At 71.5% G+C, this 47,115-nt stretch carries 48 protein-coding genes; 28 read left to right on the plus strand and 20 right to left on the minus strand.

The features are described 5' to 3' along the window. Nucleotides 1-13: 13 nt before the first annotated feature. The 4 genes from AC6H2I_RS13630 (at nucleotide 14) to AC6H2I_RS13645 (ending at nucleotide 2,980) form a co-directional block, all read left to right on the plus strand. Nucleotides 14-826 (plus strand): transporter substrate-binding domain-containing protein, encoded by an 813-nt coding sequence (locus AC6H2I_RS13630; RefSeq protein ID WP_497501194.1) that lies wholly within the window; start codon nucleotides 14-16, stop codon nucleotides 824-826. Between the two features lie 75 nt (nucleotides 827-901). Then, nucleotides 902-1,576, plus strand: coding sequence for an amino acid ABC transporter permease (locus AC6H2I_RS13635; RefSeq protein WP_497501195.1), 675 nt, complete (start codon nucleotides 902-904; stop codon nucleotides 1,574-1,576). Further along, a complete protein-coding gene (locus AC6H2I_RS13640) occupies nucleotides 1,576-2,265 on the plus strand; it encodes an amino acid ABC transporter permease (RefSeq protein WP_497501196.1) in 690 nt (229 codons plus the stop codon). Before AC6H2I_RS13635 ends, AC6H2I_RS13640 begins: the two co-directional genes overlap by 1 nt. Beyond that, nucleotides 2,243-2,980: an amino acid ABC transporter ATP-binding protein gene (locus tag AC6H2I_RS13645; protein WP_497501197.1), complete on the plus strand. Its 738-nt coding sequence runs from the start codon at nucleotides 2,243-2,245 to the stop codon at nucleotides 2,978-2,980. The genes AC6H2I_RS13640 and AC6H2I_RS13645 overlap by 23 nt, the downstream gene beginning before the upstream one ends. Before the next feature lie 50 nt (nucleotides 2,981-3,030). On the opposite strand, the gene AC6H2I_RS13650 is transcribed toward AC6H2I_RS13645, so the two are convergent. The 4 genes from AC6H2I_RS13650 to fdxA form a co-directional block, all read right to left on the minus strand. After that, nucleotides 3,031-5,694 carry an ATP-dependent Clp protease ATP-binding subunit gene (locus AC6H2I_RS13650; protein ID WP_497501198.1) on the minus strand — a complete coding sequence of 888 codons (2,664 nt, stop codon included), beginning with the start codon at nucleotides 5,692-5,694 and terminating at the stop codon, nucleotides 3,031-3,033. Nucleotides 5,695-5,846: 152 nt separating this feature from the next. Continuing rightward, nucleotides 5,847-6,890 (minus strand): YeiH family protein, encoded by a 1,044-nt coding sequence (locus tag AC6H2I_RS13655; RefSeq protein WP_497501199.1) that lies wholly within the window; start codon nucleotides 6,888-6,890, stop codon nucleotides 5,847-5,849. Then, on the minus strand, nucleotides 6,887-7,708 hold the full coding sequence (locus AC6H2I_RS13660) for a ferredoxin--NADP reductase (protein WP_497501200.1): 822 nt from the start codon (nucleotides 7,706-7,708) through the stop codon (nucleotides 6,887-6,889). Before AC6H2I_RS13660 ends, AC6H2I_RS13655 begins: the two co-directional genes overlap by 4 nt. A 47-nt stretch (nucleotides 7,709-7,755) precedes the next feature. Next, a complete protein-coding gene (gene fdxA / locus AC6H2I_RS13665) occupies nucleotides 7,756-8,091 on the minus strand; it encodes a ferredoxin FdxA (RefSeq protein WP_497501201.1) in 336 nt (111 codons plus the stop codon). Nucleotides 8,092-8,236: 145 nt separating this feature from the next. Between fdxA and AC6H2I_RS13670 the strand changes: the two genes are divergently transcribed. The 5 genes from AC6H2I_RS13670 to AC6H2I_RS13690 all read left to right on the plus strand — a co-directional run bounded on the left by AC6H2I_RS13670 (nucleotide 8,237) and on the right by AC6H2I_RS13690 (nucleotide 12,517). Continuing rightward, the gene (locus tag AC6H2I_RS13670; RefSeq protein ID WP_497501202.1) at nucleotides 8,237-8,536 is read left to right on the plus strand and encodes a DUF971 domain-containing protein; all 300 of its coding nucleotides are present in this window, start codon (nucleotides 8,237-8,239) and stop codon (nucleotides 8,534-8,536) included. 99 nt (nucleotides 8,537-8,635) lie between these two features. After that, complete coding sequence (locus tag AC6H2I_RS13675) at nucleotides 8,636-10,372, plus strand: fumarate reductase/succinate dehydrogenase flavoprotein subunit (RefSeq protein WP_497501203.1); 1,737 nt, start codon at nucleotides 8,636-8,638, stop codon at nucleotides 10,370-10,372. A 50-nt stretch (nucleotides 10,373-10,422) separates the two neighbouring features. Then, on the plus strand, nucleotides 10,423-10,656 hold the full coding sequence (locus AC6H2I_RS13680; RefSeq protein ID WP_497501204.1) for a 4Fe-4S dicluster domain-containing protein: 234 nt from the start codon (nucleotides 10,423-10,425) through the stop codon (nucleotides 10,654-10,656). Nucleotides 10,657-10,669: 13 nt separating this feature from the next. Continuing rightward, complete coding sequence (locus AC6H2I_RS13685) at nucleotides 10,670-11,635, plus strand: HEAT repeat domain-containing protein (protein WP_497501205.1); 966 nt, start codon at nucleotides 10,670-10,672, stop codon at nucleotides 11,633-11,635. Between the two features lie 90 nt (nucleotides 11,636-11,725). Continuing rightward, nucleotides 11,726-12,517, plus strand: a complete 792-nt coding sequence (locus AC6H2I_RS13690; RefSeq protein ID WP_497501206.1) for a GntR family transcriptional regulator — start codon at nucleotides 11,726-11,728, stop codon at nucleotides 12,515-12,517. Nucleotides 12,518-12,625: 108 nt separating this feature from the next. Here AC6H2I_RS13690 and AC6H2I_RS13695 read toward each other — a convergent pair whose 3' ends face one another. Next, nucleotides 12,626-15,178: a P-loop NTPase gene (locus tag AC6H2I_RS13695; RefSeq protein ID WP_497501207.1), complete on the minus strand. Its 2,553-nt coding sequence runs from the start codon at nucleotides 15,176-15,178 to the stop codon at nucleotides 12,626-12,628. 20 nt (nucleotides 15,179-15,198) lie between these two features. Next, the gene (locus AC6H2I_RS13700; RefSeq protein ID WP_497501208.1) at nucleotides 15,199-15,546 is read right to left on the minus strand and encodes a hypothetical protein; all 348 of its coding nucleotides are present in this window, start codon (nucleotides 15,544-15,546) and stop codon (nucleotides 15,199-15,201) included. Between the two features lie 283 nt (nucleotides 15,547-15,829). Here AC6H2I_RS13700 and AC6H2I_RS13705 point away from each other — a divergent pair, with 283 nt between their 5' ends. After that, nucleotides 15,830-16,084 carry a FitA-like ribbon-helix-helix domain-containing protein gene (locus AC6H2I_RS13705; protein ID WP_497501209.1) on the plus strand — a complete coding sequence of 85 codons (255 nt, stop codon included), beginning with the start codon at nucleotides 15,830-15,832 and terminating at the stop codon, nucleotides 16,082-16,084. A 128-nt stretch (nucleotides 16,085-16,212) separates the two neighbouring features. On the opposite strand, the gene AC6H2I_RS13710 is transcribed toward AC6H2I_RS13705, so the two are convergent. From AC6H2I_RS13710 to AC6H2I_RS13725, 4 genes are all read right to left on the minus strand, one after another. Continuing rightward, a complete protein-coding gene (locus tag AC6H2I_RS13710; protein ID WP_497501210.1) occupies nucleotides 16,213-16,809 on the minus strand; it encodes an RES family NAD+ phosphorylase in 597 nt (198 codons plus the stop codon). After that, complete coding sequence (locus AC6H2I_RS13715) at nucleotides 16,806-17,426, minus strand: antitoxin Xre/MbcA/ParS-like domain-containing protein (protein ID WP_497501211.1); 621 nt, start codon at nucleotides 17,424-17,426, stop codon at nucleotides 16,806-16,808. The genes AC6H2I_RS13710 and AC6H2I_RS13715 overlap by 4 nt, the downstream gene beginning before the upstream one ends. Before the next feature lie 105 nt (nucleotides 17,427-17,531). Beyond that, nucleotides 17,532-17,924: a helix-turn-helix domain-containing protein gene (locus AC6H2I_RS13720; RefSeq protein WP_497501212.1), complete on the minus strand. Its 393-nt coding sequence runs from the start codon at nucleotides 17,922-17,924 to the stop codon at nucleotides 17,532-17,534. Nucleotides 17,925-18,006: 82 nt separating this feature from the next. Next, nucleotides 18,007-18,459, minus strand: a complete 453-nt coding sequence (locus AC6H2I_RS13725; protein ID WP_497501213.1) for a DUF2214 family protein — start codon at nucleotides 18,457-18,459, stop codon at nucleotides 18,007-18,009. 58 nt (nucleotides 18,460-18,517) lie between these two features. Between AC6H2I_RS13725 and AC6H2I_RS13730 the strand changes: the two genes are divergently transcribed. The 5 genes from AC6H2I_RS13730 (at nucleotide 18,518) to AC6H2I_RS13750 (ending at nucleotide 23,332) form a co-directional block, all read left to right on the plus strand. Continuing rightward, on the plus strand, nucleotides 18,518-19,093 hold the full coding sequence (locus tag AC6H2I_RS13730; protein WP_497501214.1) for a TetR/AcrR family transcriptional regulator: 576 nt from the start codon (nucleotides 18,518-18,520) through the stop codon (nucleotides 19,091-19,093). A 217-nt stretch (nucleotides 19,094-19,310) separates the two neighbouring features. Continuing rightward, a complete protein-coding gene (locus AC6H2I_RS13735; RefSeq protein ID WP_497501215.1) occupies nucleotides 19,311-20,663 on the plus strand; it encodes an ABC transporter substrate-binding protein in 1,353 nt (450 codons plus the stop codon). An 84-nt stretch (nucleotides 20,664-20,747) separates the two neighbouring features. Then, nucleotides 20,748-21,665, plus strand: coding sequence for an ABC transporter permease (locus tag AC6H2I_RS13740; protein ID WP_497501216.1), 918 nt, complete (start codon nucleotides 20,748-20,750; stop codon nucleotides 21,663-21,665). 45 nt (nucleotides 21,666-21,710) lie between these two features. Next, complete coding sequence (locus AC6H2I_RS13745; protein ID WP_497501217.1) at nucleotides 21,711-22,568, plus strand: ABC transporter ATP-binding protein; 858 nt, start codon at nucleotides 21,711-21,713, stop codon at nucleotides 22,566-22,568. After that, on the plus strand, nucleotides 22,568-23,332 hold the full coding sequence (locus tag AC6H2I_RS13750; protein ID WP_497501218.1) for a Crp/Fnr family transcriptional regulator: 765 nt from the start codon (nucleotides 22,568-22,570) through the stop codon (nucleotides 23,330-23,332). The genes AC6H2I_RS13745 and AC6H2I_RS13750 overlap by 1 nt, the downstream gene beginning before the upstream one ends. Before the next feature lie 54 nt (nucleotides 23,333-23,386). Here AC6H2I_RS13750 and AC6H2I_RS13755 read toward each other — a convergent pair whose 3' ends face one another. Next, complete coding sequence (locus AC6H2I_RS13755) at nucleotides 23,387-25,039, minus strand: hypothetical protein (protein WP_497501219.1); 1,653 nt, start codon at nucleotides 25,037-25,039, stop codon at nucleotides 23,387-23,389. A gap of 314 nt (nucleotides 25,040-25,353) precedes the next feature. Continuing rightward, nucleotides 25,354-27,912 carry a TonB-dependent siderophore receptor gene (locus tag AC6H2I_RS13760; protein ID WP_497501220.1) on the minus strand — a complete coding sequence of 853 codons (2,559 nt, stop codon included), beginning with the start codon at nucleotides 27,910-27,912 and terminating at the stop codon, nucleotides 25,354-25,356. 226 nt (nucleotides 27,913-28,138) lie between these two features. Between AC6H2I_RS13760 and AC6H2I_RS13765 the strand changes: the two genes are divergently transcribed. Then, nucleotides 28,139-28,399 carry a type II toxin-antitoxin system prevent-host-death family antitoxin gene (locus tag AC6H2I_RS13765; protein WP_497501221.1) on the plus strand — a complete coding sequence of 87 codons (261 nt, stop codon included), beginning with the start codon at nucleotides 28,139-28,141 and terminating at the stop codon, nucleotides 28,397-28,399. Further along, on the plus strand, nucleotides 28,399-28,815 hold the full coding sequence (locus tag AC6H2I_RS13770; RefSeq protein WP_497501222.1) for a type II toxin-antitoxin system VapC family toxin: 417 nt from the start codon (nucleotides 28,399-28,401) through the stop codon (nucleotides 28,813-28,815). The genes AC6H2I_RS13765 and AC6H2I_RS13770 overlap by 1 nt, the downstream gene beginning before the upstream one ends. Before the next feature lie 57 nt (nucleotides 28,816-28,872). Here AC6H2I_RS13770 and AC6H2I_RS13775 read toward each other — a convergent pair whose 3' ends face one another. Further along, complete coding sequence (locus AC6H2I_RS13775; protein ID WP_497501223.1) at nucleotides 28,873-29,865, minus strand: FecR domain-containing protein; 993 nt, start codon at nucleotides 29,863-29,865, stop codon at nucleotides 28,873-28,875. Beyond that, nucleotides 29,862-30,404 carry a sigma-70 family RNA polymerase sigma factor gene (locus tag AC6H2I_RS13780; protein WP_497501224.1) on the minus strand — a complete coding sequence of 181 codons (543 nt, stop codon included), beginning with the start codon at nucleotides 30,402-30,404 and terminating at the stop codon, nucleotides 29,862-29,864. The genes AC6H2I_RS13775 and AC6H2I_RS13780 overlap by 4 nt, the downstream gene beginning before the upstream one ends. A gap of 325 nt (nucleotides 30,405-30,729) precedes the next feature. Between AC6H2I_RS13780 and AC6H2I_RS13785 the strand changes: the two genes are divergently transcribed. The 10 genes from AC6H2I_RS13785 (at nucleotide 30,730) to AC6H2I_RS13830 (ending at nucleotide 40,824) form a co-directional block, all read left to right on the plus strand. Beyond that, nucleotides 30,730-31,275, plus strand: a complete 546-nt coding sequence (locus AC6H2I_RS13785) for an OsmC family protein (RefSeq protein WP_497501225.1) — start codon at nucleotides 30,730-30,732, stop codon at nucleotides 31,273-31,275. Between the two features lie 39 nt (nucleotides 31,276-31,314). Next, the gene (locus tag AC6H2I_RS13790; protein WP_497501226.1) at nucleotides 31,315-32,454 is read left to right on the plus strand and encodes an acyl-CoA dehydrogenase family protein; all 1,140 of its coding nucleotides are present in this window, start codon (nucleotides 31,315-31,317) and stop codon (nucleotides 32,452-32,454) included. Continuing rightward, entirely contained in the window at nucleotides 32,451-33,791 is a 1,341-nt protein-coding gene (locus AC6H2I_RS13795; protein ID WP_497501227.1) for an FAD-dependent oxidoreductase, read from the plus strand. Before AC6H2I_RS13790 ends, AC6H2I_RS13795 begins: the two co-directional genes overlap by 4 nt. A gap of 38 nt (nucleotides 33,792-33,829) precedes the next feature. Beyond that, a complete protein-coding gene (locus tag AC6H2I_RS13800; RefSeq protein WP_497501228.1) occupies nucleotides 33,830-34,774 on the plus strand; it encodes an MBL fold metallo-hydrolase in 945 nt (314 codons plus the stop codon). Between the two features lie 66 nt (nucleotides 34,775-34,840). Further along, complete coding sequence (locus tag AC6H2I_RS13805; RefSeq protein ID WP_497501229.1) at nucleotides 34,841-35,620, plus strand: sulfite exporter TauE/SafE family protein; 780 nt, start codon at nucleotides 34,841-34,843, stop codon at nucleotides 35,618-35,620. Nucleotides 35,621-35,665: 45 nt separating this feature from the next. Continuing rightward, nucleotides 35,666-36,112 carry a cyanase gene (cynS, locus tag AC6H2I_RS13810; RefSeq protein WP_497501230.1) on the plus strand — a complete coding sequence of 149 codons (447 nt, stop codon included), beginning with the start codon at nucleotides 35,666-35,668 and terminating at the stop codon, nucleotides 36,110-36,112. Between the two features lie 73 nt (nucleotides 36,113-36,185). Then, nucleotides 36,186-36,977, plus strand: a complete 792-nt coding sequence (locus AC6H2I_RS13815; protein WP_497501231.1) for an ABC transporter ATP-binding protein — start codon at nucleotides 36,186-36,188, stop codon at nucleotides 36,975-36,977. A 46-nt stretch (nucleotides 36,978-37,023) separates the two neighbouring features. Next, nucleotides 37,024-38,271: an ABC transporter substrate-binding protein gene (locus tag AC6H2I_RS13820; protein ID WP_497501241.1), complete on the plus strand. Its 1,248-nt coding sequence runs from the start codon at nucleotides 37,024-37,026 to the stop codon at nucleotides 38,269-38,271. Continuing rightward, nucleotides 38,268-39,107 (plus strand): ABC transporter permease, encoded by an 840-nt coding sequence (locus tag AC6H2I_RS13825; protein WP_497501232.1) that lies wholly within the window; start codon nucleotides 38,268-38,270, stop codon nucleotides 39,105-39,107. Before AC6H2I_RS13820 ends, AC6H2I_RS13825 begins: the two co-directional genes overlap by 4 nt. Before the next feature lie 109 nt (nucleotides 39,108-39,216). Continuing rightward, on the plus strand, nucleotides 39,217-40,824 hold the full coding sequence (locus AC6H2I_RS13830) for a sigma-54-dependent Fis family transcriptional regulator (RefSeq protein ID WP_497501233.1): 1,608 nt from the start codon (nucleotides 39,217-39,219) through the stop codon (nucleotides 40,822-40,824). 102 nt (nucleotides 40,825-40,926) lie between these two features. Here the strand turns inward: AC6H2I_RS13830 and AC6H2I_RS13835 are convergent, their stop codons facing one another. The 5 genes from AC6H2I_RS13835 to AC6H2I_RS13855 form a co-directional block, all read right to left on the minus strand. Further along, complete coding sequence (locus AC6H2I_RS13835) at nucleotides 40,927-41,340, minus strand: (R)-mandelonitrile lyase (protein ID WP_497501234.1); 414 nt, start codon at nucleotides 41,338-41,340, stop codon at nucleotides 40,927-40,929. 224 nt (nucleotides 41,341-41,564) lie between these two features. Then, complete coding sequence (gph, locus tag AC6H2I_RS13840) at nucleotides 41,565-42,260, minus strand: phosphoglycolate phosphatase (RefSeq protein ID WP_497501235.1); 696 nt, start codon at nucleotides 42,258-42,260, stop codon at nucleotides 41,565-41,567. After that, nucleotides 42,257-43,216, minus strand: a complete 960-nt coding sequence (cbbX, locus tag AC6H2I_RS13845) for a CbbX protein (protein ID WP_497501236.1) — start codon at nucleotides 43,214-43,216, stop codon at nucleotides 42,257-42,259. Before cbbX ends, gph begins: the two co-directional genes overlap by 4 nt. A gap of 3 nt (nucleotides 43,217-43,219) precedes the next feature. Beyond that, a complete protein-coding gene (locus AC6H2I_RS13850; RefSeq protein WP_497501237.1) occupies nucleotides 43,220-43,645 on the minus strand; it encodes a ribulose bisphosphate carboxylase small subunit in 426 nt (141 codons plus the stop codon). Between the two features lie 92 nt (nucleotides 43,646-43,737). Continuing rightward, nucleotides 43,738-45,195, minus strand: coding sequence for a form I ribulose bisphosphate carboxylase large subunit (locus AC6H2I_RS13855; RefSeq protein ID WP_497501238.1), 1,458 nt, complete (start codon nucleotides 45,193-45,195; stop codon nucleotides 43,738-43,740). A gap of 114 nt (nucleotides 45,196-45,309) precedes the next feature. On the opposite strand from AC6H2I_RS13855, the gene AC6H2I_RS13860 reads away from it, so the two are divergent. Further along, on the plus strand, nucleotides 45,310-46,203 hold the full coding sequence (locus AC6H2I_RS13860; protein WP_497501239.1) for a LysR substrate-binding domain-containing protein: 894 nt from the start codon (nucleotides 45,310-45,312) through the stop codon (nucleotides 46,201-46,203). Between the two features lie 18 nt (nucleotides 46,204-46,221). On the opposite strand, the gene AC6H2I_RS13865 is transcribed toward AC6H2I_RS13860, so the two are convergent. Beyond that, a partial coding sequence (locus tag AC6H2I_RS13865) for an anthranilate synthase component I family protein (RefSeq protein ID WP_497501240.1) occupies nucleotides 46,222-47,115 on the minus strand: 894 nt, incomplete at its 5' end.

A 47,115-nucleotide genomic window follows, 5' to 3' on the forward strand; every position in this document is an offset into this window, starting at 1 on the left:
GCGGAGGTGCAACGTGCTGAAACCCAGTCTTCGCCGCGTCCTGGCCGCGGTGGCCGTCGCCGTGGCCAGCCTCGCCGGCGCCCACGCCGACGCGCGCACGCTCGACGAGATCATCGCGTCGAAGAAACTGATCGTCGGCGTCAACCCGACCCTGCCGCCGCTCGGCATCTACAACGACAAGAACGAGATCGACGGCTTCGACGTGGACGTCGCCAAGCGCCTGGCGGCGATGCTGGGGGTGGAGGCGGAGATCGTCCAGGTCGGCTCGCCCGACCGCATTCCCTTCGTGCAGAGCGGCAAGATCGACATGGTGCTGGGCGCCATGACCCGGAACCCGGAGCGCGCCAAGGTCATCGACTTCACGGTGCCGGTCCACACCGAGGTGTTCGGCGTGCTGACCACCAAGGCCAAGCCCTACACCGACTGGAAGGAGCTGAACGTCGAGGGCGTCAAGCTGGTGCAGGTGCGCGGCAGCACGCCGCTGAAGTTCATTGGCGAGAACCTGCCCAAGGCCGAGGTGCTGCAGCTCGACAACTACCCCGACGCGGTGCGCGCGCTGGCCCAGGGACGGGCCGACGCGATGGTCGACGTGATCGACTTCATGGGCGAGCACATGAACACGCACCAGGTCGACTGGAAGGTCGTCGAGACCCCGGTCGACGTCTACTACTGCGCGATCGGCGTCTCCAAGGGCAACGACTCCCTGCGCAACTGGCTGAACGTGGCGCTGTTCGACCTGCACCGGCGCGGCTTCATCGGCGAGACCTGGAAGAAGTGGTTCGGCATCGACATGATCTTCGACGTCAAGGCCACGCCCTACTTCTGATCCCCCGACCCCGGCGCCGCCCGGCCCCCGGGGCCGCGGCGCCGGCCCTGTTCCCTGCCCCCGTCAGGACCGGCGATGGACATCACGCTGCAATTCGGCCAGGTCACCCCGCACCTGCCCTTCCTCCTGGGCGGGGCGTGGATCAGCCTGCAGATCGCCGTCCTGGCGTTCTGCGGCGGCATGGTGATCGGCCTTCTCGGGGCGACGGCCCTGACCTTCGGCCCGACCTGGCTGCGGCGCCTGGTCGGCGCCTATGTCGGCTTCTTCATGAACACGCCGCAGCTCGTCCAGATCTACTTCATCTTCTTCGCCCTGCCCGACGCCGGGCTGCTGCTGGAGCCCTACGAGGCGGTGCTGCTGGGCATGACCATCAACGCCGGCGCCTACCTCGCCCAGATCCAGCGGGCCGGCTTCGCCTCGATCCACCGCACCGAGCTGGAGGCGGCGGAGACGCTGGGCTTCTCGCTGATGCAATCGGTCCGCTACGTGATCCTGCCGCACATCATGAAGGTGCTGTTCCCGCCGCTGTCCAATCAGTACATCCTGATGACGCTGGGCACCTCCATGGCGGCCATCTTCGGCGTCGAGGAGCTGACGGGCCGCGCCCTCAACCTCAACGCCGAGACCTTCCGGTCGATCGAGGTCTTCTCCATCACCGCCGGCCTCTACGTCGCGATCACCTTCGTCGCCACCCTCCTGCTGGCGCTGGTGGGGCGCACCCTGTTCCGCGCCAAGATGAGGATCCTGTGATGCTGGAGCGCATCATCGAGGAGGCGCCGCGGTTCTTCGGCTACTACAACCTGCTGTTCCTGGCGCAAGCGCTGGGAGCGACGGTCCTGCTGTCGGCGGTGGGGTGCGCCGTCGGCATCGCCGGTGGCTTCGTGCTGGCGGTGGTGCGGCGCACCGGCGGGCGCGGCCTGGCGCCGCTGCGATGGCTGGCCGTCGGCTATGTGGAGATCTTCCGGCGCGTGCCGTTCCTGGTGACGCTGCTCCTGATCTTCTTCCTGTTCGAGGCGCTGCGGCTCGGCCTCAGCACCTTCCAGGTGGCCCTGGTCAGCGTCTGCCTGATCGCCACCGCCTACATCGCCGAGATCGTCCGCGGTGGCCTGGACGCCGTCCACCGCACCCAGTGGGACGCCGCCGCGGTGCTCAACTTCAGCTATGGCCAGACCCTGCGCTGGGTGGTCGTGCCCCAGGCCTGGCGGATCATCCTGCCGCCCGCCTTCAGCTACTTCGTCCTGTTCATCAAGGACACGGCGCTGGCCTCCCAGGTCGGCGTGCTGGAGCTGACCTACGCCGGCAAGGTGCTGAACAACAAGGGGTTCTCGGCCGCGCTGGTGTTCGGGTCGATCCTCGTCCTGTATTTCCTGGTGTCCTGGCCGCTGGCGCGCGCCGGGGTGTGGATGGAGAAGAAGCTTGCGCCATCTCGAAATCGCTGACCTGCGCGCCGACTACGGCAGCCACACCGTCTTGGAGCGCATCAACCTCGACGTCGACAAGGGGGAGATCGTCAGCCTGATCGGCCCCTCGGGGTCGGGCAAGAGCACGCTGCTGCGCGTCATCCTCGGCCTCTTGCCGCCGATCGCCGGCCAGGTGCGGGTCGACGGGCGGGTGGTCGACTACACCAACCGCCGCGACGTGCGCGAGGTGCGCTCGCGCCTCGCGGTCGTCTTCCAGCAGTACAACCTGTTCCAGAACATGGACGTGCTGCGCAACGTCACCATCGCCCCGGTCAAGGTGAAGGGCCGCCCCCGCGCCGAGGTCGAGGAGGAGGCGACATGGCTCCTCCACAAGGTCGGGCTGGGCGACAAGCTCGCCGCCTATCCCGACCAGCTCTCCGGCGGCCAGCAGCAGCGCGTCGCCATCGCCCGCGCCCTGGCGCTGAAGCCGGAGATCCTGCTGCTGGACGAGGTGACCTCGGCCCTCGATCCCGAGCTGGTGAACGAGGTGCTGGACACCATCCGCCTGCTGGCCAGCGACGGCATGACCATGCTGATCGTGTCGCACGAGATGGCCTTCGTGCGCGAGGTCTCGTCCAAGGTGGTGTTCATGGCCGAGGGCCACGTGGTGGAAAGCGGCCCGCCGCAGCGGATCTTCGATCGGCCGGAGATGCCCCGCACCAAGGACTTCGTGGGCAAGATCCTGCGCCATTGACGGGCCGGCCCCGCCCCCTTGCGGAGGGCGGGGCCGGGCACGCCGGTGCCTCAGTGCACGGCGGCCGAGGAGCGGGCCGGCAGGGCGAAGCCGATGGGCGGACGCTCCGGCGCCTTGAAGCCGGTGGCGTTGTCCTCCTCCACCGGCACGCCGTCCAGCGCCAGGCGGCCGTCGACCACCGACAGCTCCAGCACCACCCGGGCGGCGACCGCGCCGTCCAGCAGGCGCTCGGCCAGCGGGTCCTCCACCAGGTGCTGCACCGCCCGCTTCAGCGGCCGCGCCCCGAAGGCGGGGTCCCAGCCCAGCTCGGCCAGGCGGGCGCGGGCGGCGGGGTCGGCGACCAGGGCCAGGCCGTGCTCGGCCAGGCGCTCGTTGACCCGGGCCAGCTGGATGTCGACGATGCGCGCCATCTGGTCGCGGCCCAGGCGGCGGAAGATCAGCACGTCGTCCAGCCGGTTCAGGAACTCCGGCCGGAAGGCGCGGCGCACCGCGTCCATCACCTCGACCCGCGCGCCCTCCATCCCCTCGTCGTCGCGCAGCGCCGACAGGGCCTCGGCCCCGAGGTTGGAGGTCATGATCAGGATGGCGTGGCGGAAGTCCGCGGTGCGCCCCTGGCCATCGGTCAGCCGGCCGTCGTCGAGCGCCTGGAGGAGCACGTTCAGCACGTCGGGGTGGGCCTTCTCCACCTCGTCCAGCAGGACCACCTGGTAGGGCCGGCGCCGGATCTTCTCGGCCAGGGAGCCGCCGTCGTCGTAGCCGACATAGCCCGGCGGCGAGCCGATCATGCGGCTGACCGCGTGCTTCTCCATGTACTCCGACATGTCCAGCCGGGTGACCGCGGTCTCGTCGTCGAACAGGAAGGCGGCCAGGGTCTTGGCCAGCTCGGTCTTGCCGACGCCGGTCGGGCCGAGGAACAGGAACGACCCGGTCGGCCGCCCCGGGTCCTTCAGCCCGGCCCGCGCGCGGCGCACCGCCTTGGCCACGGCGCGCACCGCCTCGGTCTGGCCGACCACGCGCTCGCCCAGCTTGTCCTCCATGCCCTTCAGGCGCTCGCGTTCACCCTCCAGCATGCGGTCGACGGGGATGCCGGTCCAGCGGGTGACCACCGCGGCGATGTCCTTGGCGGTCACCTCCTCGCGTTCGGTGCTGGCCCGCTCCTCGGCCGCCGCCAGGCGCGTCTCCAGGTCGGGGACGACGCCGTAGGCGAGCTCGCCGGCCCGCGCCCAGTCGCCGCCGCGCTGGGCCCGCTCCAGCGCGGTGCGCGCCTGGTCCAGCTCCTCCTTGAGGCGCCGGCCCTCAGTGCGCCGCGACTGGCAGGCCCGCCACTCCTCCTCCATGCCGGCCAGCTTGTCCTCGGCCTCCTCCAGCTCGCCGGCCAGCTTGTCCAGCCGCTCCCGGGACGCCGCGTCGGATTCCGCCTTCAGCGCCTCGCGCTCGATCTTGAGCTGGGCGACCCGGCGGCCCACGGCGTCCAGCGCCTCGGGCTTGCTGTCGATGGCCAGGCGCAGGCGCGACGCCGCCTCGTCGACCAGGTCGATGGCCTTGTCGGGCAGCCGGCGGTCGGCGATGTAGCGCGCCGACAGGTTGACCGCGGCGACCACCGCGGCGTCGGCGATGCGCACACCGTGGTGCACCTCGTACTTGCCCTTGATGCCGCGCAGGATCGACACCGCGTCCTCGGCGTTGGGCTCGTCCACGCCGACCGGCTGGAAGCGCCGCGCCAGGGCGGCGTCCTTCTCGATGTAGCGGCGGTACTCGTCGGGCGTGGTGGCGCCGACGCAGCGCAGCTCGCCGCGGGCCAGCGCCGGCTTCAGCATGTTGGCGGCGTCCATGGCGCCGTCGGTGCGCCCGGCGCCGATCAACTGGTGCAGCTCGTCGATGAAGAGGACGATGCGCCCCTCCGCCGCCTGGACCTCGCCCAGCACCGCCTTCAGCCGCTCCTCGAACTCGCCGCGGAACTTGGCCCCGGCCACCAGGGCGGTGAGGTCGAGCGCCAGCACCCGGCGGTCCTTCAGCCCCTCCGGTACGTCGCCGGCGGCGAGGCGCTGGGCCAGCCCCTCGACCACCGCGGTCTTGCCGACACCGGGCTCGCCGATCAGCACCGGGTTGTTCTTGGTGCGCCGGGCCAGCACCTGGATGGTGCGGCGGATCTCGTCGTCGCGCCCGATCACCGGGTCCAGCTTGCCTTCCCGCGCCATCGCCGTGAGGTCGCGGGCGTATTTGGCCAGCGCCTCGCCGCCGGCGGCGGCGTCGCCCGCGGTGTCCGCGCCGCGGCCCTGGCCCAAGTCCCGCGCCCCTTCGGCCAGCACCGCGGGGTCGACGCCGGCACGGTGGAACAGGCCGCGCACGCCCTGGTCGTGGCCGGCCAGGGATTCCAGCAGGCGTTCGGCGGTGACGGCGCGCTCGCCGGCGCCGCGCGCCGTCTCGATGGCGCCCTGCAGCACGCCGGCCAGGGCCGGCGACATGTAGATGGGGTGCGGCCCCTCGCCGGTGGCGGTGGGGACCTGGGCCAGCGCGTCCTCGGTGGCGCGCTTCAGCAGCTCGGGGTCGCCGCCGGCGTCGCGCACCAGGCGCGCGGTGACGCCCTGGGCGTCGTCGATCAGCGCCTTCAGCAGGTGTTCGGGGTTGAGGTTCTGGTGGCGTCCGGCCAGGGCGGCCAGCTGCGCGGCCTGGATCACGCCGCGCGCGCGTTCGGTAAACAAACCGAAGTCCATCGGCAGGCACTCCGTATGCGTCGGTCCCGCCCTCCAGGAGGCGCGGGGAGGCGGCGTCGGCGGCCCGCCCATGCGCGGCCGCCCGTGTCGCCTCGTGCTGAGACATGGGAACGGCCGGCCGCCGGCACAAGGTTGGCGCCCGGCCCGGCGCCTCAGGCCACGCCCAGCACGGCGATGGCGGCGAACCCCAGCACGACGAGGGCGGCCAGCGAGGCGGTCACCGCCAGCGTCAGCCGGCCCGACAGCCCCCACAGGTGGCGCACGTCGACGCACAGGCCGAGCCCGGCCATGGCGACCACGCTGAGGATGCGGGTCACCGCCAGGCTGTCGGCGGCCACCGCGTCGGGGACGAGGCCGGCGCTGCGCGCCGCCGCCAGGGCCAGGAAGGCAGGGACGAACCAGGGCACCGCCTGGCGCAGCAGGGTGCCGCGCGGCGCCGCCGGCCCGCCGGCCCGGCGCATCAGCAGCGACATCGCCAGCACCACCGGGCCCAGGGTCAGCACGCGGACCAGCTTGACCACGGTGCCGACCTGGGCGCTCAGCATGCCGACCGGGGCGGTCGCCGCCAGCACCTGGGGCACGGCGTAGATGGTCAGCCCGGCCAGCACCCCGTACTGGGTCTCGCTCAGCCCGGTCAGGGCCATCAGCACCGGCAGCAGCAGGACCACCACCACCCCCATCACCGCGCTGAAGGTGATGGCCGAGGCGACGTCCTCGGGTGCGGCGCGGATCGCCGGCGCCACCGCGGCGATGGCGGAGTTGCCGCACACCGCGTTGCCGCAGGCGATCAGCACGGCCATGCGCCGCTCCAGCCCGCACAGCCGGCACAGGGCGTAGCCGGTGGCGATGGCCAGCGCCACCACCGCCAGGATGGCCAGCAGCAGGGCCGGCCCGGCGGCGGCGATCTGGGTGAAGGTGACGGACACGCCGAGCAGCGCCACCGTCAGCTCCAGCAGCGGCTTGGCGCAGAACGCGATGCCCGGCCGGGTGGCCGGGCCGGGCGGGCGCAGGGCGGCCACCGCCATGCCCAGCAGGATGGCCAGCACCATGGGGTCGAGGTGGGGCGTGCCGAACAGGCGGCGCTCCACCGCCTGGACCGCCACCGCCGCGCCCGACAGGGCGACGCACAGCGCCAGTCCCGGGGCCAATCCCGGGGCGAGTCCCCGCCCCAGCGTGCCGAGCCACCGGGCGGTCATTCGGCGAAGGCGCGTTCGATGACGAACTCGCCCGGCGCGTTGTTGGCGCCCTCGCGCAGCCCGGCCGCCAGCAGCAGCGCCTTGGTGTCGGCCAGCATGGCGATGGAGCCGCAGATCATCGCCCGGTCCACCGCCGGGTCGAGCGGCGGCACGCCCAGCTCGGCGAACAGGCGGCCGCCGGCGATCAGGGTGGTGACCCGCTCGCCGCAGGGGTGGGGCTCGCGCGTGGCGCTGGTGACGTGGCGCAGCCGGCCGCGGGCCAGCTCGCCGACCAGCTCGTCCTCCAGGGTCGCGGCCACCAGCTCCACGCCGTATTGCAGCTCCGCCACCGCGCGGCAGCCGTGGACCAGCACCACCTCCGCGAACTTCTCGTAGGTCTCGGGGTCGCGGATCACGCTGGCGAAGGGGGCGAGGCCGGTGCCGGTGGACAGCAGGTAGAGGCGCCGGCCCGGCAGCAGGGCGTCGCACACCAGGGTGCCGGTCGGCTTCTTGCGCACGAACAGCGGGTCGCCCGGCCGGATCGCCTGGAGGCGCGAGGTCAGCGGCCCGTCCGGCACCTTGATCGAGAAGAACTCCAGCTCCTCCGCCCAGGACGGGCTGGCGATGGAATAGGCGCGGAACACCGGGGCGTCGCCGGCCATCAGCCCGATCATCACGAACTCGCCGGAGCGGAAGCGGAAGCTGGCGGGGCGCGTGGTGCGGAAGGCGAAGAGGCGGTCGGTGTAGTGGCGCACATGGGTCACCGTCTCGACGAACACGCCGTTGGGGACGGCGCCAGAGGCGGCGGCGGCGGGGGCGGGCTTGGTGATCGCGTTCATGGGCTCGGGCTCGTCCTTGGTGTGGTGTCGGCGCGGGATCGGCGCGCTCAGGCCGCCTCGGCGGCGCGCTCGTCCAGGTGGGCCAGCTTGCCGGGCTGGCCGTTCCACGCCTCGGCGTCGGGCAGCGGGTCCAGCTTGCTGGCGATGTTGGGCCACAGGGCGGCGTATTTGCGGTTCAGCGCCACCCAGGCATCCGCCCCGGCGGCGGTGTCGGCGACGATGGCGTCGGCCGGGCATTCCGGCTCGCAGACGCCGCAGTCGATGCACTCCTCGGGGTTGATGACGAGCATGTTGGCGCCCTCGTAGAAGCAGTCGACGGGGCACACCTCGACGCAGTCGGTGTACTTGCAGCGGATGCACTGGTCGGTGACGGCGAAGGCCATGGCCGGTCTCCCCTCTTCTGGGTCTCAGCGGTGGCCGGAGTGTGCGCGGCCCGGCCCGGGCGGTCCGTCAACTAGTTGCTATCGCCGCACCCGCCGGCCGTGGCCCCCTGGACCTCTCGAACCGCCAGGAGGGAGGACCCCCGCCATGGACACCCCGCTGGAGATCGCGCTCAGCCCCGGCCGCGAGGCCCTGCTGATCGCCTGGGCCGACGGCGGCCGCAGCCGCCTCGACGCCGCCACCCTGCGCGCCCACTGCCCGTCGGCCGGGGCGACGCGGGCGCGGCTGGCCGGGGGCGCGCCGCCGCCGCCGGCCGGGCTGACCATCGCCACGGTGGCGCCGGTCGGCCACTACGCGCTGACCGTCGCCTTCTCCGACGGGCACCGCCGCGGCATCTACCCCTGGGCCTTCCTGCGCCGGCTGGCCGCAACCGCCGTGGCGGCGTGACCGCGCCGGCCGGCGCGGCGGGAAGGCAATTCCTTGACCGACCGGCGGCGGCCGCGGCCCTAGCCTGACACCAACACTCGGATATTTCGGAGAGGGACCATGGACGAGATCCGTTCCGGCCAGTCGCAGGTGGACTGCGACATCCTGGTCATCGGCGGCGGCACCGCGGGGCCCATGGCCGCGTACCGGGCCAAGGTGAAGAACCCCAACGCCCGTGTCGTCCTGCTGGAAAAGGCCAACGTCAAGCGCTCCGGCGCCATCTCCATGGGCATGGACGGCCTCAACAACGCGGTGATCCCCGGCCACTCCACGCCGGAGCAGTACACCAAGGAGATCACCATCGCCAACGACGGCATCGTCGACCAGGACGCCGTCTACAAGTACGCCCAGAACTGCTACTCGATCATCCAGGAGCTGGACCAGTTCGGCATCCGCTTCCAGAAGGACGAGAACGGCGAGTACGACGTCAAGAAGGTGCACCACATCGGCACCTACGTGCTGCCCATGCCCAACGGCGACACGGTGAAGAAGGCGCTGTACCGCCAGCTGCGGCGCGTGCGCATCCTCATCTCCAACCGCTACATGGCGACCCGCCTGCTGGTCGGCCCGTCGGGCCGGGTGGCCGGCACCATGGCCGTCAACACCCGCACGGGTGAGCTGATGGTGGTGCGCGCCAAGGCGGTGATCATGTGCATGGGCGCGGCCGGCCGGCTCGGCCTGCCGACCTCGGGCTACCTGTTCGGGACCTACGAGAACCCCGCCAACTCCGGCGAGGGCTACGCCATGGCCTACCACGCCGGGGCCAAGCTGGCGAACCTCGAGTGTTTCCAGATCAACCCGCTGATCAAGGACTACAACGGCCCCGCCTGCGCCTACGTGGCCGGCCCGTTCGGCGGCTACACCGCCAACAACAAGAGCGAGCGCTTCATCGAGTGCGACTACTGGTCGGGCCAGATGATGCAGGAGTTCTACAACGAGCTGCAGTCGGGCAATGGCCCGGTGTTCCTCAAGCTGAACCACCTGCACGAGGACACCGCCACCCACATCGAGCACATCCTGCACACGGTGGAGCGGCCGAGCCGCGGCCGCTTCCACGAGGGGCGCGGCACCAAGTACGCCCAGTCGATGATCGAGATGCACATCTCCGAGATCGGCTTCTGCTCCGGCCACTCCGCGTCGGGCGTCTACGTGGACGACTGCGCGCGCACCACGGTGCCCGGCCTCTACGCCGCCGGCGACATGGCCAGCGTGCCGCACAACTACATGCTCGGCGCCTTCACCAACGGCGCCATCGCCGGCGAGGACGCCATCGACTTCGCCGCGGAGGTCGACTTCGAGGGCTTCGACGCCGCCGACGTGGCGGCCGAGCGCGAGCGCATCCTGGCGCCGACCCGGCGCCAGGACGGCATCCCGCCCAACCAGCTGGAGTACAAGATCCGCCGCCTGGTCAACGACTACCTCCAGCCGCCCAAGATCACCATGAAGTACAAGATCGCCCAGGCCCGCCTGGCCGAGGTGCGCGACGACATGGAGCGCGGCATGATGGTGCGCGACGCCCACGAGCTGATGCGCGCGGCGGAGGTGGCGAGCATCCTCGACTGCGCGGACATGGCGGCCTGCGCCTCGCTCTACCGCACCGAAAGCCGCTGGGGCCTCTACCACTGGCGGGTCGACCACCCCGAGAAGAACGACCGCGACTGGAAGTGCCACGTCCTGCTGTCCAAGAAGGACGGCGCCATGACCTGCGAGAAGCAGGCGGTGAAGCCCTACATCGTCCCCATCGAGGAGGACGAGAAGGACGCCTACGCCCGCCAGCGCGTCAAGGTCTCGGCCTGAGCCGCCCCCCCGGTCCCACCGCCCTCCGCTTTTCACGGGAGTACACCCCGATGCCCCTCGCCAACACGCCGACGACCGTGCCCGTCGTGGTCGACAACGACCTGTGCATCGCCGACAAGGGCTGCACCGTGTGCGTCGACGTCTGCCCGCTCGACGTGCTGCGCATCAGCGAGCTCACCGGCAAGGCGTACATGAAGTACGACGAGTGCTGGTACTGCATGCCCTGCGAGGCCGACTGCCCGACCGGCGCGGTCAAGGTCAACATCCCCTTCCTCTTGAAGTGACGGAGGCGACGCCATGAGCGTGCACCCCTTCGAGCCGTTCGAGGACGACGGCGACCTCGACGCCCTGGCGGCCCAGCTCGGCGACGCCGATCCGGGCGTGCGCCGGGTCGCGGTGATGGCGCTGGCCGACACCGCCGACCCCGGCGCGGTCGCCGCCATCGGCGGCGCGCTCTGCGACGCCAGCGCCGAGGTGCGCCTGCAGGCGGCCATCGCCCTGGCCGAGTTCGACGGGCCGGCGGCCGCCGCGGCGCTGGCCGGCGGCCTGCAGGACGCCGACCCCCGGGTGGTCCAGGCCGCCGCCGACAGCCTGGCCGAGCTGAAGGACCCGGCGGCCGGCACCCCGCTGCTGCCGCTGGTCGGCCACGCCAGCGCGGCGGTGCGCATCGGCGCCCTGCGCGGCCTGCGCGAGCTGCGCCGGCCCGACGCCCTGGGGCCGGGCATCCGCGCCCTGGCCGACGCCGACCCGGCGGTGCGCGTCCAGGCGGTCGGCGTGGTCGGCTGGCTGAAGCTGGAGGAATCCCTGCCGGCGCTGATCGCCGCCTGCCGCGACGCCGACGCCGAGGTGCGGCGCACCGCGGTGGGGGCGCTGGCCTTTTCCGCCTCGCCCCACGCCGCCGACGCGTTGCTGGCGGCGCTGGGCGACGCCGACTGGTCGGTGCGCGAGGTGGCGGCCGAGGTGATCGGCAAGTCGGGGTTCCGGCAGGGCATCGCCGGGCTGACCGGGCTGCTGGGCGACCCGTCCTGGCAGGTCCGGGTCAAGGCGGTGCGCAGCCTGGGCAAGCTGAAGGCGGCCGAGGCGGTGCACGCCATCGCCGCCGCCCTCGACCACGACGTCAGCAACCTGCGCAAGGAGGCGGCCGCGGCGCTGGGCGAGATCGCCGACGCCGCGGCGCGGCCCTATCTGGTGGGGCTGGTCGACGACCCCGACCCCGACGTGCGCAAGAACGTGCGCTGGGCGCTGGGGCGCATCGGCGTGTAAGCTGGCGCCGGCCACCCAGGACCGACCCGGACCCTGACGACCCGCCGGGGGGCGACCCGGACCGGAGACCGCCATCGAGGGAGATCCGCCATGAGGGTGTCGCTGTCCGCCGCCGTCTCCGCCCCCCGCAAGTCCCGCGCCCGGGCGGCGGGGGGCGACGCCGATCCCGCCCGCACGCCCAAGTACGAGCAGATCAAGGCGGCCCTGATGGCCGACATCTGCGCCGGCCGGTTCCCGCCGGGCAGCTGCCTGCCCTCGGAGAACGAGCTGGCCGCCAGCTTCCAGGCCAGCCGGGTCACCGTGCGCATGGCCCTGGACCGCCTGCGCGAGGCGGAGCTGGTGGAGCCGCGCCGCGGCAAGGGGTATTTCGTGCGCAGCCTGAAGGCGGTGCAGGACCTGGGCCGGCTCCAGGGCTTCGGCGAGATCATGGCGCCGCTGGGGGTGGCGGCGCGCTCGGAGGTGCTGTCGGCCGGGGTGGTGGCGGCCCCGCCCGACGCCGCCGCGGCGCTGGCCCTGGAGCGCGGCGCCCCGGTGGTGAAGATCGAGCGCCTGCGCATCGCCGCCGACGTCGCCATGTCCATGGACGTCAGCTATTTCCCGACCGACATCGGCGAGGCGCTGCTGGGCCTCGACCTGGCCAACGTCGACATCTTCACCCTGATCGAGACCCGCCTGGCCATCGAGATCGGCTTCGCCGACATCACCATGGACGTGGTGGCCCCCGACGAGGCGGTGCGCGCCCGCCTGGGCGTGCCGCCCGGCGAGCGGCTGATCCGCATCGAACGCCTGACCCACGAGGTCCGCGGCCGCCCCATCGACTTCGAATACCTCTACGCCCGCCCGGAAACCCAGCGCTTCAAGCTGCGGGCGGCAAGGTGGTAGGGGGGGGGAGCGGCTTCGGTCGATTGTTGCCTGCCGAAACGTTGTCGGTGAAAAACAGCACAGGCCCGTTTCCAATAACCAAGATTTGACGCGTAAGAGTTATCAAGCCTAGTCGAGATAGCCCTGTCCATATGACTCATTCCAAATGCCGGTAGTTGCGAAGGTCACTACGGCGTTCACGGCATCTTTAAGACGGGCACTAGTAGGATTTTTTTTGTGGGCTACGAGAAGCTGATTGGCGTATTGTTGCGCGAGCGTTTTGGCGCCTTCCACACCGAAGAACCTCAACATGACGGATATATGTCCCTCGGCAAGCGTCACGATGGGATATGTGTCTGTTGCGTCCGCGGCACGGCTCAACTCGTGTAGGGCATCTATCGCTTCCTTGAGCAGCGGCTCTGCACCGTCCCAATTCGACGACATAGAGGCTATGATCATCAGTTGCTGAGCATAAGCATGTTCGATTTGGGGCGAGGCGTACGCCTCGCGAGCCGTCTTTAGCTTCTCCAGCGCCTCCGCTTGTTTGTTGAAGTCGCGCAGTGCGAGGCCGTATTGGAGCCAGTACAGGCCGTCGACATGAAATTTAGTCTCAAACGCACTGTAAACTGACCGAACTTTTTCTTCATCATTGCGCATCATTTCCTTAACGAAGCGATGGTTTATGATAGACTTAAATACGACCCCATCCGCTTTTCCGACATTCTTGATCACCGGAGTTTCATAATCGGAGAAAGCTTCTAAAACGGCTATGAGGCAGTCTCTGAACATCGCTGTAGGAACAATCTTCTCGAAGAGTTCACGGACGTAGACTGGATGTCGCGCCGAATATTTATTGGCGCTCGTCACGACGATGCCTTCAGTCTCGCGCGACATCACGTTGACGTCTTCCGCAATGCCAAGGTTGAAAAGGGCAGAACCCACGATGTGGGAACTCAGTGTCGACCTGTGAATGCTCGCGAGGCCGACGATAACAAGAAATTTCTTGTGCCTGTCATCACCTACGCTCTTGAAGTCGTTGTCGATGATACGCGTAAAGCCGAGGCCGGCCGCGGTTTCCATTAATCCTATAAGCAACTGTCGGTCGGCTTTGTTGTAGATTTCTGCGACGCGTTGCTCCGGCGTCATCGGCTGCAGGCGTGTCCATGGCCCAAACTTCTGTAGTTTATTTAGTATTCGACCAGCATCATCTTTTCGTATTTTTTCAACGGTAAACGTCTTTGAGATAAACGGCTCAACAGTTGCTCTCACTCGTCTGTTCCATATATTGAGCCTCTCGGAGGCCACAATGCAAATGTTATTTGTTTGTGGGCCTGAAAGTAGTTCTGCGACCTCGTTGTGCATCGCTTCCATTTTATCGATAAACAAATAGAATCTCGACGTGTTGATTTGCTCGAGAGCAACAACGACCTCTTTCAGGTCGCTAACTGCCTCTCTCAGCAAATAGACAGGTGCATTCGAGGCTTTGCTGACGTGAAGCGCGGCCACCATTAAAGCCGTGCTTTTGCCGGAACCCGCTGGACCAACCAACGCTATGCACCTTCTGCGTTCGTGCCCTTCCTCAACGAGCTTGGAGAAATCCTTGCCAAAAGTGAGTTCTGCGGGAACACCGTCAAGTATATCCGCCCAACTTGGTTTGTATCCCTTGTAGAAATCACGAATTGCGCCAAGACTGTTGTCTGTATCGGAACGCGGTAGGGTGTCGGCGCTTACGAGCGTAACGCTGTTTAATGCGCGCTTCTGCACATCAGTGAGTGCTTTATGGATGTTCCGCAACTCTGGACGCCGTGCGGTAGCAAGGTCCCATCCGGTTGGACGTTGTGGCATTTCGCGACTGAACCATGCCGCCAAATCTTTGAGCGTACCAGGTACGTGAACGAGGTTGAGGCTGCTGAGATGATGTTTGTCGATCTCGCTTGCGGAGGGGGTTATCACGTATCCTCGAAGCGGTGCTCTCCTCACGATCGAACGCATCTCTGCCAGGGCATGTTGAAACAGTGGTTCGTTTAGCTTGCTGCCTATGAAGGCGAAAACGTAGTTGCTGTGGTTCTGGCCCAACTCGCGATACCAAATGGGAAGACGGTTTGATCCTTCGCCGTATTCCTGGGGCGAAAATATGAAGCCGTCCTCCGGCCGATCGGCTGATCCATTCAGCTTTATGAGTTGAACAGATTTGAATATCGGATCGATTTCTTCGAGCGGCGAATTTCTTGCAAATATCTGAACATTCTGTGTTCCCGCTCGCCGTAGCGCTGTTTCGGTGCAGTCATCGATGTTTAACGTAAAAATACGTGACCAGGGGAAGGACGCAATTGTTTTAAGAGCCGACGAAGGCTTCGTATTGGTTAGTCGCGTTCTTAGGAACGCCTGGAGTCGCGCGGAGTCGATCGCGTTGGCCGCCGAGTAGATGGTACTTAGGGCCTCGCCATTATAGGACCAACCCATTAGCGCAGCGAGTTCCTTGGCAAGATCTTCGCCCATAGGCATTTCTAGATTGTCGGAACTGCTCGATTCTGCGGAAGCGCCAGCGCCAAGCAGAAGCATAAGCCGACCATTCTGATAAGCAGCTTTTATATCAGGTAGCATAGGATGCACCGTGGTTTCGCGCTGAAATGCCGAATATGGAATATACCTGTTCCTCGTCGTGTTTTCAAAGCTCAGCATATCAGTCGTGGCGTGCTGCCTCAACGCGCCGACCCAGGCTGTCCCGGGAGTTCGCCTACCAAACCCAGGCCAGCAGCATCAAGCACGTTCAGTCGCGCGCGCACATACTCAGCAATGAAGGTTTCCTGAGGGGGCTGCACATCCGCGTCAACGCTGACCATCGGCGCCAAGCCAAAGGCCTGATCCCGCGTGGCCGCCAACACCGTGCAGAGGCGCAGGAAGCGGTCGGGGTGCAGGTTCTGTTTGGCCGTGCCGGAGATGTAGCGGCTGAACGTCTTGTTGGGAAACCCGAAGCGGGCCGCGGTCTCGTCCCCACCGAGGCCAAGAAAGTACATCCGGCGGCGAAGCCGGCTCGTTGGCGCGCTCATGGACTTACCATGGCCGCGCCGCACCCTCCGTCGTTATAGGATAAGGGAATCGAAGTCCGAAAAAACGGGCATTCAAACAGTCCGCGGCGAGAAGAGAGGCGCCGGCCCCCCCATGCGCCGGCCAAAGGAGCCGGATTCCGGCGGAACGCCCGCGTGACGATCACCCGGTCACGAGGTTTGGACGCAACGAGCGTCACGCGGAGTCTTCGGTCGACCGTTGTCGTTTGATATCAACATCACTATTCTGATGGCATCGCTCCCGGACGACTGGAGAGGCTGTCGGATGCCCGCCGTCACCATTCGCAACCTGCCCGATGAGGTGCACCGTGCCCTCAAGGCACGGGCGGCCCGCCACGGCCGCAGCGCCGAGGCGGAGATGCGCGCCATTCTCGAGTCGGCGGTTCTCCCCGCCAACCGTTTGCGGATCGGCTCCGCCCTGTCGGTGTTGGTCCGCGACGCCGGATTGACCAACGCCGATGTCGAGGCGCTGGACAGTGGCCGCGAGCGGGAGCCCGCCACGCCCATCGATGTTGAATGATCGTCCTGGACACCCCCGCTCGGAACCCCAGCGCTTCAAACTGCGCGCGGCACAGTGGCGGGGGGGGGCGAGACGATGCCTGTCCGCGAGGCCATCGCTGGCCTCGCGAGGGCGATGAGACCGCCCGATCACGGCGCATAGCCCCGTTGGCGGCGCACCGTGATCCCCAGTCTGGTGATCTCGGCCGGCAGCAGTGCGGCCTGCAGCAGGCCGATCGGGACGGTTCCTGACAACGCGGAGAAGGCGCGATCATAGACGGCGACGCAGGCGCCGGTGGTCAGGCGGGAGTCGAACAGGATGGCGTCGACCTCCGCCATCTGATCGTGGACCGCCTGGGAGAAGGTCTGGCCGACGGTGTGGTCGCGAGCCCGGCTTGCGTCGGTGTCGATGCCCAGTTCATAGGCCGCCGCTCCCCGCAGATCGAGCAGCGTGAGGTCACGGCTGGAACGGATGGCGGTGACGCACAGCTGTTCCAGGTGGGGCCGGTAGAGATAGCGCCGTGACTTGCCTTCGAAGCGGTCCCTTACGACGGCCTCGGCAAAGGCCGTGGAGAAGGCGTCCGCCGCGTAAAGCACACGGAAGGACCCGGTGGGACTGGAGTAACGGCTCGAGCCGAACCCGGCGCCGGTTGGCGCCCCCCGGTGCCGTGTGGGCAGGATACGCGGCCAATTGGAAAGGCGTGCGGTGATCACCCGTTCACGAAGCTTGGACGCAACGAGCTTCACGAGTAATCAAAGGCGCCCGCCGCCGCGTTCACGACGCCACGAACGTCACCGGCGTGCAGGGCATCGATCGGGGCCTTGCCGTCCGTCATCCGGTTGGGTGCGACCAACCACTCCCATGTCTCTTCAGCCGAGGCGAAGTGCTCCGCCACCGCGTCGAGTCCGTCCACAGGCCGGTGCCGATCAAACTGCCGAAGGGGGTATACGAAGTTCCGCAACCCCTTTCGCAGGGCGATGATCTTTCCGGCCTTGCGCCAGTTGTCGAGGGTGCCCCGCGCGATGCTGAGCCGCCGGACCAAATCCCCGGCCCCGACGAGTTCGCTCTCGGCCCAGTCGGCCGCGTCCTCGTCGACGGTGATCGCGTCCAGACGCCTGTGGCCTTCCGCCGCCGAGACGACCGGGCCGACACCGCCACCCTGCAGCACGCGGCCCGCGGAGGGGGCCGGTGGAATCAGGGATTTCCGCTCTCGCCGGCGGCTTGCCCCAGCGACGGCCGGCACAGCCACGTTCAGCGCCGAGGCCAGCGCGACAAGCTCGTCCAAGGGCATGCGCTCGACCTTGCGTTCGATCGCCTTGGCCAGGGCGGCCCGCGTAGGATGTGACGGCCTGGATGCGCTCATGGTTCGTCCTCCCGGGGCAGTATAGGCAAAATAGGCAGAATGGGCAACTCCTGCGCGGCGACTTGGTTCCACTCGAGGCGGACGACTGGCGGGGCGAACGGCGGTTCAATGCCGTGGTTGCTGGCGCACCAGCAGATCCAGCGGCACCCTCAGCGCCGCGGCGACGCGCGCCATGGCGTCGAGGCTGCCCGGCGTCTTGGCGCTCTCGATGTCGGACAGGTGGGACGGCGTGATTCCGGAGGCCTCCGCGAGGCCCTGCGCCGTCAGGCCGCGGTGCTCCCGGAACACGGCGACCGGGTGATCACCGTCGAGAATCCGTTCCGCCAGCTCGAAGGGAAACACCTCCGTCTCGCCGGCCGTCAGGCGGGCCGTCACGGTGTCGGCGTCGGCCAGGTTCTGCGCGTCGGCCACCAGCTCGACCAGGGCCTCGAAGTCCTCCCGGCGCAGCGTGACGCTGTCCGGCGTCTCGGCGATCGGGATGATCGGCAGGACGGTCATCGGTGGATCTCCTTGCGAGTTCCAAGCTTCGGCAGCGTAACCACCGGCGCACTCAAACTCCACGCCCCCTCACCACACCCCCTCACCACCCCCACCACCCCCGGGCCATCGCCGCGGCGGCGACGGGGATGGCCAGCAGGCCCAGGCCCTCTGCCGCCACGAAGCCCCGCACCCGGCGCACCGCGCCCTCCGGCGGGGCGAAGGCGGCGTCGGCGCGGGCGGCGCGGCGCCAGCCGAGGATGGCCCGCGTCGGGGCCACCGACAGCAGGCCGACCAGGGCGAACAGCGCCATCTTCACCCAGAAGGCCGGGTTGTCCCAATAGGCCTCCGGCCCCTTGGGGCCCAGGAACAGCCGGGCGATCCCCACCGCCACCAGCAGCCCCGCCGCCGCGCCATAGGCGGCGTCGAGCCGGCCCAGCCGGCGCAATCCATCGGCACCCAGCGGTGCGGCCAGCAGGGCCAGCTCCGCCGCCAGCGCCATGGCCAGGGCGAAGGCCAGCGCGTGGTGGAGCGCGGCGAGCAGCAGATCCGTCATGGCGGCACCATCCCCGGCGTGGCATGTTGACACCGTCAACATAGCGGGGATGTGAACGGTGTCAACATCGACGCGCGGCGCCTACCACCACGGCGACCTCGCGGCCGCCCTGCGGCGGGCGGCGGAGGACCTGCTCGACGAGGGGGGCAGCGGGGCGGTCAGCCTGCGCGCGGCGGCGCGCCGCGCCGGGGTCTCGGCCTCGGCCTGCTACCGCCACTACCCGGCCAAGGAGGACCTGATGGCGGCGGTGGCCGAGCAGGGCTTCGCCGAGCTGGGCGAAGCCCTGGCCGGGGTCGCCCAGGGCGACGGGGAGATGGCGGACATGGCCGTGGCCTATGTGGGCTTCGCGGTGGCCCGGCCCGGGCGCTTCCGCCTGATGTTCGGGGCGGCACCCTGGCCGCGCGGCCGCCACCCCGGCCTGGACGCCGCGGCGGCCGCCAGCTATGGGGCGCTGGAGGCGGCGGTGGCGCGGACCGGGCGGGGCGGCGACGGGGTGCGGGCCGCGACCACCGGCGCCTGGGCGCTGGTCCACGGCCTCGCCACCCTCATCCTCGACGGCCGGGTGCCGGGCGACGACGTGCCAGGCCTGGTGCGCGCCGTGCTGGGCGCCCGGGGACCCGGCCACTTGTATTAGATCGCCGGGGGCGGGCCGGGCCACGGCCATGGCATGTGCACCGCGCGCAGGCAGACGGCCCGCCCCGGATCCGCCCGCGCTGCCACACAACACGCCAGCCCGGCACCCCCCGACCGCCCGGAACCCGCGGCTTTCCGTCCCATGCGGCGAAGTGGCACGCCGCTTGCTTCTCCCTTTCCATTCCTCGGACATGCGGCGAACACGGGAGGGTACAAGCATGAAGCACTGTACGATCCTTCTCGCTCTCGGGCTGGCGCTGGCGCCGGCCGGTGCGGCGTTGGCGGAGACCATCGAGATCGGCATCGGCCACCAGAGCACGGTGACCAACACGGTTCCCGGCGGCATCATCCTGGAGAAGCTGAAGCTTCTCGAAAAGCACCTGCCCACCGACGGCAAATACGCCGGCGTCACCTACGACGTGGTCTACCAGGACTACACGTCGGGCCCGCCGATCACCAACCAGATGCTGGCGGGCAAGCTGGCCTTCGGGGTGATGGGCGACTACCCGCTGATCGTCAACGGCGCCAAGTTCCAGGCCTCGGGCAGCGGCGAGACGCGGCTGATCGCCGTCACCGGCTACAACCTCAAGGGCACCGGCAACGGCATCGTCGTGCCGGTGGCCTCCGACGTCTATTCCCTGGACCAGCTCGCCGGCAAGTCGATCTCCACCCCCGTCGGCAGTGCGGCCTGGGGCATGACCCTGAAGGCGCTGCGCGACGCCGGGCTGATCGACACGGTGAAGATCCAGAACCAGGCGCCGCCGGTCGGCGTCGTCAACATCGCCCAGGGCAAGATCGACGCCCATTCCGACTTCTGCCCGTGGTCGGAGGTGATGGAGTTCCGCGGCACCGGCCGCAAGATCTTCGACGGCAGCGAGGCGAACATCCCGACCTTCCACGGCACCGTGGTGACCAAGGCCTTCGCCGACGAGCACCCGGCCATCGTCCAGGCCTACATGGACGCCACCATGGAGGCCCAGGACTGGATCGTCGAGGACCCCGTGCGCGCCGCCACCAAGGTGTCGGAGTGGACGGGCGTGGAGAAGGAGGTGCTCTACCTCTACTTCTCCAAGGGCGGCATCTCGACCTTCGAGCCGTCGCTGAAGCCGCAGTGGATCGCCGCGCTGAAGTACGACCACGACCTGCTGGCCAAGGAGACCGGCCTGACGGCGCTGGACTTCGACCGCTGGGTCGAGCCCAGCTTCGTCACCGCCGCCTTCGCCGCCCGCGGCCAGGACTACGCCGCCGCCGTGGGCTCGGTGGTCGCCTCCGCCCCCGGCGCGCCCGGCCTGGCCCCGGCGGAGATGTGGGTCGACGGCGAGGGCGTCACCACCTACGACAGCCCCGCCGCCATGACCGCCGCCTACCAGGGCGCGCAGAAGGCGGGCAAGCCGGTGCTGGCCACCTACGTCTACGACAAGGCGACCGGCCTGAAGCTGTTCGGCACGGTCGCCTTCTTCGTCAAGACCCCCGACGGCGCCCTCACCCCCTTCATGAAGAAGGGCGACGCCGAGGCCTACGCCGCCGCCCACCAGGGCGCGCTGGCGGGGTGGAGCGACCTGGTGTCGTGACGCCGCCGGCCGGCGGGGGCGTGCGCGTCCCCGCCGGCCGGCCCGTCCGGCACAGTCAGCGGTTTGCCAGGAGTCCCCCTTTCCATGAGCACCTCCTCCATGATGCATCGCGACGGCGATCCCGGCCCGGCCGCCGCGGCGGCTCCCGCGGCGGCGGCCCCCAAGGCGGCGGCCGTTCCATCGGCGGCCGTTCCATCGGCGGCTGGCCCGGCGGCCGGCGCCGCCTGGGCCGCCACCCACCTGCGCCCCACCCTCGTCAGCCTGGCCTCCGTCCTGCTGGGCATCGTGGTCTGGCACCTCGCCACCCTCTACCGGGTGGAGGTGTTCGTCAGCTTCCGCAACGTGCCGACCCCGGCGGCGGTGGCAACGGCGCTCGCCGGGCACCTCGCCGGGTCGGAGTTCTACGTGCATATCCTGGTGTCGCTGCAGCGCACCTTCAGCGCCTTCCTGGCGGCGGCGCTGCTGGGCGTGGCGCTGGGCACCCTGATGGGCCGCTCGCGCCTGGTGCGCGCCATGGTCGTCCCCTACATCGAGATCCTGCGGCCGATCCCGGCGGTGGCGTGGATCCCGCTGGCCATCCTGATGTGGCCGACCGAGGAGGCCTCGATCATCTTCATCACCTTCCTCGGCGCCCTCTTCCCCATCGTGCTGAACACCCTGCACGGGGTCGAGCAGACGCCGGAGATCCTGGTGCGCGCCGCCAAGTCGCTGGGCGCCTCGCGCCTGCAGATCTTCTGGAACGTGATCCTGCCGGCCGCCCTGCCCTCGATCGCCGCCGGCCTGTCGATCGGCATGGGGGTGAGCTGGTTCTCGCTGCTGGCCGGCGAGATCATCTCGGGCCAGTACGGCATCGGCTACTTCACCTGGAACGCCTACTCACTCATCAACTATCCCGACATCGTCGTCGGCATGCTGGTGATCGGCGCGCTGGGCACCCTGTCGACCTACGCGGTGGGGCTGGCGACCCGGCCGTTCCTGGCGTGGCAGCGCCGCACCCGCTGACGCCGCCCGCCCCACCGCTGCGTCCCTCGAACCGGAGGCCGATCCATGAACCTGAACGTCGTCGCCCTGCGTGACCGCCCGCGTCCGGCCGCGGCCCTGCGCGCCAAGGGCCGGGACCGCGGCCACATCGCCATCGACCGCGTCGCCATCGCCTTCGGCAAGGGGGCGGCGGCCCGCACCGCGGTGACCGAGACCACCCTGGACATCCGGCCGGGCGAGTTCGTCTGCATCCTCGGGCCGTCGGGCTGCGGCAAGTCGACCCTGCTCAACTCCATCGCCGGCTACGTCACGCCGTCCGGCGGCGCGGTGCGGGTGGACGGCGAGCCGGTGACCGGCCCCGGCCCCGACCGCGGCATGGTGTTCCAGCAATACTCGCTGTTCCCCTGGAAGACGATCCGCCAGAACATCGCCTTCGGCCCCAAGGTCGCTGGCCTCGGCCAGGCGGAGTGCGAATCCACCGCCAACACCTTCCTGGAGATGGTCGGCCTGACCAAGTTCGCCAACAGCTACCCGGCGGAGCTGTCGGGCGGCATGCAGCAGCGCGTCGGCATCGCCCGGGCGCTGGCCAACTATCCCAGCGTGCTGCTGATGGACGAGCCGTTCGGGGCGCTGGACGCCCAGACCCGGCTGATGATGCAGGAGAGCCTGCTGAAGATCTGGAGCGAGTTCGGCACCACCGTGGTGTTCGTCACCCACGACGTCGACGAGGCGATCTTCCTGGCCGACCGGGTGCTGGTCATGAGCGCCAGCCCCGGCGCCATCATCGACGACCTGGCGGTCGACCTGCCCCGTCCCCGCCAGCCCGAGATGGCCACCACCGACGCCTTCGTGCGCCTGAAGAAGCGCTGCCTGGAGCGCATCCGCGCCGAGAGCCTGAAGGCCTTCGAGACGGGCGGGCGCTGATGGCGGTTCCGGTCCGCTCCCCCCGCCCCGCCCCGCCGTCGCGCGTCTCGGCGGTCTTCCTCAGCGAGGCGCCGGGGCACCTGGACGAGGGCGCCGGCTTCCTCGGCCGGCTCGAGGCCGCCGACCTGGCGCGGGTGCGCGCCGCCGGCACCACCCGGGTGCTGCGGCGCGGCGAGGGCGTGTTCTTCCAGGGCGACGCCCACCACGGCATCTGGCTGATCGAGAGCGGCGGGGTGCGCACCTTCTACGTCGGCCCGTCGGGGCGCGAGATCACGCTGGCGCTGTGGACGTCCGGCCATTTCGTCGGCGGGCCGGAGATCTTCGGCGGTGGCACCCACATGTGGTCGGCCGACGTCCAGGAGGACGCCATGCTGCTGTACCTCGACGGCGGCACCATCCGCCGCCTGATCGAGACCATGCCGCGCTTCGCCATCTGCCTGATCGACGGCCTGGTGGCCAAGGGCAAGTGCTACTCCGCCCTGGTGCAGATGCTGGGCACCCGCTCGGTCACCGAACGCCTGGCCCAGCTCCTGCTGATCTTCGCCGACACCTACGGCCGGCCCGAGGGCAACCGGCTGGTGATCGAGCGCCGGGTGACCCACGACCAGCTCGCCGCCATCGTCGGCGCCACCCGCCAATGGGTCACCATGACCCTGGACAAGTTCCAGAAGCGCGGCCTGATCGCGGTGGGCCGCCAGAGCATCGTGGTGGAGCAGTACGACCAGCTCAAGGCGCTGGCCGAGGATCCCGAAGGGCGGGGCTGACCGCCCGGCGGCGCCGGTGGCCGCCGCGCCCGGGCTCGGTCAGGCCGGGCTCGGTCAGGCCGGGCCGGGCGCCCCGGCGCCGGCCGGCCGCATGCGGTTGAGCACCCGGCGGGCGAAGCTGGCGCCCAGGCCCGGCCGCACCGCGTCGGTGACCCGGATCAGCGCGTTCATGGTGGCGGCGGCGGCGTCGTCGCCCGGCAGCAGCTCGGGCAGCCGCTTCTCGAAGACGCGGTTCAGCGCCGCCTCGACCTCGCCCAGGACCTGGGTCGTCTGGCTGTGGCAGCGCAGGCCGTCGGGCCCGTCCAGGGTCCGGTGCAGCAGGCTCGCCGCCCGCTCCGCCGCGGCGAACCGCTCCTCCGGCCCGGCGCCGGCCAGGGCAATGGACACCCGCCGCTCGGTGAAGGGGGCGAGCACCAGCAGGCGCAGGGTCGGCAGCAGGCGGTTGGCGGTCAGCGGCATCAGCGTGGCGCGCACGCTCAGCACCCGCTTGTGGCGCGCCGCGCCGGCCTCCAGCACCCCCGCGCCCAGCAGGCCGTGCAGCCAGTTCCCCGCCGCCATGGTGCGGGCGTGCGCGTCGAACACGTCGGCCGGGGGGGCCTCGGCCGGCTCGAACTGCAGGGCGTCGACCGCGGCGGTGCCGAGCCGCTCGGCCTCGCCCACCAGATGCTCCATCAGCGCCAGCACCGCCGGCGGCGCCGCGGCGTCGTCGATCTGGCCGGTGCCGCCCGGGCGCTGCTGGGTGGAGAGGCGCAGCGCCGCCACCAGCGGCCACGGCGCCTCGACGCTGCGGGCCACCATGACCAGGAAGGCGGCGGCCCGTTCCGGTCCGGCGGGGCCGGCCGCGGCGAAGCCCTGGAGGGTGCGCTCCACGTCCTTGTGCAGGTCGTAGAGGAACTCCCGGTCGTCGCGCCAGCCGGGGCTGGCCAGCCGGCCGTCGATCCCCATGACCAGGCTGAGGAACGGGTCGCGCAGCTCCACCGACACCGCCATCAGGGCGGCCAGCCGCCCGGCGGCGTCGGCGATCCGCTCGGGATCCCACAGGTCGGGGGGCAGGTCGCCGGTGCGCGCCAGACGGTCGGCGAAGCGCCGGGCCTCGCCGGAGTCGCTGGCCAGCGCGTTGAGGCAGCGCAGCGCCTCGCCCTGGGCGTCGAGGGTGATGTTGGCGACGGATTCGGAGCGCAACGCGGTGTCGACGTCGCCCGGCGTGCGCGGGTCGACGGTGGCCATGATGGCCTCCAGCCGGCTCGCCAGGGCGCCCAGCCGGCGGCCGTTGCGCTCCACCATGAACCGCCACAGCGGCCCCAGCCAGGCCCGCGACAGCACCCAGGGCCGCGCCGCGGCGTCGCCGACCCGGTCGAGGCCGTCGACCAGCAGAGGCTGGAGCGGCGCCCACACCAGACGCGACAGGGTGGGCAGGCGCGGCAGGTCGAGACCGCGCAGCATCGGCCGGATTTCCGCCAGCACCGCGTCGATGGTCCGGCTGCCGGCGGCGAATCGCAGCCGGCGCAGCTCCAGGGTGTGGATGACCGCGGCCAGCGTGCGCCGCGACACCCCGGACAGCAGGTCGTGCACCGTCTCGCGCGGCCGGGCGAACGACGCGCCCTGCGCCGCCGACGGCGCTCCGGGGTCCCCCGGCACGGTGTCGTAGAGAAGCCGGTTGAACAGCCCGGACACCGGGCCACGACGACGCGGCGCCGGCGCCGTCATCACAGCCACCGCGCTCGTGTCGACGATGACATCGTGCTCGCCCGCATCCCGCCCCGCTTTGCCCCGCTCGCCCCACCCCGACGGGCAACCATCGGGCGGGGCTCGCAAACCACCGCCGCCGACGCGGGGCGCGTCCCGCGGGCGGCGGCCGTGGCGTGTGTCGACCCCGTAACAGGATCGCATAGCGTCGCACACGAAGCGAACAGTCTTTCGCAGTGCGGGATCGAATCTGGCGCGCTGTGGCGCCGCTGCACCCCTGGGGCCGCGGCGCCGCGGCGCCCCGCGATCACCAGCGGGCGATCACCAGCGGGCGATCACCAGCGGTAGGTCAGCGTGGCGTAGACCGTGCGCCCGGTGCCGTAGTAGCAGCCGGTGGTGCTGAGGCAGGTCGCGACGTACTCCGTGTCGAACAGGTTCTGGGCGTTCACCGCGATGCCCAGCCCCTCGAGCCGGGGCGCCGCGGCGCCGAGGTCGTAGCGGATGGCGGCGTCGACCAGGGCGTAGCCGTCGATGGCGTAGGTGTTGGCGTTGTCGCCGTAGGTCTGGCCCATCCAGCGCACGCCGGCGCCGACGCCGAGGCCGGCCAGCGCGCCCTCGCGCACCGTGTAGTCGGCCCAGGCCGAGGCCTGGTGGCGCGGCACGAAGGCGTAGCGGTTGCCCTCCAGGCTGACCCCGGCGGCGTTGGCGTTGGCCTCGGTGATCTCGCTGTCGGTGTAGGCGTAGGACGCCACCAGCGACAGGGACGGCGTCAGCTGCGCCTTGCCCTCCAGCTCCACGCCCTGCATCCGCACCTCGCCGGTCTGTTCGTTGAAGCGGGTGTCCACGGGGTCGGGGGTGAGGACGTTGCGCTGGACCAGCCGGTAGGCGGCCAGCGTCACCATGCTCTGGGAGCCCGGCGGCTGGTATTTGACGCCCAGCTCGAGCTGCTCGCCCTCGGTCGGCTCGAACGGCGTGCCGGAGCGGTCGGAGCCGCCGGCCGGCTGGAACGAGGTGGCCCAGCTGGCGTAAGGGGCGATGCCGTTGGCGAAGGCGTAGACCAGCCCGGCCCGGCCGGTGAAGGCGCGGTCCTCCTGCTCGACCCGGGTGGTGGTCCCGCTGGCCGCCAGGGTCGTGTCGGTGTCGGTGTCGGCCCAGTCGTGGCGGGCGCCCAGGGTCAGGGTGAAGCCGGCGACCTCGATCTGGTCCTGGATGTAGGCGCCGAGCTGGGAGCGGTCCTGTTCGATGGTCATCGCCGCCGCCGGGCGGGTCGGCGTGGCCACCCCGTAGGCCGGGGTGTAGGCGTTGAAGGGGGTGGTCAGCACCTGCAGCGCGGATTCCTCGAAGCGGCTGGTCTCGTAGGAATAGTCGACGCCGACCAGGGCGGTGTGGGCGACCGCCCCGGTGGCGAAGCGGGCCACCGCCTGGGTGTCGACGGTGGTGAGGCGCGCCGTCTCCGGGAAGGCCCAGGCGTAGCGCAACAGGGCGGCGGGGTCGCAGGCGGCGGCGCTGAGGCAGAAGGCCTGGACGCGCTGGGTGTCGACGTCCACCGCGCCGTGGCGCAGGGTCTGGCGCAGGCTCCAGGTGTCGTCGATGTCGTGGCTCGCCTCGTAGCCGACGAACCACTGTTCGTTGGTGAATCGGTCGAAGCCCGGTTCGCCCACGAAGGTGTCGCGCGGCAGGGCGGCGTAGGCGTCGGTGAACAGGGTGCCGTTGGCCGGCAGGGCGGGGGCGCCGCCGCCGCCGTCGGACTCGATGCGCTGGTACTCGCCCAGCAGCGTCACCTCGGTGGCGTCGCCGGGCCGCCAGGTCAGCGACGGGGCGACGTAGATCTTCTCCTCCTCGACGTGGTCGAAGTGGGTGTCGCCGACGCGGCCCAGCCCGACGATGCGGCCGAGCAGCCGGCCCTCGCCGTCGATCCGCCCGCCCAGGTCGACCGCCCCCTGCCAGCGCTCCGGCGTGCCGGTCTGCACCGCCACCTCGCGCACCGCCGCGTCGGTCGGGCGCTTGCGCACCATGTTGACGGTGCCGCCCGGCGTGCCCTGGCCGTAGAGGATGGACGACGGCCCCTTCAGCACCTCGACCCGCTCCAGCCCGTAGGTCTCGACCCGGGGCTGGGCGTAGCCGCGCGCCCCGAAGGGCAGGCGCAGCCCGTCGAGGTAGCGGCCGGGGGTGAAGCCGCGCACGGTCAGCCAGTCGTGGCGCACGTCGTTGTCGCCGTACTGGGCCACCACGCCCGGGGTGTAGCGCAGGCTCTCGGTGACGCTCTGGACGCCCTGGTCGTCCATCTGGTCGCGGGTCACCACGTTGATGGCCTGGGGCGTCTCCAGCAGCGGCGTGTCGGTCTTGGTGCCGGTGGCGCTGCGCCGCGCCACGTAGCCGTCGACCGGCCCGCGCGCCGTCTCGGCGCCGGCGGCCCCCTCCACGGTCAGGGTGCCCAGCGTCAGGGCGCCGCCCGCCGGCGGCCCGTCCAGGCGCACGGTGCCGGGGGCGACGAAGCGCCAGGTCAGCCCGCTGCCGTCCAGCAGCCGGGCGAAGCCCTCGGCCACCGTGACGCGGTCGTGCAGGCCGGGGCTGGTCTTGCCCTGGGTCAACGCGGCGTCGAACGACAGGGTGACCCCGGCCGCCGCGGCGAAGCGGCTGAGCACGGCGCCCAGCGGCCCACCGTCGATGGCGTAGCGCGCGGCGGCCGCCGGGGCCTGGACCGTTCCCTGCTGGGCCGCCTGCTGCGCCTTGGACGTCTGCTGCGCGAGGGCCGGGGCGGCCGCCAGGGCGGCGTGGCCGGCCGGCAGCGCCAGCCCGAGGCAGGCCGCGGCGGCGAGGCGGCGGCGCCCGGTGCGGCCGGTGTGGGGGGCGGAGGGGTGTGGGCCCAGGGGGCGGCCACTGTCGTGCGCCATGGTGATCCTCGTGCGCGGCCATCGGGAGGGGGACGGCGCCGCCCGCGATGCGACGCCCATACCCCCGGGTCGGACGAGACGGCGAAAGGGACAAGGGCGGGGCGAAAAAACTTCACCCTCACGCCGCCGCGCATCCTGGGACTGTAGGATCATGCCTACCCTGCGGTTGTTTCCCTTGGAGGACCACATTAAGCTGATCCGACCGAAACGGATCGGAGCCCCAGCCATGGGCCGGATGATGTCCAGCCGGGAGTTCAATCAGAATCCCAGCGAGGCGAAGCGGGCGGCCGCGACCGGGCCGCTGATCGTCACCGACCGCGGGGAGCCCGCGTTCGTCCTGCTGACGTACGATGACTTCCGACGTCTGTCCGGCCAGATCGACGGCTCGTTGCTCGACCTGCTGCGCCAAGACGGTCCGGAGGGGGACTTCGACGTCGACATGCCACGGCTTGGCGATGGCCTCGCGCGGCCAGCAGACCTCGGCTGATGTTCCTGCTGGACACCAACGCCGTTTCGGAGCTGCGTCGGCCTGACAGGGCCAATCCCGGTTTGGTGGCGTGGGCCGCCGCCGCCGCGCCGGCCGAGCTGTTCATCTCGGCCATCACACTGTTCGAGATCGAGCTGGGCGTCCGGCAGGCGGGACGCAAGGACGCGGCCAAGGAGGCGGTGTTGCGCGCTTGGGTCGATGGACGCCTGGTCCCGGCCTTCCGGGATCGCATCCTGCCGGTCGACGGCCCGGTGGCGCAGCGCTGCGCCGCCTTGCACGTGCCGGACCCGCGCCCGCAGCGCGACAGCCTGATCGCGGCCACGGCGCTGGTTCACCGGCTGGTCGTGGTCACGCGCAACACCCGTGACTTCGAGCCGATGGGCGTCCGGCTGCTCGATCCGTGGAGCGCCGCCTGAAACCCGCTGCGGCGGGAGGACGGCGTCCCGGCCCGTCGCAGAGCGCGGCCCCACCCCTCACCGCGGGGCCACGGTGACCCAGTAGCCGGTGCGCCGCACCACCCGCACCGGCAGGGAACCCGCCAGGGCGGCCAGGGCGCGGTCGGTGTCGGCCAGCGGGAAGGCGCCGGACACCCGCAGGCCGGCCACCGAGGTGTCGCAGCCGAGGTGGCCGGGGCGGTAGCGCGCCAGCTCCGCCACCAGGTCGCCGAGGCGCCAGTCCACCGCCACCAGCACGCCGCCGGTCCACGAGGTCTGCGCCGGGTCCAGGGCGGCGGGCGGGTCCACCGCCGCCGGGGTGAAGCGGGCGCCCTGCCCTTCCCGGACGATGCGGGTGGCGCCGGCGGCGGACACCTCCACCGCGTCCTCCATCACCGCGACCCGGGTGGCGCCGTCGTCGAGGCGCACGGTGAACCGCGTGCCCAGCGCCCGGATGCGGCCGTGCGCGGTCGCCACCACGAAGGGGCGGGGCGGCCGCACCGGGTCGGGCGCCGTCTCGATCAGGATCTCGCCGGCGTGCAGGGTCACCCGCCGCTCCACCGCGGTGAAGACCACGTCGACGGCGCTGGCGGTGTTCAGCACCAAAGCCGTGCCGTCGGCGAGGCGGACGGCCGTGCGCCCGCCGGTTCCGGTGCGGTGGGTCGCCAGCCAGGCCGGCCACGGCAGGGCGTCGTTGGCGGCCCAGGCGGTGCCGCCGATGGCGAGCGCCCCGGCGACCGCCTTGAGAACGGCGCGCCGCCCGGCCGGCACCGCGCCGGCGGCGCCGTCGCCGGCGGCCAGCGCCAGGGTGGCGCGGGACAGCCGGGCGGGCAGGCCGTCGAAGCTCCGCGTCAGCGCCTCCACCCGCTCCCAGGCGTCCTGGTGGCGGGCGTCGGCGGCGTGCCAGCGCCGCCACGCCGCGTGGTCGGTGTCGGTGGCCGTGCCGGAGCGCAGGTGGGCGTACCAGCCCGCCGCCGCCTTGAGCGCGGCGCGGTCGGGGGCGCTGCCGGACCGGGGGCCGCGGTCGCTCACAGCCCGGCGTCGAGGCGGAAGAGCAGGCAGTGCTCCATGGCCCGGGCCATGTACTTCTTGACCGAGCTGACCGAGACGCCAAGCCGCGCGGCGATCTCGGCATAGGCCAGCCCGTCGAGCTGGGCCATCAGGAAGGCCTGGCGCACCCGCGGCCCCAGCCCGTCCAGCATGGCGTCGATCTCGGCCAGGGTCTCCAGCACCACCGCCCGGGCCTCGGGCGACAGGGCCACCGGCTCCGGCTCGCGGGCCAGCGCCTCCAGATAGGCGCGCTCCAGGCTGACCCGGCGCAGGTGGTCGGTCATCACCCGGCGCGCCACGGTGGCCAGGAAGCCGCGGGGCTGGCGGATCGCCGCCGCCGCCGATCCTGCCGGCGATCCTGCCGCCGCACCGGCGATCAGGCGCACGAAGGTGTCCTGGGCCAGGTCGGCGGCGCTGTGGGCGCAACCCAGGCGGCGGTGCAGCCAGCCGACCAGCCAGCCGTGGTGGTCGCTGTAGAGGGCGTGGAACGCGCCCTGGGCGGGCGCCGCGGCGTCGGACATGGCGGAACGGGACCGTCGGGGTGGGAGGGCGGACGGGTGGGAGGGCGGACGTCCGGACAGCCTAGCGAGAATGAGAACAAGTCGCAATATTGCCGAGGGTCGGGGCTGCGGTGGCCCGACAATGTCGACAATCATCGACATTATGAACAATGTCGACACTCTCGCCCCGGCGATCGCTCCCGTCCGCGCCCCGGGTGCGACGGATCGTCGCCCGTTTTCAAGGGCTTGCCGAAAATCCTGCGGGTTGGCGCGGCGCTTGCTTTGGTGGGGTGTGGCCCGCGGGATCACCGGCGGGCCGTCCACCAAGGGAACAAGGGCAGAGCCAATGAGCACCGCACCCGAAACGGTTACCAGCTACCTGCGGCCGATCGATCGCGACGGGCTGATGGCGTTCGCGGACAAGGGCCGCGCCAACCCCGGGTCGCGGGGCACCAACCTCGTGCACACCGTGTGCGAGGGCCAGTACCGGACGCTGAGCTATGTCGGCTCCCATGAGCCGGTGGTGGTCGACGAGCCGCCCCACCTGTTCGGCCAGAACACCGCGCCGGCGCCGGGCGAGATCGCCCTGTCGGCGCTGGGCGGCTGCCTCGCCGTCGGCATCACCGCGGTGGCCACCTGGAAGAACGTCCGGCTGTCCAAGCTGGAGCTGTTCCTGGAGGGCGACATCGGCAACCCCGCCGCCTGGGGTGCCGGCGGGGCCGACAAGGCGCCGGCCGACATGGGGTTCCAGGAGATCCGGGTGAAGGTCGTCGTCGAGGGCGACGCCAGCCGCGAGGCGCTGGCGGAGATCGTCCGCCACGCCAACCACTACTCGCCGGTCGCCAACACCATGCGCAACCCCATCCCCTTCTCCATCGGCCTCGCCGACTGACCGGCCCCCTCCCGCCGTCCCGCACCGAGCGAGGTTGCAATGACAGATGCTGCTTGTATCGATCCCGTCCGTCAGGACGCCTGGAGCGACCGGGTCGTCCTGGACCGGGTCGCGGCGGTCGCGCAGGGCCCGCTGGCCGGTCTGGTCAACCGGATCGACCACGACGGCCACTACCCGCTCGAGGTCATGGCCGCGCTCGGGCGGGCCGGCGCGCTGGGCGTCCACCTCGACCGCCACGGCCGGCGCGTCGGCCTGGCCATCGCCGCCATGGAGACGGTCAGCCGGGTGTGCGGCGCCACCGGCTTCCTGATGTGGGCCCACCAGGTGTGCGGCCTCTACCTGGAACGCTCGGGCAACCCGGCGCTGGCGGGCGCCCTGCTGGAGGACCACGCCGCCGGCCGCCGCTTCGGCGGCACCGCGCTGTCCAACCCGATGAAGGCGCTGTCGGGCATCGAGCCGATGCTGCTGCGCGCCACCCCGGTTCCCGGCGGCTACCGGGTGTCGGGCGCCCTGCCCTGGGTCAGCCACATCGGCCCCGGCCAGTATTGCGGGGCGATGGCGCGGGTCGAGCACGACGACGGCGGGTGCCACGAGATCCTCTTCCTGCTCGACTGCGACGACGCGACGGAGCTGCGGCCCTGCCCGCAGTTCTCGGGCATGGAGGGCACCAGCACCTGGGCGATCCGCCTGAAGGACCGCTTCGTCGGCGCCGACCGGCTGGTCGCCGACCCCGCCCGCCCCTTCGTGGGGCGCATCCGCGCCCCCTTCATCCTGCTGCAGACCGGCATCGCGCTGGGCGTGGTGGGCGGCAGCATCGACTCCATGCGCGAGGTCGAGGCCTCCCACGGCCACGTCAACCGGCACCTCGACGACCGCCCCGACGAGCTGGAGCGCGAGGCGCTGGACCTGCGCACCCGCATCATGGCGCTGGCCGAAACCCCCGACGAGGAGGGCCGCGACTACCTGCTCGACGTGCTCGACGCCCGGGTCCAGGGGGCGGAGCTGGCGCTGCGCGCCGCCCAGTCGGCGCTGCTGCACCAGGGGGCGCGCGGCTACCTGATGGCGTCCGCGCCGCAGCGCCGGGTGCGCGAGGCCCATTTCGTGGCCATCGTCACCCCGGCCATCAAGCATCTGCGCTGGGAGATGGCCCGGCTCCTGAAGACGGAGCTGCCGGCATGACCGACGCCCTCGACGCCTGGCGCCAGTACATCTGCCGCGCCTGCGGCCTGATCTACGACGAGGAGCTGGGCGACCCCGACAGCGGCCTCGCCCCCGGCACCCGCTTCGCCGACATCCCCGAGGACTGGGAATGCCCGGTCTGCGGCGTCACCAAGGCCGAGTTCGAGCCCTACGAGCGGCCGCAGCCGATGCCCGCCGCCGCTGCCGCCGCCGCTGCCGCCGCCGCCGAGGCGGGGCCGGCGCACCGGGCGCCGGGCGTGGTCATCGTCGGCGCCGGCCTGGCCGGCTGGAGCGTCGCGGAGGCCGTGCGCGCCCTCGACGCCACCATCCCGGTGACCGTGGTCACCAACTGCACCGGTGACGTCTACCACAAGCCGGAGCTGTCGGTGGCGCTGGCCCGCGGCCTGGCGCGCGACCGGCTGGCCCGGCGCAGCGGGGCGGAGCAGGCGGCCCGGCTGGGCGTCCGGCTGCTGGCCGACACCGTCGCGGTCGGGCTGTCGCCGTCGGTGCGGCGCCTGCGCACCACCCGCGGCACGCTGCGCTACGCCCATCTGGTGCTGGCCTCGGGCGCCCGCCCCGCCCTGCCCCGCGCCCTGCCCGCCGACCTGTGCTGGCGGGTCAACGACCTCGACGCCTGGGCCGGGCTGCGCCGGGCATTGGGCGACGGTCCGAAGGAGGTGGCCATCGTCGGCGCGGGCATGATCGGCTGCGAGCTGGCCGAGGACGCCGCCCGGGCCGGGCACCGCGTCACCCTGCTCGACGTCGACTCGCGGCCGCTGGCGCGCCTGCTGCCGCCGCCGGCCTCGGAGCGGCTGCGGCGCGGCCTGGAATCCCTGGGGGTCGTCTTCCTCGGCCCGGTCGAGGTCGCGGCGGTGGAGGGTGACGGCGCACGCCGCCGCCTCACCACCCGCTGCGGGCGGGTGCTCGGGGCCGATGTGGTGGTCGCCGCCACCGGGCTGGCGGCGGAGTCGCGGATGGCGCGGGCCGCCGGCCTCGCCGTCCGCAACGGCATCGCCGTCGACCCCACGTCCTTGCGGACCAGCGCCGCGGACGTCTACGCCCTGGGCGACTGCATCAGCATCGACGGCGCGCCCTGCCGCTTCGTCGAGCCGATCGCCCGGCAGGCCGACGCCATCGCCCATGCCGTCCTCGGCCGGCCGCACCCCGGCTACGCCCACCAGCCGCCGGTGATCCGGCTGAAGACCCGGTCGGCCCCGTTGGTCCTGCACGGCCTTCCCGATCCCGGCGGCGACTGGCGCACGCTGCGCGACGACCCGGACGGCCTGGTCATGGAGCAATGGCGCGACGACCGCCTGCACGCCCGGATCGTCGCCTGAACGCCGGCCCGACTCCCACCCCGCGAGGACGCCCGTCGATGACCGACCCCCTCCTGCGCGACGATCCCCTGGCCGAGGCGTCGGCCATCATCGAGCGGACCCTCCAGGGGCGGGGGGCCCGTCCGGTGGTGCGCTGCTTCTTCGACGCCGCCTCGTGCACCATGACCTACGTGGTGCACGACCCGATGACGCGGGGGGCCGCCGTCATCGACAGCGTGCTGGACTTCGATCCGGTGTCGGGCGCGGTCGCCCACGCCTCGGCCGAGCGGGTCGCCGGCCGGGTCCGGGCCGAGGGGCTCAAGGTCGCCTGGCTGCTGGAGACCCACATCCACGCCGACCACCTGTCCGCCGCCCCCTGGCTGCAGGACCGGCTCGGTGGCACCCTCGCCGCCGGGCGGCGGGTCGTCGAGGTGCAGTCCCACTTCGCGACGGTCTTCAACGCCGGCAGCGAGTTCGCCCACGACGGCTCGCAGTTCGACACCCTGTTCGGCGACGGCGACCGCTTCAGCGTCGGGACCATCGACGCGCTCGCCCTCCACGTCCCGGGCCACACCCCGGCCGACGTCGCCTACGTCATCGGCGACGCGGTGTTCGTCGGCGACACCCTGTTCATGCCCGACGCCGGCACCGCGCGCGCCGACTTTCCCGGGGGCGACGCCCGCCGCCTCTACGCCTCCATCCGCCGCCTGCTGGCCCTGCCGCCGCGCACCCGCATGTTCCTGTGCCACGACTACAAGGCGCCGGGGCGCGACCATCACGGGTTCGAAACGACGGTTGCGACGCAACGCAGCGATAACGTCCACGTGCGCGACGGCATCGCCGAGGACACCTTCGTGCGCCTGCGCACCGAGCGCGACCGCAGCCTGGCGCCGCCGCGCCTGCTGATGCCGGCGGTGCAGGTGAACATGCGCGCCGGCCACCTGCCGCCGGCGGAAGCCAACGGCACCCGCTACCTCAAGATCCCGCTGGCGCCGCCGCGCTGACACGGCGCCGTCCCCCGATCACCCCGGACCACCCCCGGCCAACCCCATCACAAGGACCGCCATTCCATGCTCGACCCCATGCAGTCGCTGGCCGGCGTCGCCGCGGGAAGCCTGGTCGGCTTCACCCTCGCCCTGGCCGGCGGCGGCGGCTCCGTGCTCGGGCTGCCGCTGATGGTCTACCTGGTCGGCGTGCCCAACCCCCATGTGGCGGTGGGGACCAGCGCCCTGGCGGTGGCGGCCAACGCGGCGGTCGGGCTGCTCGGCCACGTGCGCCGCGGCACCGTGCGCTGGCGCTGCGCGCTCTGCTTCGCCGCGGCCGGGGTGCTCGGGGCGGCGGCGGGCGCGCGGCTTGGCATGGCCATCGACGGCGCGCGTCTGCTGGTTCTTTTCGCCTTGTTTATGATCCTGGTCGGCGTCCTGATGCTGCGCCCCCGCGCCGAGGGCGGCGGAATGACCGCCGACTGCACCGGGCGGCGGCTGCCGCGGGTGGTCGGGTTCGGCGGTGCGACCGGCGTGCTGTCGGGGGTGTTCGGCATCGGCGGCGGGGTGCTCATCGTGCCCGGGCTGATCGCCTCCACCGGCATGCCGATCCTGAACGCCGTCGGCTCGTCCCTGGTGGCGGTGACCGCCTTCGGGCTGACCACCGCCGTCCACTACGCCCTGTCCGACCTGATCGACTGGGCGCTGGCCATCCTGTTCATCGCCGGCGGCGTCGCCGGCAGCCTGGCCGGGGCGCGGGCGGCGCAGGCGCTCGCCCGGCGCAAGGGCGCCCTGAACCGCGTCTTCGCCGCGCTGGTCTTCGCCGTGGCCGGCCTGATCCTCGCCAAATCCTTCGGCGCGCCCTGACGGGCCCGTCCGCACCCCTTCCCCCTCACCATAGGAACCCTCGCGATGAAGCGGCAAGACGTTACGGAAACGATCCTATCAAAGAAACGCATGGCGCGGCTGAGCTGGGCCGCGATCGGCGAGCGGATCGGCGGCGCCTCGCCGATCCTCGTCACCGCGGCGCTGCTGGGCCAGATGCCGCTGACCGCGGAACAGGCCGCCGCCGCCGCCGCGCTGTTCGAGCTGGGCGAGGAGGAGACGCTGCTGCTCCAGGAGATCCCCTACCGCGGCGCGCAGCCCTCGGCGGTGCCGTCCGATCCGCTGGTCTACCGCTTCCACGAGCTGGTGTCGGTCTACGGCACCACCTGGAAGGAGCTGATCCAGGAGGAGTTCGGCGACGGCATCATGTCGGCCATCGACTTCGAGATGGAGATGGAGCGCCAGCCCGACCCCAAGGGCGACCGCGTGAAGATCACCATGTCCGGCAAATTCCTTCCCTACAAGCGCTACTGACCCCGGGGCCGGCCGTGCCCCCGCCGCGGGTGCCGGCCGTTCCCTCCCTTCCGCGGCAAGAGAGGCCAACGCGATGATCAGACCCGGCGCGCACATCCAGATCGACGGCGTCACCCACCGCTACCAGGCGCGCGGACCCGTCGTGCTGGACGGCATCGGTGCGGAGATCCACCCCTGCGAGGCGGTGGCGATCATCGGCCGGTCCGGCTGCGGCAAGTCGACCTTGCTGCACCTCATCGCCGGCCTGGCCCATCCCTCCAGGGGCGCGGTCTTCATCGACGGGGCGCGGGTGTCCCAGCCCTCGCCGCGCTGGGTGATGATGTTCCAGGCGCCCTCGCTCTACCCGTGGATGAGCGTCGCCGAGAACGCCGGCGTCGGCCTGCGCTTCGCCGGGCTCGGCACGGCGGCGGCCCGCGACCGGGTCGCCGACCGTCTGCGCCTGGTCGGCCTGGAGAGCGTCGCCGACGCCAACGTCCAGGACCTGTCCGGCGGCCAGCAGCAGCGCGTGGCGCTCGCCCGCTCGCTGGTGATGGAGCCGGAGGTGCTGCTGCTGGACGAGCCCTTCTCGGCCCTCGACGCCTTCACCCGCGCCACCCTCCAGGCGGAGGTCCGGGGCATCGCCAAGCGCCTGGGCATCACGCTGATCTTCGTCACCCACGACATCGACGAGGCGGTCCTGATGGCCGACCGGGCGCTGGTCATGACCGCCAACCCCGGGCGCATCGTGGCCGACGTGGCGGTCGACCTGCCGGAGCAGCGCGACCGCGGCGACCCGGCGGTCAAGGCCGTGCGCAACGCCCTGATGGCCCGCTTCGAGGAGGTGGTCGGGGAGACGGTCGGCCGCCCGCGCGCCGCGGTCCATTGACCGCCGCCAACGATTGCAGACACCCACAACGACGGAAGGGCACGTGATGTGTGAGAAATGCGAACAGGTCGGCCTCGACCATTCCTCCTCCCTGTTCCACGCGCCGGTGTCGCGCCGGCGCTCGCTGGACATGCTGGCGGCCGGCGGCCTTGCCGCCTGGCTGGCGACGCTGCCGGGCGGCGGGGCGCGGGCCCAGGCCCCCGCCGACGACAAGGTGCGCATCGGCTACCTGCCGATCACCGACGCGACGGCGCTCCTCGTCGCCCACGCCAAGGGCTTCTTCAAGGACGAGGGGCTCGACGCCGAGACGCCGACGCTGATCCGCGGCTGGTCGCCGCTGGTGGAGAGCTTCGCGGCGCGCAAGTTCAACCTCGTGCACCTGCTCAAGCCGATCCCGGTGTGGATGCGCTACAACAACAACGTGCCGGTCAAGATCATGGCCTGGGCCCACACCAACGGGTCCGCCGTGGTGGTCGGCAAGGACACCGGGATCACCTCCTTCGCCGGCCTCGGCGGCAAGCAGGTGGCGGTGCCCTATTGGTACTCGATGCACAACATCGTGCTGCAGATGGCCCTGCGCGCGGCCGGCATCACCCCGGTCATCAAGGGCGAGGGCGAGACGGTCGCCGCGACCGAGTGCAACCTCCAGGTCCTGGCGCCGCCGGACATGCCGCCGGCGCTGGCCTCGCGCAAGATCGACGCCTACATCGTCGCCGAGCCGTTCAACGCCCTGGGCGAGCTGAAGGCGGGCGGCAAGGTCCTGCGCTTCACCGGCGACATCTGGAAGAACCATCCCTGCTGCGTCGTCTGCATGCACGAGGACGACACCCTGCACCGCAAGGCGTGGACCCAGGGCGTCATGAACGCCATCGTCCGCGCCGAGATCTTCGCCTCCCAGAACAAGGCGGAGGTGGCGCGGCTGCTGTCCAGGGACGGCGACGGATACCTGCCGGTCCCGGCCGAGGTGGTGACCCGCGCCATGACCCACTACGACGCCGACGCCTACGCCGAACCCGACGCGATCCGCAACGCCGCGGAGTTCGGCAACGGCCGCATCGACTTCCAGCCCTGGCCCTACCCCTCCGCCACCCGGATGATCGTCGAGGCCATGGGCAAGACCGTGGTCAGCGGCGACACCGCCTTCCTCGGCAGCGTGTCGCCCGACCTGGTCGCCCGGGACCTGGTGAACTACGACTTCGTCAAGACCGCCCTGGAGACCTACCCGGAGTGGAAGCAGGACCGCAGCGTCAACCCCAGCGACCCCTATGACCGCACGGAGGTGGTGAAGCTATGAGCATGGCCGGGGCATCCCTTTCCTGCGCGCGGTCGCGGATCGCCGAGGTCCCGGCGGGCGCCCTGCTCGCCGCGGCCCTGCGCGCCGTCGCCTATCCCGCCGGCGGTGTCCTCATCCTGCTGGCCGTCTGGTGGCTGGGCGGCGAGGTGGTGGCCGCGAACCCGCGCACCGCGTCCTTCGCCGGCTTCGCACCGGCGCCGGCCGTTCGGGCGCTGCTCGACATGGCGGCCTCGGGCGCCGTGCTGGACGCCGCGTGGCCCAGCCTGCAGCGCATCGCCCTCGGGCTCGGCTGGGCGGTCGTCATCGGCGTTCCGCTCGGCATCCTGACCGGCCGGGTGCCGCGGTTCCGCCAGCTCACCCACGTGCCCTTCCAGTTCCTGCGCATGATCAGCCCGCTGTCGTGGATGCCGGTCGCGGTGCTGGCCTTCGCCAGCTGGGACGGCGCCATCGTCTTCCTGATCGCGGTGGCGGCGGTGTGGCCGGTCACCTTCGCCACCGCCAACGGCCTGCGCAAGGTCGATCCCTCGTGGTTCAAGGTCGCCCGCAACCTCGGGGCCGGGCCGTGGCACGTGCTGACCGTCATCATCCTGCCGGCCATCGCCCAGGACGTGCTCACCGGCATCCGGCTGGCGCTGGGGGTGGCGTGGATCGTCCTGGTGCCGGCGGAGTACCTGGGCGTGACCTCCGGCCTCGGCTACGCCATCAACGACGCGCGCGACACGCTGGAGTACGACCGGCTGGCGGCCTTCGTGATCGTCATCGGGGCCATCGGCTTCGCCCTCGACGCGGTCTGCCTGTCCTTCATCAAGCGCTTCGGCTGGGTGCGCGAGCGGTAGGGCCGGCCTGGGGTCGGTCGAGCGCACCCTTTGGCGGGCGCGGCGGATGCGCTACCCTGCCCGGGGCGCCGCGGGACGGCGCCAGCCACGCTGCGGGACCGCTTCGCCCATGGTGAGATCCGCCTCGGACCGCGACACCGCCGGTGATCCCGAAGGCTCCGCCGCCTTCTGGCGCACCCAGGAGATGCTGCTCGTCCAGCAGGTGATGTCGCAGATCGGCAAGGGCCTGCTGCTCGACGGGACGCTGCAGGAGATCCTGCACCTGCTGTCGGAGATGCTCGGCCTCAACCGCGGGCGCATCGTCCTCTACGACGCGCCCAGCAAGCTCTACCGCATCAAGCACGCCTACGGCCTGACGCGGGAGGAGATCGACCGCGGGCGCTACCACCCCGGCGAGGGCATCACCGGGCGGGTGCTGGTGGACCAGCAGCTGGTCATCATCCAGGACATCGACAAGGAGCCGAGCTTCCTCGGCCGCGCCGTGAAGCGGGAGCGGCTGCCGCCGGAACAGGTCTGCTTCCTGGCCACGCCGGTCCAGTCGGGCGGGCGGACGGTCGGCGTGCTGGCCTGCCACCGCATCCGCCGGCGCGCCCGCGCCCTGTCGGACGACGTGGTGATCCTGCAGATCATGGCGACGCTGGTGGGCCAGCTCCTCCACCTCAACGCCACGCTGGACATGAAGACCCGGGCGCTGGAGCAGCACAACGAGCTGCTGGCCCGGGCGCTGGAGACGGCGACCGCGCGCTACGGCATCATCGGCACGTCGCCCCTCCTGCTGCGCGCCATCGCCGAGCTGGAGCGGGTGTCGCGCACCCAGGCCAGCGTGCTCCTGCTGGGCGAGTCCGGCACCGGCAAGGAGCTGTTCGCCCGCGCCCTCCATCTGGCGAGCGACCGCCGCGAGGAGCCGTTCATCAAGGTCAACTGCGCGGCCATCCCCGAGACCCTGTTCGAATCCGAGCTGTTCGGTCACGAGCGCGGCGCCTTCACCGGGGCGGCCTTCGCCCGCGCCGGCTGGTTCGAGCAGGCCGACGGCGGCACCATCTTCCTCGACGAGATCGGCGAGATGCCGCTGCTGATGCAGACCAAGCTGCTGCGCACCCTGCAGGAGGGCACCATCACCCGGCTGGGTGGGAAGGCCGAGATCCGCGTCGATGTGCGGCTGGTGGCCGCCACCAACCGGGACCTGCTGCGGGACGTGCGCCAGGGCCGCTTCCGCGAGGACCTGTTCTACCGCCTCAACGTCATCCCCATCCGCCTGCCCAGCCTGGCGGAACGCGCCGGCGACATCCCGATGCTGGTCACCCATTTCGTCAACCGCACCAACCAGGAGAACCAGCGCAACGTGAACCTGACCCACGAGGCGATCGAGCGCCTGAAGGACCTGCCCTGGCCGGGCAACATCCGCCAGCTCTCCAACGTCATCGAGCGCATGGTCCTGCTGGCCGACAGGCCGGTTCTGGACAGCCGCGACGTCGACGCCTACATGGCGCCGTGCGCCGCCCATCCCGTGAGCGTGGCGGCGGAGCGGGCGGCGGCGCCCCTCGCCGCCCCCTTCGCGGAGCTTGCCAAGGCGCGGCCCTACGCGCCGGCGAGTTCCCATCCCGCGGAGGCCCTGCGCGAGGCGCTGCGGCGCAGCCAGGGCAACAAGTCCCGCGCCGCCCAGCTGCTGGGCATGACGCCGCGGCAGTTCTCCTACCGCTGGAAGCTGCACTGCTGATGTCCGGCGGGCGGTGCCGGTCAGCACGATCGCCAGCACCGCGTCGGCCCGGTGCCCGGCGCCGGCCGTGGCGTCGGGCATGGGGGTGTCCGAGGTCCGCGGTCAGGCCGGCTCCGACACCGCGGCCCGGTAGTCCTCGTCGGACACGTGCTCCATCCAGGTCACCGCGGACCCGTCCTGCGCCTCCTGGACGGCAACGTGGGTCATCGCCGTGCGGTCGGTGGCGCCGTGCCAGTGCTTCTCGCCGGGGTCGAACCACACGGTGTCGCCCACCCGCACCAGGCGCTTCGGCCCGCCGGCCGTCTGCACCCAGCCTTCGCCCGACGTGACCAGCAGGCGCTGGCCCAGCGGGTGGGTGTGCCAGGCGGTGCGCGCCCCGGGCTGGAAGGTGACGACCGCGGCGGCGGCCCGCGCCGGGCCGGGCGCCGCGAACTGGCTGTCGATACGGACCGAGCCGGTGAAGTACTCCGCCGGCCCGGGGGCCGACGTCTGGTCGTCGCGGTGGAGGATCTTCACGGTGGCGTCTCCGGTGGTTGGGCGGGGCGGCCGGCCCCGCGGCGCGTCGAGCCGGTAGAATGCCCTGACGCGCGCAGAAGTCGATCCCCTCCGTGGGCGTCGCCGATGCCGCCGCCCGGCGGGCTGTACGCCTGGGCGTTCGAGAGGGGCGGGCGGCCGCGTGCCGGAGGGCCCGTGCTGGAGGACCCGCGCCGGCCCGGCAATCCGTCGACCGGCGCCCGGGCCTACAGCCGACGGGGATCGATGGGGCGCGGCGCGGCGACCGCGCCGATCACCTGCGCGAAGCGCTCCAGCACGCCGTCGTGGGGCAGGGTGTCCAGGGGCACCCGCGCGTAGCCGTAGGCCATGAGATGCACCCGCGCCACCCCGGCGGCACGGGCGGCGGCGACGTCGTGCTCGTTGTCGCCGACGAAGGCGGCCTCGGCCGGCGCCACGCCGAGCATTCCCAGCACCCCCAGCAGCGGCTCCGGCGAGGGCTTGCGGGTGGCATAGCTGTCGCCGCCAGCCACCGCGGCGAAGCGCTCCGCCAGCCCGAGGTCGGCGAGCAGGCGGGTGGTGGCCGCCAGCGGCTTGTTGGTGCACACCGCCAGCCGCAGCCCCTGCGCCGCCAGCGTGGCCAGCGTCTCCGCCACGCCGGGGTAGAGGGCGGTGCGGGCGCTGGGGTCGGCCTCGTAGATCTCCAGGAAGCGGCGGAGGTGGCGGCCGGCGTCGCCGCCGGGAACGCCGCCGGTCGCCTCCAGCGCCCGCTCCACCAGCCGCGCCGCGCCATCGCCGATGAAGCGGCGGACGGTGGCGAGGTCGAGGGGCGGACGACCCAGCCCGCCCAGCACGCGGTTCACGGCGTCCTGCAGGTCGGGCGCGCTGTCCGCCAGCGTCCCGTCCAGGTCGAACACCACCGCGGCGATCGGCCGGCCGGTCATGGCGCCGCCGTGAAGACGCGGCTGGCGCGGATGTCGGACTCGGCGATCTCCATGAGGTCGCGGCGGGTCACCGCGCCGCCGGTGCCCGACGCGTCCGCCTGGGCGGCGGCGACCAGCCGGTTGGCGTGGCGCAGCCGGGCGCGGTCCAGCGCGTTGCGCACGGAGCGCGCGTTGGCGAAGTGGGGCTGGGCGCGGCGGCGCTCCAGATACGCGCGCAGCGCGGTGTCCGCGCCGGCCGCCAGGCGGTAGCCGCGGGCGTCGAGCATCAGCCCGGCGATCGCCATCAGCTCGTCCACGGTGTAGTCCGGAAAATCGATGTGGTGGGCGACGCGCGACGACAGCCCGGGGTTCGACTGGAAGAAGGTGTCCATGCGGTCCTTGTAGCCGGCGAGGATGACGACGAAATCGTCGCGCTGGTTCTCCATCGCCTGCAAGAGGATTTCGATGGCCTCCTGGCCGTAGTCGCGCTCGTTCTCCGGCCGGTAGAGGTAGTAGGCCTCGTCGATGAACAGCACGCCGCCCATGGCGCGCTTCAGCACCTCCTTGGTCTTGGGCGCGGTGTGGCCGATGTACTGGCCCACCAGGTCGTCGCGGGTGACGGTGACGAGGTGGCCCTTCCGGATGTAGCCGAGGCGGTGCAGGATGGTGCCCATGCGCTGGGCCACCGTGGTCTTGCCGGTGCCGGGCGGCCCGGTGAAGCACAGGTGCAGGCTGGGCCGGTCGCCGGTCAGCCCGACCGAGCGGCGCAGCCGGTCCACCAGCAGCAGCGCCGCGGTTTCGCGGATGCGGGTCTTCACCGGGGCCAGCCCGACCAGCTCGCGGTCGAGCTGGCCGAGCATCGCCTCGATCCCGGCGTCGCGCTGCGCCCCGGCGAGGTCGACCACCATGTCGTCGCCGGGAGCCTCGTCAGCCCCCGCGCGGGGCGTGTCGTCGGGGGGCGGAACCACGCTGTCCATTCGTCACGCCCCGTAGCGTTCGCCCGCCGGGCGGTCGGTGGCGTAGCTGTGCATCCGGTAGGCCACCCGGCGGTCGGCGCCGGACTGGCGCTCCAGGCGGAAGCCGGGCTCGCCGGGCGGGCGGTGGGCGATGAACGAGAGCGCCACCGTCTGGCGCCCGGCGCCGCGGTCGTAGGCGACCAGGCGGATGTAGTTGCCGGGATGGGTCTTGCGGCATTCGTCCAGCGCCACCATGACCTGGGCGGAATCCTGCTGGTCGAACATGGGCTGGCCCCACATGTCCCAGTAGGTGTTGCGGGGGTGGGGGTCGTCGGTGAACTCGACGCTGATCGGCCACCCCCTGCCCAGCGCGTAGCCCACCTGGGACTCGATCTGGTCGTCGGAGAGGTCGGGCAGGAACGAGAAGGTGCCCTGGGTCAGTCGCATCATGGTGCGGGGGTCCTTTTGCAAAAGGCCGGTGGTCCAAGAGGCCGGTGGTCCAAGAGGCCGGTGGTTCCGGTCGGTCGGCGCCGCCGCCGGGCTCACGCCACCGACGGGGTGGGCACGAAGTCCGGGGTGTCGGTGGAGGCGTAGGTGAAGCTGACGTCCTTCCAGGTCTCCAGGGCGGCGGCCAGCGGGGCGCAGCCGCGCGCCGCGTCGGTCAGGATGTCCGGCCCCTCGGCCAGGATGTCGCGGCCGGCGTTGCGGGCGAACACCATGGCCTCCAGGGCGACCCGGTTGGCGGTGGCGCCGGCGGCGATGCCGTCGGGATGGCCGATGGTGCCGCCGCCGAACTGCAGCACCACGTCGTCGCCGAAGATGTCGAGGAGCTGGTGCATCTGCCCGGCGTGGATGCCGCCCGACGCCACCGGCATCATGCCGCGCAGGCTGCCCCAGTCCTGGTCGAAGAAGACGCCGTTGCGCAGCTCGGTCGGCACGTAGCGCTCGCGGCAGTTGTCGAGGTAGCTGCGGGTCGTGTGCGGGTCGCCTTCCAGCTTGCCGATGACGGTGCCGGTGTGGATGTGGTCGACGCCGATCAGGCGCGCCCATTTGGTGATGACGCGGAAGTTGATGCCGTGGCTCTTCTGCCGGGTGTAGGTGCTGTGGCCGGCCCGGTGCAGGTGCAGCATCATGTTGTTGCGGCGGCACCACTTGGCCATCGACTGCATGGCGGTGTAGCCGGCGACCAGGTCGATCATGATGATGGCGCTGCCCAGCTCGCGCGCGAACTCGGCGCGCTCGTACATCGCCTCCATGTCGCCGGCGGTGACGTTGAGGTAGTGGCCCTTGACCTCGCCGGTGCGCGCCTCGGCGCTGTTGACCGCCTCCATCGCGTACAGCCAGCGGTCGCGCCAGCGCATGAAGGACTGGTCGTTGATGTTCTCGTCGTCCTTGGTGAAGTCGAGCCCGCCCTTCAGCGCCTCGTACACCACCCGGCCGTAGTTGCGCCCCGACAGGCCGAGCTTGGGCTTGACGGTCGCGCCGAGCAGCGGCCGGCCGAACTTGTCGAGGCGCTCGCGCTCCACCACGATCCCGGTGGCCGGGCCCTGGAAGGTCTTCACGTAGGCGAGCGGGAACCGCATGTCCTCCAGCCGCAGCGCCTTCAGCGGCTTGAAGCCGAAGACGTTGCCGATGATCGAGGCGGCGACGTTGGTGACCGAGCCCTCCTCGAACAGGTCGATGTCGTAGGCGATGAAGGCGAACCAGCTTCCCGGCGCGCCCGGCACCGGATCGACCCGGTAGGCCTTGGCCTGGTAGTTCTCGAAGGTGGTGAGCCGGTCGGTCCAGCACACCGTCCACGTCGCGGTGGAGGACTCCCCCGCCACCGCGGCCGCGGCCTCGATCGGGTCGACGCCCTCCTGGGGGGTGATGCGGAAGCAGCAGAGGATGTCGGTCTCCCGCGGCTCGTAGTCCGGCTGCCAATAGCCCATGGCCTTGTATTCCATCACGCCGGCGGACCACCGCCCCTGGCGCTTCTTGGTTTCGACGCCGCCGTCCATCCTCGTCCTCCCTGGCTGGGTGTCGTTGGGATTGCTCCTGGGGCCGAGTATGGTTCGCTCCTTCCATAATTGGAAATTAAAGTATAATATAGTTCTCATAAGCCGGAGCTTATGATGCACCTGACCTTCCGCCAGCTTCGCGCCTTCGAGGCGATCGCCCGGCTGGGCAGTTTCAGCCGCGCCGCCGACGCGCTGTTCCTGACCCAGCCCGCCCTGTCGATCCAGATGCGCAAGATCGCCGACGCCGTGGGGCTTCCCCTGTTCGACACCTCGGGGCGCACGGTGCGGCTGACCGAGGCCGGCGAGGCGCTGCTGGTGCTGAGCCGGGAGCTGGACGACGGTCTGGCCCGGTTCCAGCAGACCGTGGACGCGCTGAAGGGGCTGCGGCGCGGCCGGCTGCGGCTGGCCGGGGTGACCTCGGCGGAGTATTTCCTGCCGCGCCTGCTCGGTCCCTTCTGCGCCGCCCATCCCGGCATCGACGTGGCGCTGGTGCTGGCCAACCGCGAGGAGGTGCTGGCGCGGCTGCGCCGCGGCGCCGACGACCTCTCGGTGTTCGGCCATCCCCCCGACGACGTGGCGGTGGAGAGCGTGGCCTTCCTGGAGAACCCGCTGGTGGTGGTGGCGCCGGACGCTCACCCGCTGGCCGGCCGCCGGGTGTCGCTGGCCGAGGCGCTGGGCGGTGCGGCGGGGGGCCCGCTGCTGCTGCGCGAGCGCGGCTCCGGCACCCGCACGGTGGTGGAGCGGCTGCTGGCCGACCACGGGCTGGCGCCGCGCGTGCGCATGGAGCTGGGCAGCACCGAGGCGATCAAGCAGGCGGTGCTGGGCGGGCTGGGCGTGGCCATCGTGCCGCGCCAGGCGGTGGCGTCCAGCGCCGGCCTGGTCGAGCTGGACGTCGCCGGATTTCCGGTGATGCGCCATTGGTACCTGGTGTGGCCGGCCGGCCGGCCCCTGTCGCTGGCCGCCCGCGCCCTGGCCGACCGGCTGACGGCCGCGCCGCCGGAGGGGTGATGGGCAGGGGCGGCGCGCTCAGCCGCCCTCCAGCGCCCGCAGCAGCGTCCCGACCTTCAGCATCATCTCCGCGTGCTCGGCGGCCGGGTCGGAATCGGCGACGATGCCGCCGCCGGCCTGGGCCACCACCGCGTCCGGGGTGACCGACAGGGTGCGGATGACGATGGAGCTGTCCATCGCCCCGTCGAAGCCGATCCACGCCACCGAGCCGCAATAGGCGCCGCGGCGCGCCACCTCCAGCGCGTCGATGATCTCCATGGCGCGGATCTTCGGGGCGCCGGTGATCGAGCCGCCGGGGCAGGTGGCGCGCAGCAGGTCCACCGGCCCCAGGCCTGGGCGCAGCGCCGCCGTCACCACCGACACCAGGTGGTGCACCGTGGCGAAGCTCTCCAGCCCGTAGAGCACCGGCACCCGCACGCTGCCGATCCGCGCCACCCGGCCCAGGTCGTTGCGCAGGAGATCGGTGATCATCAGGTTCTCGGCCCGGTCCTTGGGGCTGGCGGCCAGGGCCGCGGCGGCGGCGGCATCGGCGGCCGGGTCGGCGTGGCGGCGCGCCGTGCCCTTGATGGGGCGGGTCTCGATGCGGCCGTCGGCGGTCAGGCGGACGAAGCGCTCCGGCGAGGCGCTGGCGATCCGCAGGCCGCGGCCGCAGTGCAGGTAGGCCGCGAAGGGCGCCGGGTTCAGCGCGCGCAGCCGCTCGTAGAGCGCGTACGGGTCGAGGCGCGCCGGGCGGTCGGCCAGGAAGCGCTGGGTGAAGTTGGCCTGGTAGATGTCGCCGGCGCGGATGTACGCCAGCACCTGCGCCACCCGGTCCAGATAGGCCGGCCGGGTCAACTCGCTGCGCCAGGGGCCGGCCCGCGGCGCGGCGCCGGGGGGCGGCGGCGGCGAGTCCAGGCGCGCCGCCATGCGCCG

Source organism: Azospirillum sp. NS33, from assembly GCF_059703765.1.

Coding starts and splice junctions, on each gene's coding strand:
- AC6H2I_RS13770 (WP_497501222.1), top strand. CDS start 28,399: ATGTTCCTGCTGGACACCAACGCCGTTTCGGAGCTGCGTCGGCCTGAC.
- AC6H2I_RS13785 (WP_497501225.1), top strand. CDS start 30,730: ATGAGCACCGCACCCGAAACGGTTACCAGCTACCTGCGGCCGATCGAT.
- AC6H2I_RS13690 (WP_497501206.1), top strand. CDS start 11,726: ATGAGGGTGTCGCTGTCCGCCGCCGTCTCCGCCCCCCGCAAGTCCCGC.
- AC6H2I_RS13735 (WP_497501215.1), top strand. CDS start 19,311: ATGAAGCACTGTACGATCCTTCTCGCTCTCGGGCTGGCGCTGGCGCCG.
- AC6H2I_RS13780 (WP_497501224.1), bottom strand. CDS start 30,404: ATGTCCGACGCCGCGGCGCCCGCCCAGGGCGCGTTCCACGCCCTCTAC.
- AC6H2I_RS13685 (WP_497501205.1), top strand. CDS start 10,670: ATGAGCGTGCACCCCTTCGAGCCGTTCGAGGACGACGGCGACCTCGAC.
- AC6H2I_RS13825 (WP_497501232.1), top strand. CDS start 38,268: ATGAGCATGGCCGGGGCATCCCTTTCCTGCGCGCGGTCGCGGATCGCC.
- AC6H2I_RS13830 (WP_497501233.1), top strand. CDS start 39,217: ATGGTGAGATCCGCCTCGGACCGCGACACCGCCGGTGATCCCGAAGGC.
- AC6H2I_RS13650 (WP_497501198.1), bottom strand. CDS start 5,694: ATGGACTTCGGTTTGTTTACCGAACGCGCGCGCGGCGTGATCCAGGCC.
- AC6H2I_RS13745 (WP_497501217.1), top strand. CDS start 21,711: ATGAACCTGAACGTCGTCGCCCTGCGTGACCGCCCGCGTCCGGCCGCG.
- AC6H2I_RS13855 (WP_497501238.1), bottom strand. CDS start 45,195: ATGGACGGCGGCGTCGAAACCAAGAAGCGCCAGGGGCGGTGGTCCGCC.
- AC6H2I_RS13670 (WP_497501202.1), top strand. CDS start 8,237: ATGGACACCCCGCTGGAGATCGCGCTCAGCCCCGGCCGCGAGGCCCTG.
- AC6H2I_RS13695 (WP_497501207.1), bottom strand. CDS start 15,178: ATGCTGAGCTTTGAAAACACGACGAGGAACAGGTATATTCCATATTCG.
- AC6H2I_RS13740 (WP_497501216.1), top strand. CDS start 20,748: ATGAGCACCTCCTCCATGATGCATCGCGACGGCGATCCCGGCCCGGCC.
- cynS (WP_497501230.1), top strand. CDS start 35,666: ATGAAGCGGCAAGACGTTACGGAAACGATCCTATCAAAGAAACGCATG.
- AC6H2I_RS13720 (WP_497501212.1), bottom strand. CDS start 17,924: ATGACCGTCCTGCCGATCATCCCGATCGCCGAGACGCCGGACAGCGTC.
- AC6H2I_RS13700 (WP_497501208.1), bottom strand. CDS start 15,546: ATGAGCGCGCCAACGAGCCGGCTTCGCCGCCGGATGTACTTTCTTGGC.
- fdxA (WP_497501201.1), bottom strand. CDS start 8,091: ATGGCCTTCGCCGTCACCGACCAGTGCATCCGCTGCAAGTACACCGAC.
- AC6H2I_RS13765 (WP_497501221.1), top strand. CDS start 28,139: ATGGGCCGGATGATGTCCAGCCGGGAGTTCAATCAGAATCCCAGCGAG.
- AC6H2I_RS13725 (WP_497501213.1), bottom strand. CDS start 18,459: ATGACGGATCTGCTGCTCGCCGCGCTCCACCACGCGCTGGCCTTCGCC.
- AC6H2I_RS13820 (WP_497501241.1), top strand. CDS start 37,024: ATGTGTGAGAAATGCGAACAGGTCGGCCTCGACCATTCCTCCTCCCTG.
- AC6H2I_RS13680 (WP_497501204.1), top strand. CDS start 10,423: ATGCCCCTCGCCAACACGCCGACGACCGTGCCCGTCGTGGTCGACAAC.
- AC6H2I_RS13795 (WP_497501227.1), top strand. CDS start 32,451: ATGACCGACGCCCTCGACGCCTGGCGCCAGTACATCTGCCGCGCCTGC.
- AC6H2I_RS13715 (WP_497501211.1), bottom strand. CDS start 17,426: ATGAGCGCATCCAGGCCGTCACATCCTACGCGGGCCGCCCTGGCCAAG.
- AC6H2I_RS13760 (WP_497501220.1), bottom strand. CDS start 27,912: ATGGCGCACGACAGTGGCCGCCCCCTGGGCCCACACCCCTCCGCCCCC.
- AC6H2I_RS13850 (WP_497501237.1), bottom strand. CDS start 43,645: ATGATGCGACTGACCCAGGGCACCTTCTCGTTCCTGCCCGACCTCTCC.
- AC6H2I_RS13660 (WP_497501200.1), bottom strand. CDS start 7,708: ATGAACGCGATCACCAAGCCCGCCCCCGCCGCCGCCGCCTCTGGCGCC.
- AC6H2I_RS13750 (WP_497501218.1), top strand. CDS start 22,568: ATGGCGGTTCCGGTCCGCTCCCCCCGCCCCGCCCCGCCGTCGCGCGTC.
- AC6H2I_RS13655 (WP_497501199.1), bottom strand. CDS start 6,890: ATGACCGCCCGGTGGCTCGGCACGCTGGGGCGGGGACTCGCCCCGGGA.
- AC6H2I_RS13755 (WP_497501219.1), bottom strand. CDS start 25,039: ATGACGGCGCCGGCGCCGCGTCGTCGTGGCCCGGTGTCCGGGCTGTTC.
- AC6H2I_RS13635 (WP_497501195.1), top strand. CDS start 902: ATGGACATCACGCTGCAATTCGGCCAGGTCACCCCGCACCTGCCCTTC.
- cbbX (WP_497501236.1), bottom strand. CDS start 43,216: ATGGACAGCGTGGTTCCGCCCCCCGACGACACGCCCCGCGCGGGGGCT.
- AC6H2I_RS13815 (WP_497501231.1), top strand. CDS start 36,186: ATGATCAGACCCGGCGCGCACATCCAGATCGACGGCGTCACCCACCGC.
- gph (WP_497501235.1), bottom strand. CDS start 42,260: ATGACCGGCCGGCCGATCGCCGCGGTGGTGTTCGACCTGGACGGGACG.
- AC6H2I_RS13800 (WP_497501228.1), top strand. CDS start 33,830: ATGACCGACCCCCTCCTGCGCGACGATCCCCTGGCCGAGGCGTCGGCC.
- AC6H2I_RS13805 (WP_497501229.1), top strand. CDS start 34,841: ATGCTCGACCCCATGCAGTCGCTGGCCGGCGTCGCCGCGGGAAGCCTG.
- AC6H2I_RS13860 (WP_497501239.1), top strand. CDS start 45,310: ATGCACCTGACCTTCCGCCAGCTTCGCGCCTTCGAGGCGATCGCCCGG.
- AC6H2I_RS13675 (WP_497501203.1), top strand. CDS start 8,636: ATGGACGAGATCCGTTCCGGCCAGTCGCAGGTGGACTGCGACATCCTG.
- AC6H2I_RS13640 (WP_497501196.1), top strand. CDS start 1,576: ATGCTGGAGCGCATCATCGAGGAGGCGCCGCGGTTCTTCGGCTACTAC.
- AC6H2I_RS13790 (WP_497501226.1), top strand. CDS start 31,315: ATGACAGATGCTGCTTGTATCGATCCCGTCCGTCAGGACGCCTGGAGC.
- AC6H2I_RS13705 (WP_497501209.1), top strand. CDS start 15,830: ATGCCCGCCGTCACCATTCGCAACCTGCCCGATGAGGTGCACCGTGCC.